This is a genomic window from Pseudomonas sp. TWR3-1-1 (assembly GCF_049896545.1).
GTDB lineage: Bacteria > Pseudomonadota > Gammaproteobacteria > Pseudomonadales > Pseudomonadaceae > Aquipseudomonas > Aquipseudomonas weihenstephanensis.
Genome location: NZ_JAFCUO010000001.1, coordinates 54385 through 112055 on the forward strand (window position 1 = coordinate 54385; position 57671 = coordinate 112055).

Here is a 57671-nt window from a genome sequence, read left to right on the forward strand (position 1 = left end):
CTTGCTGCTGGCCATCAGCCCTTGAGGACGTCCGCGTTCATCCACGATCAGCATTGCCAACTCGACTTCTGCGCCAGCCGGTACGCCGGTCAGCACGCCACTCAATTCACGCTGATAGGCGGGCAGGGGGCCAAGATCGGCCGGGGCATCGGTTTTTGGCTGCGCCAGCACCTGGGGTTGTGCCGACTTTGGCGGCTCACTGCTACAGGCGACCAGCAAACTGGCGAGGCACAGCAAAACAAGCGTTCGTAGCGACATAGTGGGCTCCAGCGGCAGGTCAGTCGTTGTATCAGATTGTGTAAAACGTAGTAGGCGGACTGTATACCGTAAAGCCTATGGCTTGTCTTGCCAGTGGGATGCGCTACCATGGCGCTCCCCATTTTTTGTTGCCTGCCACCATGCACTGTCCCTTCTGCGGTGCCAACGACACTAAAGTCATCGACTCGCGTCTGGTCGCCGAGGGCGATCAGGTGCGCCGCCGGCGTGAATGCCTGGCCTGTGGTGAGCGTTTCACCACCTTTGAAACAGCTGAGTTGGTCTTACCCCGCCTTATCAAGCAAGACGGCAGTCGTCAGCCGTTCGACGAAGAAAAACTGCGCGCCGGCATGCAGCGTGCGCTGGAAAAACGTCCGGTGAGTGTCGAGCGTCTTGAAGCGGCGCTGGCCCATATCAAAAGCAGGCTGCGCGCCACCGGCGAACGCGAAGTCAAATCGCTGGTCGTGGGTGAGCTGGTCATGGGCGAGCTGCAAAAGCTCGACGAAGTGGCCTACATCCGTTTTGCCTCTGTTTATCGACGCTTCCAGGACCTCAATGAGTTCCGCGAAGAGATCGACCGCCTTGCCCGTGAGCCTTCAAAGGAGTGATTGTGTCCACTGAGCAACTGGTTTTAGACGCCCATTACATGGCGCGTGCCATCGAGCTGGCCCGTAAGGGGCTGTACACCACCCACCCCAACCCTCGTGTGGGTTGCGTCATCGTGCGTGACGGCCAGATCGTCGGCGAAGGCTGGCATGTGCGTGCGGGTGAGCCGCACGCCGAGGTCCACGCCTTGCGGGCCGCCGGAGCACTGGCTCGCGGGGCGACGGCCTACGTCACCCTTGAGCCGTGCAGTCATCACGGGCGCACCCCGCCGTGCGCCGAAGGCTTGGTCAATGCCGGGGTCGCCCGCGTGGTGGCCGCCATGCAAGACCCAAACCCGGAAGTCGCAGGGCGTGGCCTCAAGCGTTTGGCCGATGCTGGCATTGAGGTGCGGTGCGGCGTGCTGGAATCTCAAGCGCGGGCCTTGAACCAGGGCTTTCTCAAGCGCATGGAGCATGGCCTGCCGTTTGTGCGGGTCAAGCTGGCAATGAGCCTGGACGGGCGCACCGCGATGGCCAGCGGTGAGAGCCAATGGATCACCGGGCCTGCCGCACGTTCTGCGGTGCAGCGCTTGCGCGCGCAAGCCAGCGTGGTGATAACCGGTGCCGACACGGTACTGGCCGATGGCGCCCGTTTAACGGTGCGTGCCGATGAGCTGGGGCTGGATGCCGAGCAGACCGCGCTGGCCATGAGTCGTGCGCCGCTGCGCGTGTTGATCGACGGGCGCTTGCGCGTGCCGCTGGATGCACCGTTCTTCAAGGCCGGACCCGCGCTGGTCGCCACCTGTGTGCCGCCTGCCGAACAATACCGCACAGGCCCCGAGTGCCTGGTGATTCCAGGCGAGAACGGTCAGATCGATCTGCGTCAGTTGCTGTTGGCGCTGGCCGCCCGCGATGTCAACGAAGTGCTGGTTGAAGCCGGTCCTCGTCTGGCGGGTGCATTTGCCGAACAGGGCCTGGTGGACGAGTATCAGATTTTCATCGCAGCCAAGTTTTTGGGTTCGACGGCCCGTCCCTTGCTGGAGCTGCCGTTGACCCGCATGAGCGAAGCGAGCGAACTCAAGATCATCGAAATGCGCGCGGTGGGGGATGACTGGCGAGTCACTGCCATACCTGTGCCATCAGCGAGCGTATAATTCTCAGCCTCCGTTTTACGCAGGCTTGGTTCTCAAGGGGAACGCCATGTTTACCGGCATTATCGAATCCATCGGCAACATCCGTGCACTGACCCCAAAAGGTGGCGATGTACGGGTTTATGTAGACACCGGCAAGCTCGACCTGAGCGACGTCAAGCTGGGCGACAGCATCGCGATCAACGGCGTGTGCCTGACCGCGGTTGAGTTGCCGGGCAATGGTTTTATGGCCGATGTCAGTCGCGAAACGCTGGACTGCACCGCGTTCAATGATTTGAAAACGGGCAGCCGGGTCAACCTGGAAAAGGCCCTGACCCCGACCACACGTCTGGGCGGCCATTTGGTAAGTGGCCACGTGGACGGCGTGGGCGAAGTGATCTTCCGTGAGGAGAACGCCCGCGCCATTGAGTTCCGTATCCGTGCACCCAAAGCGCTGGCCAAGTACATCGCCCATAAAGGCTCGATCACGGTAGACGGCACCAGCCTGACCGTGAACTCGGTCAATGGCGCCGAATTCTCGCTGACCATCATCCCGCATACCCTGACTGAAACCATCATGGGCGACTACCGCCCTGGCCGCCGGGTAAACCTTGAAGTTGACCTGCTGGCGCGTTACCTGGAGCGTTTGTTGCTGGGCGACAAAGCCGCCGAGCCGACCCAGGGCAGCACCATCAGCGAAAGTTTTCTGGCCGCCAACGGCTACCTCAAATCCTGACTTAAGGGGGTGCCGCGTGGCGCTCAACAGCATCGAAGAACTGGTTGAAGACATCCGCCAAGGCAAGATGGTCATCCTCATGGATGACGAAGACCGCGAAAACGAAGGCGACCTAATCATGGCCGCCGAGTGCTGCAAGGCCGAGCACATCAACTTCATGGCGCGCTTCGCCCGTGGCTTGATCTGTATGCCAATGACCCGCGAGCGCTGCGAGCTGCTCAAGTTGCCCTTGATGGCACCGCGCAACGGTTCGGGTTTCGGCACCAAGTTCACTGTTTCCATTGAAGCGGCGACCGGCGTCACCACGGGCATTTCTGCCGCTGACCGCGCCCGCACCGTGCAAGCGGCCTCTGCCAAAGATGCCAAGGCCGAAGACATCGTCAGCCCCGGCCACATCTTCCCGCTGATGGCCCAGGCGGGTGGCACTCTGGCCCGCGCCGGTCACACCGAAGCCGCCTGCGACCTGGCGCGCATGGCCGGTTTCGAACCCAGCGGCGTGATCTGCGAAGTGATGAATGACGACGGCACGATGTCCCGTCGCCCGCAGCTTGAAACATTTGCGGCTGAACATGGCATCAAAATCGGCACCATTGCCGACCTGATCCACTACCGCATGATCCACGAACGTACCGTTCAGCGGATTGCCGAGCAGCCGTTGGACAGCGAACTGGGCCAATTCAATTTGGTGACCTATCGTGATTCAGTCGAAGGTGATGTGCACATGGCGCTGACCCTGGGCAAGATCTGCGCTGAAGAACCGACGCTGGTACGGGTGCACAACATGGACCCGCTGCGCGATCTGCTGATGGTCAAGCAGCCCGGCCGCTGGAGCCTGCGCGCCGCCATGAGTGCCGTGGCACAGGCCGGTAGCGGGGTTGTATTGCTGCTGGGCCATCCGCTGGACGGTGACGTGCTGCTGGCGCACATCCGCGAAACTGCCGACGCTGCGCCAGTGAAAAAACCGACCACTTACAGCATCGTGGGTGCCGGTTCGCAGATCCTGCGTGACCTTGGTGTGCGTAAAATGCGCCTGATGAGTTCACCAATGAAGTTCAACGCCATATCCGGTTTCGATCTGGAAGTTGTAGAATACGTGCCCTCCGAATAAAGACCGGGTGTTTCCCGTCTGAAATTCGTGGCCCAAACTCCTTAAAGAACGCACGCGAGTGCGTTCTGGCTCTTTAATACGAGACATACCGAATGACCCTGAAGACCATCGAAGGTACCTTCATTGCCCCCAAAGGTCGCTACGCACTTGTAGTTGGCCGTTTCAACAGCTTTGTTGTCGAAAGCCTGGTGAGTGGTGCCGTTGATGCCCTGGTTCGCCACGGTGTGAACGAAAGTGACATCACCCTCATTCGCGCGCCGGGTGCGTTCGAAATCCCGTTGGTTGCGCAAAAGGTTGCCCAGCGCAACGAATTCGCCGCCATCATCGCCCTGGGCGCTGTGATTCGTGGCGGTACGCCGCACTTCGAATACGTTGCTGGCGAGTGCACCAAAGGCTTGGCCCAGGTGTCCATGCAGTTCGGCGTACCGGTTGCATTCGGCGTGCTGACCGTTGACTCCATCGAGCAAGCCATCGAGCGTTCCGGCACCAAAGCCGGTAACAAAGGCGCAGAAGCTGCCTTGTCCGCCCTCGAAATGGTCAGCCTGTTGGCGCAGTTGGAGGCCAAGTGATTTCCGACGAAAGCGATCGTTTCAACCCGCGCGATCCAAAACCTGCGGACGCTGGCAAGCCCTCTAAAAGTGCCAAACGTCGCGAAGCGCGTCAGCTCGCGACCCAGGCGCTGTACCAGTGGCACATGGCCAAGCATTCGTTGAACGAAATCGAAGCGCAGTTTCGCGTTGATAACGACTTCACTGACGTTGATGCGGCTTACTTCCGTGAAATCCTGCACGGCGTGCCTGCACACCGTGGCGAAATCGATGCTGCCCTGACCCCGTGTCTGGACATCACCATCGAAGAGCTGGACCCGGTTGAACTGGCTGTACTGCGTCTGTCCACCTGGGAACTGATCAAGCGTGTCGACGTGCCTTACCGCGTTGTGATCAACGAAGGCATCGAGCTGGCCAAAGTGTACGGTTCCACCGACGGCCACAAGTTCGTCAACGGTGTACTCGACAAATTGGCACCACGCCTGCGTGAAGCCGAAGTTAAAGCGTTCAAGCGCTAAACAGCGCTGCATGCCATGGGCGAGTTTGAGCTGATCCGCACCGTTTTCGCTGCCGCGCCTTGTGCCCAAGGCGGCGAGGGCGTTGCGCTGGGTATTGGCGACGACTGCGCCCTGCTGGATGTTCCCTTCGGGGAACAACTGGCTATCTCTACCGACACGCTGGTGGCAGGCGTGCACTTCGCAGATCCTTGCGACCCTTTCTTGCTCGGTCAGCGTTCGCTGGCAGTGGCGGCCAGTGATTTGGCGGCCATGGGCGCAACCCCCCTCGCGTTTACCCTTGCCCTGACCTTGCCGACGGTTCACACCGATTGGCTGCAAGCGTTCGCCCGGGGTTTGAATCAAATGGCTGTGGCGTGCAATCTGCGCCTGATCGGTGGCGACACCACGCGGGGGCCGCTGTGCTTGACGCTCACGGTGTTCGGCCGCGTGCCCAGCGGGCGTGCCCTGACCCGCAGCGGTGCGCAGCCGGGTGATGTGTTGTGCGTGGGCGGTGAGTTGGGCAATGCCGCCGGGGCCTTGCCCTTGGTGTTGGGCCAGCGCAGCGCCGAATCGTTTATTGCGCAACCTTTGCTGGCGCATTACTGGTCGCCGCAGCCGCAACTGGCGTTGGGCCAGGCGCTGCGCGGCAAAGCCACCAGCGCGCTGGATATCTCCGACGGCTTGTTGGCCGATTGCGGGCACATCGCGCTGGCCTCACAGGTGCGGCTGCTGATCGACCGTGATCGCGTGCCGGTCTCATTGGCCCTGGAAGAGTTTTTGGGCAGCGCGGGCGCGCAGCAAGCGGCCTTGAGCGGCGGCGACGACTACGTACTGGCGTTTACCTTGCCTGAGCGCGATGTGCCGACCCTGCAGGCGGACGGCTGGCCGATCCACGTGATTGGCCGTGTGGTTGAAGGGCAGGGCGTTGGGTTGTTGGATGCTGATGGGCAAGACATCACCCCGGCCATTCGTGGTTACCAGCATTTCCGTGGCATCTAACCCGTAGTCGCTGCCACAGGCTGCGATCGGCCGCACAGCGGTCGTGCTTTAAAAAAGGTGCAGGTCGTTCACCCGTCTCGCAGCCTGCAGCAGCGACTACGAAGTTGAAGCAGCGCCTCAAAAGAATCAAACTTTTTGATATTTATCTCCGATAATTCAGCCTAAGCGTCTGTAGGAACCTCCTGCTACAATGCCGCCTCTGCGAATTTCCAGTCCTCAAATTGATCAGGAGCACACGGTGCCCGTCGCTTTTGTTGCCGCTTGCAAACTCCCTACTCCCTTTGCCGAATTCACCATGCATGGCTTCCTTGAGAAAGCCACGGGTCGTGAACACGTTGTGCTCAGTTTGGGCGACGTGGCGGATGGCGCGCCCGTGCTGGGCCGGGTGCATTCTGAATGCCTGACCGGCGATGCACTGTTCAGTCAACGCTGTGACTGCGGTTCACAGCTCGAAGCGGCCTTGCAGGCCATCGCCCGCGAAGGCCGCGGCGTGTTGCTGTACTTGCGTCAGGAAGGCCGCGGCATTGGCCTGCTGAACAAGATCCGCGCCTACGAGTTGCAGGACGGCGGCGCTGACACCGTTGAGGCCAACGAACGTCTGGGCTTTGCGGCCGATCAGCGTGATTACGCAATCTGCCTGCCGATGCTTGAGCACATGGGCGTCAAGTCCCTGCGTTTGATGACCAACAACCCGCGCAAGGTCAAAGCCTTGACCGATATGGGCATCACCGTCGCTGAGCGTGTGCCGCTGCACACCGGCCACAACCCGCACAACAAGCTGTACCTGGCGACCAAGGCCAATAAACTCGGGCACATGATGGGCAATCAACACCAGAACGAGGCTGACCCGGCGTGACCCGGGGCCAGCGTCGTCGGCGCTTGAGTTTCAGTTGGTGGCAACAGTTGGTACTGACCCTGCTGCCGCTGGCATTGGCCAACTGGTTTTTCGGCAAGTCCGAACCCTTGCTGCCTGGGCTGACAATGCCTTTCTTTATTGCCGGTGTGGCGTCGATGTTTGTCACCCTGCGCACGTTCAGCCCCTACAAACATGGCCTGATCAACCTGCAAAAAGCCCTCGATACCGCGCAAGAGCCTGCTGCCTGGGATCATCTGGCGCAGGTACGGCGGCGTGCTTTGCTGGCCGCCGGGCTGCCTGCCTGGATCGCCGCGCTGGCGGTATTTGTCGGGCTTGAAGGTGTGCCGCTGTTGCTGCTGGCGTTGTCGACGCTGGTGCTGTTTTACCTCTATCGCATTCCTCGTCAGGTCGGTTGATGCGCCTGTGGCTGGCGCTTGCGTTGCTGGCCGTGGGCGTACCCGGCATGGCCGCCACGCGGGTGGTCAGCCTGGCACCGTCGCTGTCTGAAATGGTGGTAGAGCTGGGCGCCAGCGACCTGCTGGTCGGGCGTCTGGACGCAGGCGAGCCCTTGCCGGAACTGGCCCATGTCCCTTCAGTGGGCGGCTATGGTCAGTTGGACATGGAGCGCGTGGTCAGCCTGCAACCGGACTTGCTCTTGCTATGGCCGGGCAGTGTCGGCGTTGCGCAACGCGAACAACTGCGCCGGTTGAACATCCCGACCTACAGTGCTGAACCCAAAAGTCTGAGTGAACTGGCCGAACAGGTCCAAGCCCTGGCCATTGCCTTGAATCGCCCCGAGCGCGGCCATGAACTGGCCACGCAGTGGCGGGCGCGGCTGGCTGAGCTGCGCGAGCAGTATCACCGTGACACACCATTGCGGGTGTTTTACCAAGTGTGGGATCAACCGCTGTACACCGTAGGTGGCGGGCAAATCATCAGCGATGCACTGGCGGTATGCGGCGCCAGCAATGTGTTTGCAGACCTTCATCTGCCTGCACCGCAGGTCAGCATCGAGTCTGTGTTGCAGCGCAACCCTGAGGTGATCATTGCAGGCACCCAGGCGCAGTTGACTGCCTGGAAAGCCTGGCCGCAGATCGACGCGGTAAAGCACGGGCGATTACTTTTATTGAGCGACAAAGGTCTTGAACGGCCGAGCGGGCAGATGATCGAAGCAACAGCCAAGCTCTGTCGGCAACTGTCGATAACCCCGTAGACGCTGGCGAAGGCTGCGAGCGGTTGATCTAAAAAACACAGCCGTCGGGGTTATAAGGGGGGCGTCCAGGTCACGCCAAATTGCAGGCTGCGCCGCTCTTCGCGATAGCCGTAATACTGCCCTTCATAGCCGTATAGCGCGCGGGTGAAGGTTTTATCCAGCAGGTTGTCGACTTTCACCTCCAGGCGCACCTCTGAACTGGCCTGCCAGTTGCCCCGCAGCCCTAACAGTCCATAGCCGCCAATCGGCTGTTGATTGGCTTCGTCGTTATAGCTGCTGCTCACCGCTTGCCAACTGGCGCCGACGCCCAGGCGATCAAACTGACGATCCAGATCCAGGCTCAACGTGCGCCGCGCGCGACGGCTCAGGGTTTTGCCCGTGTCACGGTCGCGCGGGTCGATGATTGCGACGCCCAGGCTGCTTTGCCAGCCGAACCACTCTTGATGCAGCGCGCTTTCAAAACCGGTAATGCGGGCTGAGCCAATGTTTTGCTGAATCCAGTCGGCATCTGCCACGATTGCGTCGCGAATGTCTGTGCGATACAGCGATGTCTCCAGTCGGCTGGTGTCGCTTAACTGACTGCGCCATTGCAGTTCGTAGCTTTTGGAATGCTCGGGTTTGAGTGACGGGTTGCCAAACTGCGGGTAGTACAAATCGTTAAACGTTGGCGCACGAAAGCCCTCGCTGTAGGACAGCAGCACATCGTTGTCCGCATTCAACGGCACCGTCAGGCTGCCACTCCAGGTGTTGTTGCTACCAAATTGTTGGTTTTTGTCGTGACGCAGCCCCAGCTCCGTCGAAAAGTACTCGCCCTCAAAGCGATGCTGAACAAACGCTGCGCGGTTCCAGCGGCTGTCTTGCTCAAAGTCAGTGCTGCTGCGTACCCGGTCTTCATACGCATCAAGGCCAAGCATCAGGCTGTTTTGATCGTCCAGCGTCAGGGTGTTCTGCCAATTCAACGCGTCGCGATAGGTGTTGAAGCTGTAAAGGGCGGGGCTGAGCTTGTCCCGGGTCTTTTCGCGGTTCTCGCTATGGCCCAGCTCAAGGCGTGAGTTCCAGCGCTCTGAGAGCTGCGCATCGATAAAACTGCCCACGCTGCTGATGTCGAAATCGCTGTAACCCTGTTGGCCGAACATGGCATCCAGTTCGGTTTTGCCGGTGCTCTTGATGGCACTGATCCCGACTTCCAGTGTGTCGTTCAGGCTGTGGTTCAGGTTCAGGCTGACGGATTTGTTACGGTAAGCGTCGTGATCGTTATCGACCGGGTAGGACACGGTGGTGCGATTAATACCCGCCGTTTCCTCCAGCGCCCCGCTGAGGTTGAAGCGTGTTTGCGCATCCCCGCCAGAAACCCCCACGCTGTTTTGCGAGCTGCCATAGCTGCCCATCGCACTGTGCAGACGCAGTTGCGGCGCTTGATGGGCGCCACGTCGGGTAAAAATCTGAATCACGCCGCCGATGGCATCGCTGCCATATATCACCGAGCGCGAGCCGCGCAGCACTTCGACGCGCTCGATCTGGTCAATGTTCAGGTATTGCAGGTTGCTGTCGGCCGACGTGGCATTGGCCATGCGCTGGCCGTCCACCAGAACCAGGCTTTGCGCTGACTTGGTGCCACGAATATAGATGCCCGGTAACGCTCCGCGCCCACCACTGCGTGCGACTTGTACGCCGGGCACGCGCCCCAGCAGGTCGCTCAGGCTGGTGGGTTGCAGGCGGTCGATGTCGGCGCGGGTAAACACTGTATTGGCGCTGCTGCTGTCCGAGCGCGCCTCTACCTGGCGATTGCCGGTGATCAGTGTTTGCGGGAGCTTGAGCGCGTCGTCACGTTCAATGGCGTCGGCCATCAGCGAGCTGGCAGGGATAAAGCTGAGGAATAAGGCTGTGCGCAGATGTTTCATGGAATCCGGATTCTGTAGTCGCCGCCGCAGGCTGCGATAAGGGCCCAAGGCCTTCAAGAAAAAGGTCCGTCGCCACGACGCACCCCCAACCCTTCGCAGCCTGCGGCAGCGACTACAGAGTGTTTTTAAAGCCCCAGCAGTGCCATGCGCTGGCGCACCGAGGCTTCAATGCCTGGCGCATCCAGACCGCATTCGGCCAGCATCTGGCTCGGTTTGGCGTGCTCGACGTACACGTCCGGCAAGCCCAGGTGAAGAATGGGCTTAAGCAGGTTTTCGCGGGCCATGAACTCACTGACCGCTGAGCCTGCGCCGCCCATGATGGCGTTTTCTTCGACGGTCACCAACAGGTCGTGGCTGTTGGCCATTTCTCGCACCAGCGCTTCATCCATCGGTTTAACGAAACGCATGTCGACCACAGTGGCGTCGAGTGTTTCGGCCACTTGCAGGGCTTGGGCCAGTTGCACGCCGAACACCAGCATCGCCACTTTCGACCCTTTGCGACGGATCACGCCTTTGCCGATCTCGATCGGTTCCAGTGTTTTCTCGATGGGCGTATTGGGCCCCGTACCGCGTGGGTAACGCACCGCCGCCGGGCCGTTATACAGATGGCCGGTGGTGAGCATTTTGCGCAATTCGTTTTCGTCACTCGGGGTCATGATGACCATGCCCGGAATGCAGCGCAGGTAAGACAGGTCGAAGCTGCCGGCATGGGTTGGGCCGTCTTCACCCACCAGGCCCGCACGGTCGATGGCAAACAGCACGTCCAGGTTTTGCACGGCCACGTCGTGTACCAATTGGTCATAACCGCGTTGCAGGAACGTCGAATAAATGGCCACCACAGGCTTGGCGCCTTCGCAGGCCATGCCCGCGGCAAAGGTTACGGCGTGTTGTTCAGCAATGGCCACGTCGAAATAACGCAACGGGAAGCGCTCGCTGAATGCGATCAGGTCCGATCCCTCTTTCATCGCCGGGGTAATGCCCACCAGGCGCTGATCGGCGGCGGCCATGTCGCATAACCACTCGCCAAACACGGCGGAATACTTAGGCCCGCTCGCCGCTTTGGGGGCGGCTTTTGGCGCGTCCAGCGGTTCAAGTTTGGTGATGGCGTGGTAACCGATCGGGTCGACTTCTGCCGGGGCGAAGCCCTTGCCCTTTTTGGTGACGATGTGCAGGAACTGCGGGCCTTTGAGGTCGCGCATGTTGCGCAGCGTCGCGATCAGTGTCGGCAGGTCGTGGCCGTCAATCGGGCCGATGTAGTTCCAGCCCAGTTCTTCAAACAACGTGCCGGGCACCAACATGCCTTTGGCATATTCTTCGGTGCGACGGGCGATTTCCCAGGCGCCGGGCAAGCGCGACAGCACTTTCTTGCTGCCTTCGCGCATGCTGGCGTAGGTGCGGCTCGACAGAATTTTGGCCAGGTAGTTGGACAACCCGCCCACATTGCGCGAGATCGACATGTCGTTGTCGTTGAGGATCACCAACATGTTGGCGTTGACCTCCGGCGCATGGTTCAACGCTTCAAACGCCATGCCAGCGGTCAAGGCGCCATCACCGATCACCGCAATGGCTTTGCGGTCGCTGTTTTGCAAACGGGCGGCAATTGCCATGCCCAGCGCAGCGCTGATCGAGGTGCTGGAGTGACCGACGCCAAAGGTGTCGTACTCGCTCTCGGAACGACGCGGAAAGGCGGCAACGCCGTCCTTCTGGCGCAAGGTCGCCATTTGCTCACGACGGCCGGTGAGAATTTTGTGCGGATACGCCTGATGACCCACGTCCCACACCACGCGGTCGTCCGGGGTGTCAAACACGTAGTGCAACGCGATGGTCAGCTCGATGACGCCTAAGCCTGCACCAAAATGCCCGCCCGTCTGGCCGACGGTGTAGAGCAGTTCCTGGCGCAATTCATCGGCCAAAGGTTCCAGCTCGGCTTCGGCTAACCGGCGCAGGCCCGCAGGCGTGCCGGCTCGGTCGAGCAGGGGCGTGGTCGGGCGCTTGCGGGGAAACTCATGAAACGTCGTTGGCATCAGGCGAATCGTTATAGGTATAAGAAGAGGCGGCAGTTTACCTTATGCAACGTAAGCTGCCCACGGAGTCTGGTATTCGTTAGTCAGACCTTGGCATTAGAGCGTGTCTGAAATATCGGGATAGCGCCGCTTTTAGTGGCGGCGCTCTACGATATAGCGCGCCAGTTCACGCAATGGCTCTGCCGCTGCATCAAAAGGTCGCAGGGCGTCAATGGCCTGATCGCGCAGCTCAAGTGCATAGGCTTTGGCGGCGTTCAGGCCCATCAAAGACGGGTACGTAGGCTTGTCACGGGCCGCATCGGCGCCCGACTGTTTGCCCAGGGTGGCGGTATCGCCTTCCACATCAAGGATGTCGTCCTGCACTTGAAACGCCAGACCAATGGCCCGCGCATACACCTTCAGGGCCTGCAAGTCACTGGGCTGGGCACGGCCGCTGGCCAATGCGCCCAGTTGCACACTGGCTTCGATCAGGGCGCCGGTCTTGTGCCGGTGCATGTATTCCAGGGCGTTTTGATCAAGCTTGATGCCGACTGAGCCGAGGTCGATGGCTTGACCGCCTACCATGCCTGCCGGGCCTGCGGCCAATGCCAAGTCAGACACCATCTGTAAGCGCGTCTGGGCATCCAGTGTGCTCATGTGCGTGTCGAGCAGGGCGCTGAACGCCAGGCTTTGCAAACCGTCACCGGCCAGAATTGCGCAGGCTTCATCGAAGGCTTTGTGCGTAGTGGGCTGGCCACGGCGCAGGTCGTCGTCGTCCATCGCGGGCAAATCATCGTGTACCAGCGAGTAGGCATGAATAAGTTCTACTGCGCAGGCTGCACCGTTGGCGTGCTCGGGTGGGCAACCCAAGGCTTGGCAAGCGGCATACGCCAGCAGCGGGCGAACCCGCTTGCCTCCATTCATGACGCTATAGCGCATGGCCTCATATAGACGGGCCAACTGCGGCGACGGCGCGACAAACAAGCGTTCAAGGGCCGCATTGACGCGGGCCTGGCTGCTGGCCTGGTAGGCATCAATCATTCGGGCTGTTCCGCATCGAAGGGTTCTTGCGCCAGCTCGCCATCACGCTCAAGCAATATCTGCACTTTTTGCTCGGCTTGAGTGAGTGCGCCCTGGCAATCACGGGTCAGGCGAATGCCTTGTTCGAAGGCTGTCAGCGAGTCTTCAAGCGACAGCTCGCCGTTTTCCAGGCGCTCGACCAGTGTTTGCAGCTCTGCGAGGGACTGCTCGAAATCCGGGGAAGTTTTTTTGCGGGCCATGGCGTCGCTCTCGGTAGGCGTTAAAACCGGCCGACACTAGCAGACGCTGAGTTTTGGGGCAAATCCGGCGGCGGGTGCTGGTGATTGGTGCGCACGTGCGTTCCCTTGGGCGGGGGGGTGAAACGGTCCGTTTATTTATCCTTTGGAGTCGTAGGGATTGGGCTGTATTTGATAGCGATTTTATTCCTAGCAAGTTGTTTTCAAGGTTTTTTTAGCGTGAAGACGCTTCTTTAAAAAATACGGAAAATTCCGACATTTTTTACTTTCCCTTTCCAATACTGTCTCGCCACTTGAACGGAATCGGTAGTGGCCAGTGGCAACTTTCTCTTGTTTTTCGACAGCATTGAGTGCGCGTTCTTCTTTGGTTGGCGGCAGGCCATGACCTATGCCAACAAGCTGTATGCACGGGTTGTCAGTTTGGCCAAATCGCCGGTATTCAAAGACAGCTTCGCCGGCAACGACGTGCGTTTCTCTCATGAGTTCGAGGCCCTGGAGCGCGAGCTGGGCAAAGCTCAATCACTGCATGAAAGCGTCCCGATCGACTGGCTGGCCGTACAAGAGCAAAGCGAAGCGCTGCTGTGTGACCAGTCCAAAGACCTGCGCGTGGGTGTCTGGTTGACGTGGGCGTTGTATCAGCGCGAGTCCTTCAATGGATTGCTGGCGGGTTTGGGGCTGCTGCATCACCTGTGCACCCGGCAATGGGCGCTTATTCACCCGCTCAAGCCGCGTACGCGGGCGGCGGCCATCAGTTGGCTAACTGTGCGTCTGGATCGGGCGCTCAATGACAGTATTCCTCTTCAGGAGCAACTGCCGCTGTTTAGGCACATGGTTGAACTGCTGTTGGAGTTGGAGCGCGTGTTGACCTTGCATTTGGGCGACGAGGTGCCGCTGCTGTTACCGGTTTGCCGCCGTTTGAGCCGTATGGTTGAGCGAGCCGCCGATAATCAGCAAGCGCCAGGCCCCCTTTCGTCAATGGTGGCGCAGGTCAGGCACGTGGCGACCCAATTGATTGAGAACACCTCGCCGATTGATAGCGAAAAAGACGCGCAAAAATCGTTGCGTGCCCTTCAGCACAACGCACGGACATTGTGTGTCTGGTGGCTAAAACAGAACGCCACTGACCTGCGGGCGTTGCGCCTGAACCGAACGCTGACCTGGATGGCCATCTACGTGGCGCCTGAACGCAATGGCGAACACATCACACCGGTGCGCGGCCCGGCGGCGCAGACACTTAAAACGTTTGACCAACAGTTTGAGCTCCAGCAGTTCGCCGACTTGCTGATGGCGCTGGAAGCCTGCCTGAGCAAAGCCCCGTTCTGGTTCGATGGTCAGCGCAGGGTTTGGGCGTGTTTGAGCGCGTTGAAGGCTGACGTGGCCATGCGTGAAGTTGAACAGCATATGGCACTCCTCCTTCAGCGGCTTCCGGGCCTTGCGCAACTGCGCTTTAGCGACGGCACACCGTTTGCCGACCCTCAGACCCACGACTGGATTGCAACCTGCGTCATGCCGCATTTACAGACGCAGCCCGCCCCCGAATCCGTGGCACCCAACGTTGCTCGACCGCTCTGGGAGGTTGCGCTGCAAGAGGCTCAAGAGGTTGCTCGCAGCAGTGGCTTCAAGTCTGCGGTGCAACAGCTCAAGCGCGGGCTGGCCAGTGCGCAAAACGAGCGGGAGCGTTTTCACTGGCAACTGACCCTCGCCCGGTTGTGCTTCCTCAGCAAGAAGTACGAACTCGCCAAAACCCAGCTCGAAATGCTCGATCAATTACTTCAACGCTCAGGTTTGCAGGCGTGGGAGCCGCAACTGGTGCTTGAAGTCATACGTCTTTTGCACCGCTGTTGCGAGCTGTTGCCGCAGAGCCATGACGTGCGCGAACGCAAGGATGAGATGTATCGCAGGTTGTGCCACCTCGATCTTGAAGTGGTACTCGAATAGGCCCACAGGCCACACACGAAAGGAAAGAACCTCATGGCCAAAGAAGGCTCGGTCGCACCCAAAGAACGGATCAACATCACGTTCAAGCCCGCTACGGGCGGCGCTCAAGAAGAGATTGAACTGCCGTTGAAGTTGCTCGTCATCGGCGATTACGTGCAGCAAGTCGATGAGCGAAAACTCGAAGACCGAAAGCCCGTCGCCATCGACAAAATGACCTTTGATGAGGTGCTTGCCAAGCAAGGGCTGAGCTTGAGCCTGAATGTGCCAAACCGCCTGCAAGAGGAGGGTGGCACGGATGAGTTGGCTATTGCCCTGAACATCAGCGCCATGAAGGACTTCAACCCCGCGAGCCTGGTGGAGCAAGTGCCCGAACTGAAAAAAACTGATGGAGCTGCGCGACGCCTTGGTCGCACTTAAAGGCCCGCTGGGCAATGCGCCCAGTTTTCGCAAAGCGATTGAAGGTGTGCTGGCCGATGAGGCATCCCGTGCCCGGGTGCTGAGTGAGCTGGACTTGGTTGTTGCGCCGGCATCGGACGTTTGAGCCCCCCATCAGTAAAGGAAAGCACTTCATGAGTACTCGCGCCGCGCCGCAACAGGACGACCAGAACACCGCCTTCAGCATTCTTGACGGCATCATTGCTCAAACCCGCCTCACCCCGGATGACGAAGCCTATGGCATCGCCAAGCGCGGTGTTGCAGCGTTTATCGAAGAACTGCTCAAGCCGCAGAATCAGGGTGAGCCGGTCAAGAAGGCAATGGTTGACCGAATGATTGCCCAGATCGACGCCAAGCTCAGCCAGCAGATGGACGAAATCGTTCATCACCCTGACTTCCAGTCACTGGAGTCGGCCTGGCGGGGTTTGCAGTTGTTGGTCGACCGCACCAACTTCCGCGAAAACATCAAGATTGAAATCCTCAACGTCTCCAAGACCGACCTGCTGGACGACTTTGAAGACTCACCCGAAGTCATGCAGTCGGGTCTGTACAAGCACGTGTATACCGCTGAATACGGGCAGTTCGGTGGCGAGCCGGTGGGCGCAATCATTGCCAATTACTTTATGTCCCCCAGCTCACCGGACGTGAAACTGATGCAATACGTGTCGAGTGTGGCCTGCATGGCCCACGCGCCCTTTATCGCATCGGCCGGGCCGAAGTTCTTCGGCATCGAAAGTTTCACCGGGATGCCCAACCTCAAAGACTTGAAAGACCATTTCGCCGGCCCGCAATTTGCCAAATGGCAGAGTTTTCGCGAGTCCGAAGATGCGCGCTACATGGCCTTGACCGTCCCGCGCTTTTTGTTACGCAACCCCTATGACCCGCAAGAAAACCCGGTCAAAACGTTTGTGTACAAGGAGACCGTTGCCAATAGTCACGAGCATTATTTGTGGGGTAATACCGCCTATACCTTTGCCTCAAGGCTGACTGAAAGCTTCGCCAAGTTCCGCTGGTGCCCCAACATCATTGGCCCGCAGAGTGGAGGCGCAGTTGAAGACCTGCCGCTGCACCACTTCGAAAGCATGGGCGAGATCGAAACCAAAATCCCGACCGAGGTGCTGGTGTCCGACCGTCGCGAATATGAGCTGGCAGAGGAAGGCTTCATCTCCCTGACCATGCGCAAAGGCAGCGACAACGCAGCGTTCTTCTCGGCCAGCTCGGTGCAAAAGCCCAAGTTCTTTGGCATCAGTGAAGAGGGCAAGACCGCGGAGCTGAATTACAAGCTCGGCACCCAGTTGCCTTACATGATGATCGTCAACCGCCTGGCGCATTACCTCAAGGTTTTGCAGCGTGAGCAATTGGGTTCGTGGAAAGAGCGCACCGACCTTGAGAGCGAACTCAACAAGTGGATCCGCCAGTTTGTCGCCGACCAGGAAAACCCTGGCGCAGAAGTGCGTGGCCGACGCCCCTTGCGTGCAGCACAAATCATTGTCAGCGACGTTGAAGGCGAGCCTGGCTGGTACCGCGTCAACCTGAACGTGCGCCCGCATTTCAAATACATGGGCGCTGACTTCACCTTGTCGCTGGTCGGCAAGCTGGACAAAGAGTAACGGGGCTGAGCATGACGGGATACGGCAGCCTCTTCGAGCGTTTGAATGGCGATGCGCAAAAACGTGTCGGTCACAGCCGCGAAGTTTCAATCATGAGTTCAGTCGCTGCCCAACTGGCCAAGATGCTCAGCACCCGTGCGGGCAGTGTGCAAACGCTGCCCGATTATGGCTTGCCCGACCTGAACGACATGAGCGTCAGCCTGCATGAGTCATTGAGTCAGGGCCGTCAGGCCATTGAAACCTTCATCGAACAGTACGAGCCGCGCCTGAGCCAGGTGCGGGTCGTTACGTTGCCCAATGATCAGCATCCCCTGCGTCTGACTTTCTGTATTGAAGGGCTGCTGGAGGCGGGCGGGCTTAAGCGTCAAGTGAGCTTTTCGGCGCATCTGGATGGCAGCGGTCAAGTCCGTGTCGACTGACGGCACGGTCTGCCCTTTTCATTTTCCGGCATCGACAACAAACAGGTAATCGCGTGTCTTTTAACCATTACTACCAAAGCGAACTGACGGCATTGCGCCAGTTGGGCAGTCGCTTCGCTGAGCGTAGTCCGGCGTTGGCACCGTTTTTAGGCCAGGCCGGGCGTGACCCGGATGTAGAACGGTTGCTTGAAGGGTTTGCATTTTTGACGGGGCGGTTGCGTCAGAAACTGGATGACGAATTGCCAGAGTTGAGCCACTCGCTGATGCACTTGCTGTGGCCCAACTACATGCGTCCATTGCCTGCATTCAGCATGTTGCAATTTGATCCTTTGCAACACGCAGGCGCGGCATTGCAGGTTAAACGCGATACCGGTGTGGCCAGTAAACCCGTCCAGGGCGTGAGTTGTCAGTTTCGCACCTGTTACCCCACCGACGTATTGCCTCTACAGCTGACGGAACTCAAGCATTCAGTGACCGGCGGGGGCGCAATGTTGAGCCTGCGCCTGCAAATGACGTGTGAGGGGCATTTGGGCGAGCTGAATATCAGCCGCTTGCGCCTGCATCTGGCGGGTGAGCGTTACATCAGCCAAATGCTCTATCTCGGACTATTGCGCCATCTGGAGAACGTGACAGTCGTGCCGCTCGATGACGGCGGGCAAGCGCTGAGCGCGTTCACGCTCCCGGCAGATCACATTCAGCCGGTGGGGTTTGCCGAAGAGGAGGCGCTGATCCCCTACCCCTTGAACACTTTTCGCGGGTATCGCTACTTGCAGGAGTACTTCGCCTTTCAGGACAAGTTCCTGTTTGTCGACCTCAAGGGGCTGGAGGTCCTTGAAAGCCTGGCGCAAGACACCCTCAAGCAAACCCGGGGCCTCGAACTGCGGTTTTTTATTCGCCAGCACAGCACCCAACCCCTGCGGCCCACACTGGAGAACGTGAAGCTGTATTGCACGCCGGTGGTCAATTTATTCACTCACGATGCCATACCCATCCGGCTGGACGGCAAGCAGGACGAGTACTTGGTGATGCCGTCAAAAATCGAGCTGGAGCACTGCGGGGTCTTTTCGGTTGATGACGTCAGTGGCTGGCGAGTGGGAGGCAGCGGCGGTCAGACCTATGTGCCCTTCGAATCGTTTGAGCACGACCCCAGTTTTGATGCATTGCAACAACATGCCCATTACAGCGTCAGGCAACGCCCGTCGTTATTGCACGAAGGGCTGGATACCTACCTGAGTTTTGGCCAGCGTCAACCCGAAAGCAGCGAAACCTTGTCTGTCGAATTGACCTGCACCAACCAGAACCTGCCGCGCCAGCTTCAGCAGGGCGACATCTGCCTGCCCGCCGAAGGCACGCCCGAGACCCTGGTGTTTCGCAACATTTGTCCGGTGACGTCGAGCTACTCACCGCCACTCGATCGCGACTTCCTCTGGAAGTTGATCAGCAACATGTCGCTCAACTATTTGTCGTTGGCCAACGTCGAGGCATTGAAGGTGATTCTCCAGACCTACGACCTGCCGCGCTACTACGACGAACAGGCCGAGCGTATCAGCAAGAACCTGCTGAACGGCCTCATCTCCATCCGCCACGAACACGTTGATCGCCTGCATCGGGGCTTACCGCTGCGCGGGCTACGCACCCACCTGACGATTGACCCCAAAGGCTATATCGGTGATGGCGACGTGTTTGTTTTTGCATCAGTGCTCAACGAGTTTTTTGCCCTTTACGCGAGCCTCAACTCTTACCACGAGCTGCGCGTTATCAGTACACACGGAGAGGTTTACCAATGGACACCGCGCATGGGCTTGCAGCCCCTGCTTTAAGCGGGCTGACGCGAAGCATACGAGAGTACTCGCTGTATCAGGCCGTGTTGCTGGTTATGGACCGGCTGCGTGACGACGATCCGGGCGCCAGTGAAGACGTGCTTTATGAACGTCTGGAATTTGTCGCAAACCCCAGTCTCGGGTTTCCGGGCAGTGACGTTGAGCGCGTGGCGTTTTTCGTCGAGCACGGGCAGCTCCGTGCGCGCCTGTGTTTCAACCTGATGGGGCTGGTGGGTTCAGCGTCTCCGTTACCGGCTTTCTATGGCGAGCAAGCGTTGGAGCAGGGTGAAGAGGTCAATACCACGCGCGACTTTCTTGACCTGTTCCATCATCGGTTGCAGCGCCTGATGCTACCGGTATGGCGCAAATATCGTTATTGCGCTCGTTTTGAACGGGGAGCCAGCGACCCGTTTTCCAGTCAGCTGTTTGCGTTGATCGGCCTGGGTGGCGAGGCGATTCGCAATGCCCAAGAACTGAACTGGCGGCGCCTGTTGCCTTACCTCGGGCTGCTGAGTTTACGGGCGCACTCGGCGGCATTGATCGAGTCGGTGCTGCGTTATTACTTCAAGCATGCGGCCTTGACCCTTGAGCAGTGCATTGAGCGCCGTGTCGAGATTCTTCAAGAACAACGCAACGGGTTGGGGCGCAGCAATCACCAGCTTGGCGAAAGCCTGGTGCTGGGTGAACACGTGCGTGATTGCAGCGGCAAGTTTCGTATCCACATTCGCGAATTGGGCTGGGACCGTTTTCACGAACTGCTGCCCATCGGTGCGGGTTACCTGCCGATGTGCGCATTGGTGCGATTCACCCTGCGGGACCCGCTGGACTACGACATTCGACTGGTCCTGCGGCATGAAGAAATACGCGAACTGTGTATCGGTGCGCATAACACCTGTCGCCTTGGATGGACCAGCTGGTTGGGACGTGAACGGTCAGACGGCGTCGTGACCCTGGGCAATAACATTCATTAAGGACGGATGACCATGATCAACGTAGACCTGCAACAACTGATACAAGCGCTGGATGCCGCTACCCGGCGTGACCTTGAGGCATGTGCCGAGCGCTGCGTGGCACGCGGCGCGAGCATTATTCTGGTTGAGGACCTGTTGCTGGGTTTGCTGGAGCGCCCCGAAGGTTTGCTGATGCGTGCGTTGCAAGACGCCGACGTAGACCCCGGTCAGTTGAACGCAGTGTTGCAGTCGCGGGTTGAACACAGTTCGTCGCGTAATCCGGTGTTTTCCCCCGAATTGATTCAGTGGCTTCAAGACGCTTTGTTAGTCGCCAATCTGGAGCTAAAGCACACTCAAGTTGATCAGGCAGCCTTGCTGCTGGCGTTGCTGCGCAACCCCGTACGTTATGCCGGCAGCCGTTATCAGGCGTTATTGGCAGCGATCAATATTGAGCGCCTGAAAGCCTTCGCCCTCGCGCATCTGGCCTCGCAAACGCCCGTTCATGCATCCGCGGGCGGGGAGTCGTTACTTCAGCGTTTTACCCTCAACCTCACTGAGCAAGCACGCGCCGGACAGCTCGATCCGGTGCTATGCCGCGATGATGCGATCCGCCAGATGATCGACATTCTGGCGCGCCGCCGTAAAAACAACCCGATCGTGGTGGGGGAGGCCGGGGTCGGCAAGACCGCGATTGTGGAAGGATTGGCCTTGCGCATTGCCGCAGACCAAGTACCGCCAGTGCTTCAGGGTGTTGAGCTGCTGTCGTTGGACATGGGGTTGTTGCAAGCCGGAGCCAGCGTCAAGGGGGAGTTTGAGCGCCGCCTCAAAGGCGTCATCGACGAAGTGAAGGCATCGCCTGCTCCCATCATTTTGTTCATCGACGAGGCGCATACCCTGATTGGGGCGGGGGGCAATGCGGGAGGCTCCGATGCTGCCAATCTGCTCAAGCCTGCACTGGCCCGTGGTGAGTTGCGCACCATCGCCGCGACGACATGGTGCGAGTACAAAAAGTACTTCGAGAAAGACCCGGCACTGGCCCGACGCTTTCAGCCGGTGCAGTTGCACGAGCCGACGGTCAATGAAGCGGTGACCATCCTGCGTGGGTTGGCTCACGTCTATGAAAAGAGTCACGGTATTTATTTGCGCGACGATGCGGTGGTCGCCGCAGCCGAGTTGTCGGCGCGTTATCTGGCGGGCCGTCAGTTGCCAGACAAGGCCGTTGACGTGCTCGACACCGCCTGCGCCCGCGTGCGCATCAGTTTGGCAGCGGCGCCTGAAACACTCGAAAAGCTGCGTGCCGAGGCTGCTGAGGGCGAGCGCCAGCGTCAGGCCATGCGTCGTGATGCCAACGCGGGGCTGATGATTGACGAGGCCGCGCTGCAGCGGCTGGAGCAGCGCTTGCAGCAGGTCGATGTGGAGCAAATGGCGCTGCATGCCAGTTGGTTGGAACAGCGCACGCTGGCTGAACGCGTGTTGGCCCTGCGCCAACAACTGGCCCAAGCTCGCGACGCACTGGCGTGCGAAACAGAGCAGGGCGACGTTGGCGCCCTGCAAGCGCAACTCAATCAAACCCACCGGGCGTTGACCCAAGCCCACAGCAAAGAGCGTCTGGTCAGTTTTGAAGTGTGCCCGCGGTTGGTGGCTGAAGTCATCAGTGCCTGGACCGGTGTGCCGCTGACTCAGCTGGCGCGTGAACACAGCACCAAGGTGGCGCACTTTGGTCGGGATTTGGCCGCCCGGATTCGCGGTCAGGATCAAGCGATCCATGCACTGGACCGCGCCATGCGTGCAACAGCGGCGGGACTTAACAAGCCCGATGCGCCCGTGGGGGTGTTCTTGCTGGTGGGCCCCAGTGGCGTCGGCAAGACTGAAACCGCGCTGGCGCTCGCCGACCTGTTGTACGGCGGTGAACGTTTTATCACCACTATCAACATGTCGGAGTTTCAAGAAAAGCACACCGTCTCGCGACTGATTGGCGCGCCGCCCGGTTATGTCGGCTATGGCGAAGGCGGCATGCTGACCGAAGCGGTGCGGCAAAAGCCGTACTCGGTGGTGCTGTTGGATGAAGTCGAAAAGGCCGATCCCGACGTTCTGAACCTGTTCTATCAAATCTTCGACAAGGGCGTGGTCAACGATGGCGAAGGGCGTGAAATCAACTTTCGCAACACGCTGATTTTAATGACCTCAAACCTGGCCAGCGAGCGCATCACCGCGTTATGCCAAAACGGCGCCAGGCCCAGCGCTCAAACGCTTGAAGAGCACATTCGGCCATCGCTCAGCCAACACTTCAAACCTGCCCTGCTGGCACGCATGCAGGTGGTGCCGTATTACCCGGTGAGCGGCCCGGTGCTGCGCGAATTGATCGAAATAAAGCTTCAACGTCTGGGCGAGCGGCTGGCGCGCCGTCATGTGCAGTTCAGTCATTGCCAGCTTTTGGTGGACCACTTGGCCGAGCGCTGCACCCAAAGTGACAGCGGTGCGCGGCTTATCGACTACTTGATCGACTCGCACGTATTGCCCTTGGTAGCCGACCGCTTGCTTGACGCAATGGCCACCGGCCAAACCCTCTCATCGGTGCACGCCACGCTTGATCCTCAAGCCCGCGTGCTGTGTGAATTTGAGTGAGGTTGGCTTGATGTTTACCCATGTATCGCAACCGCTGGCGTATGCAGAAGCCTTGCTGGCCCAATTTTGCGACCTGTCACAGGCCACCGACAGCGCCACCGTACTCGGCCAGAGTGCCCGGGCAATGGCGCAGCTCAGTGGCTGTGAGTTGAGCCAGTTTTACGTCATCAATGGCCCGCACAACGGGCTGGAACTCAGGGCTCAATGGTTTAACGGCCTGTTGCAGCCAGCGCTGGACACAGGTTTTTACGCGGACTACAGCGCCCAGCAACTGCTGCACTTTACGGTCAGCCAAAAACGGATCTTGAGCCTGTGCAACCTCAATAGCAGTTTGCACAAGCTCGACTTTTTACCGGCTCATGGCGCGCCTTGGCAGTCCTTGTTATGCGTGCCGTTGCTGGATGCGCGGCAAGGGGTGGCCGGTGTGTTGTTGGTGGCCAGTGGCAAACGGGTCGAGCTGCAAGGGTTCGCCCAGTCGTTGTGCGCCCTGGGTAACTTTACGTTGATGCAGGTGCGCCTCTTGCAACGTGATACGCAGTGGGCCAAACCGTTGGGACGTTGCGTCAGCGCCGGCACTTTGATTGGTTCCAGCGCGGTGATGCGCAAGACCTGGCGCTTGATCAACCGCGTGGTGCACAGCCCCTACACCGTGCTGTTGCTGGGTGAAACCGGCACCGGTAAAGAAATCGTGGCGCGCGCCATTCATGACAGCGGCCCTCGCCGTGCCCAGCCCTTCATCGTGCAGAACTGCGCCGCTTTCCCGCAAGACCTGCTTGAAAGCGAGTTGTTCGGTTATCGCAAAGGGGCCTTCACCGGGGCGGACCGTGACCGTCCCGGTCTGTTTGATGCAGCTCACGGTGGAACCTTGCTACTGGACGAAATCGGCGACATGCCTTTGTCGTTGCAGGCCAAGTTACTGCGTGTGCTGCAAGAGGGCGAAATCCGCCCGTTAGGGCGCAACGACAGTCACACCGTCGACGTTCGCATCATTGCGGCGACCCATCGCGATTTGAAAAAACTGGTGAGCCAGGGCCGGTTTCGTGAAGACCTGTATTACCGCCTGGCGCAGTTTCCAATAGCACTGCCCGCACTGCGTGATCGCGGCACCGATATGCATGATCTGGCCTGCCACTTTGCAGCCACTGCCTGCGCGTTTTTACAGCGCCGCCCGGTGGTGCTGGCCGACAGCGCGCGTGAGCAACTGGCGCGTTACGCCTTCCCGGGCAACGTGCGTGAACTCAAAGGGTTGGTCGAGCGCGCTGTTTTGTTGTGCGACGGACCGGAGTTGCTGGCCGAACATTTTGCCTTGCCCTTGGCGTCTGCTGACGAGTCAGGGCGCCTGAACTTTCGTAAACGCATGGATGCCATTGAGCGCGGTTTGTTGCTCGATTGCTTGCGCAAGAACGCGGGCAATCAGACCCGCACGGCTCACGAGTTGGGCCTTGCACGCCGCACGCTGCTGTACCGGCTGGGGCGGCTGAATATCGATTCGGATGAGATTGGGGCCTATGCATCCTGATGCGCTCACCTTTTTCTCATGTCGTGCACGGCCTACTTCTGGAGATTTTTAAGATGACTGTTCGCCACTGGCCTTTTGTGGTGCTGAGCCTTGCCGTGTTGTGCGGTCTGGGTGGCTGTAACGGCAATTACATATTCAACGACAGCCACTATCGCCCCCTGGGCGATCCGCAAGCGGTCAATCGCGGTAAATGACCGCAAGGAGCAGCATCATGATGGAACTGGTCTTTGACTTGCTGACGACACAGCCCTTGGCGGCGGGTCAGTGCAAGCACTACAGATTCACTGAAACCGGTGGTTACATTGGCCGTAATAACCTGTGTGAGTGGGTGCTTATGGACACGACAGGGCACGTGTCCGGCCAGCATGCGCATATCACCCATCAGGGCGGTATGTACTTCATTAAAGACCTGAGCACCAATGGAACGTCTTTCAATGGTGGCCAGACGTACCTGGCGCCAGGCCAGTTACAACGCATCAAGCACGGTGATGTGTTTGGCCTTGCCGGTTTTTCCATTCGTGCGCGTTTGGAGCAACCGCTGCAAGTGCGCCTGGAGCATGTTGGCCTGCCTCAAATGGCAGGCAGCGTGATACCCGATGATGCTTTTATCGGTCTCGACGTGCTGCATGAGGCCCCGGCGCCTTTGCCCGAGCTTTTATTTGAGGACGAAACCACTCGCCAGGAATGGGTCGATGTGCAGCACGAACACCATGCGGGCTTCACGCCCATCGACTTCGAACACTTGATCGCGCCGCAGTTGATCGCCGAAGCGCAGCCCGCCCTCGATTCGCCGCCCGTGCCCTGCACACCGATAAACGATGGATTTTGGGATGCATTCGGCGAGGAGCTGGGCGTTGACGTGCTGGCGCTTGATCTTGAGGCGCGAGAGGCGCTGGCGCTCAATGCCGCCAAGCTGCTCAAACAGTGCATCGCCGGTATGCAGCAGAACGTGTGGACACGCAATGAATTGAAAAACGAACTGCGGCTGGCCCGCACTGTGGCGCCGGGAGCGGAGCACGACCCCTTTAAGTCGACCCACGATGCCCGGCAGGCGTTAAGGCTTTTACTCGGCGCTCCCATGCTTCACCAACCGACGGCCGAGCAGTGGGTGGTACGCACATTCAGAGACATGCAAGCACATCAGGTAGCGATGCTCAGCGCGAGCCGCGCGGTGGTGCGTAACAGCCTTGAACACTTCTCCCCGCAGCAGTTGGTCTTGCGTTTCGAGCGTGAAGGTCACAAGCCGCTATGGACTACGGCTGCCAGCCATTGGCGGGCGTTCAACCGCTATCACCAAGCCCTGCAACAAGACGATGACTGGACCGAGCGGTTGCTGGCCCGCGACTTTGCCCAGGTCTATGACGAACAAGTGCGTTTGATTTGCACCCTTCACAACAACCCTCAAGGATGAAGCGCATGCTGCGTTGTACTTCTGCTTACTTCAACACGTTGCTGGCGTTGTGCGCAGTGCTGCTGGCAGGCTGCACGGCGTTGTCACCCTACTCGCACGTGACCAAACTCGACCTGACGCTCAGTGCCAGCGATCAAGTCAACCCGGACTTGCACGGGCGTCCCTCGCCCGTCGTGATTCGTTTGCTGGAACTCAAACATCCAGTGGCATTCGAAAATGCCGATTTTTTCGGTGTCTTTGAGCGAGCCCAAGAATTGCTGGCGCAAGACCTGGTTGTCAGTGAAGAACTCGAATTACGGCCTGGCGAGCGTGTTTCGCACAAACTCAGTGTTGCGCCGGGCAGCCGCTATGTGGGCGTCGTGGCGGCTTATCGCGACTTGCCACACACCCAGTGGCGCTACGTGATTGAGTTGAGGCCCGAGCACATTACGCACGCGCACCTGATGCTTGACCTGGCAGGCATTCGCCGCACCGACGGGGCATCCGCCGCGCCAGGTGACGGCTCATGAATGTGCATAAAGTCATTTGGCAAGAAGGCTTGCTGCTGCGCCCCCAGCATTTTCAGCACAGTGACCGTTATTACGAGCACCAGATGAAAACGCGCACCCAATTATTGGGCCGATACACCTGGGGGTTCTTGAGGTTGGAGATCGATGTGCAGTTTCTCAATATGAGCAAACTGGTGATCAGCCATGCTTCGGGCGTATTGCCGGACGGGAGCCTGTTCGAACTGGGTAACGACACCCAGCCGCTCGCGCTCGACGTACCGCCCAACACGGGAAAAGCCCCGGTTTTCCTGGCGTTGCCGTTGGTGACGGGCAACCACATTGAAGCCCGGCGTGCCGAGCAGGCAGACGTATTGTCGCGTTACACCGTGTATGAAACGCAGGTGTCAGATTCCAATGCGGGTGAAGACTCAAAAAGCGTACTCAGTTGTGGACGCCCCAATTTTCGTTTGTTACTGGGCGCGCAGCACAGCGAGCAGTCCTGGGTAAAACTGCAACTATGTGACATCCAGGACACCACGCCCGATGGCGTAATCAAACTCGACACCGAGTTTGTCCCGACGTTTATCCACACCCATTGCTCGGGGTATTTGCAGTCGTGTCTCAAAGAAGTCATCAGCATGCTTGGTCACCGGGGCGACAAGCTGGCCGAGCGAATTCGCTCAAACGGCAAGGTGGGCGGGGCAGAAGTGGGTGACTTCATGATGCTGCAATTGATCAATCGCACGGAGCTGGTGCTGCTTCATTACCTGGACCTTGAGCAACTGCATCCCGAGGAGCTGTATTGCACGTTGCTGGCGCTATTGGGTGATCTGTCGACGTTTGCCAGCGAATCCAAACGCCCGCAATTGAACAGTCGTTACCAGCACAGTCAGCAGGGGCAGAGTTTCCGCGCGCTGATGGACGCCCTGCGTCAGGTGTTGTCGATGGTACTTGAGCAGCATGCCACCGAGCTGGTGTTGCAGGCGCGCCAGTACGGGGTGCGTGTGGCGCAGCTCGACGATCACACGCAATTGGCGACGACATCGTTTGTGGTGGTGGCTAAAGCCAACTGTGACAGCGAAGAGCTGCGTCATCGCTTGCCGGCGCACTTGAAAGTGGGCCCGGTTGAAAGCATTCGTCACCTGGTCAACTTGCACCTGCCAGGGTTCAGGCTCAAACCTTTGCCAGTAGCCCCGCGGCAAATCCCGTTCCACGCCGACAAAACCTATTTCATCCTCGAACTCAATGCCGACGATCTGGCGCAAATGCAGCGCTCAGGCGGCTTTGCCTTCCATGTGTCGGGTGAGTTCTCTGAGCTTGAACTGAAATTTTGGGCTATCAGGAACTGACCCTCATGAAACCGGACATTCAACCGCCTCAAGGCAGTAAAACCGTGTTGGTAGACCGCTACGGCAGAGCGCCGCAACAGGTTGCGCTGACCGATGCCGAACACGCCCCACGCATTGAAAACATCGACGCGCTGATGGTGTTCAACGCCCGGCTGGCACCTGACGAAACAATCCGTATCAGTCTCAACCCTTTAGTGGCTGCGGCCAGTGATGTGTTGTCGTTTGTGGTCGGGATTGAACGCAACGTCCAGCAGCACACGCGAGACACCCTGAGTGCTTACCTGACCAAAGCCATAAAAGCATTCGAAGCCACGGCACTGCGCAACGGGATTGAAAGCACTCAGGTGATGAGCGCCCGGTATGTGCTTTGTACGGTGGTGGACGAAGCCATCGCCACTACAGCATGGGGCAATGAAAGTGACTGGCCGCAAAAGAGTTTGCTGGGCAGTTTTCACAACGAAACGTTTGGTGGCACCAAAGTCTTTCAATTCATTGAGCAGGTCTCCAGGGACCCTGTGCGCAACCTGTATTTGCTGGAGCTGCTGTACGTGTGTTTGTCGCTGGGCTTTGAGGGCAAATTCCGCATCGAAACCCGTGGCGCGCTGGAGCTGGACTCCATTCGCGACAGCTTGTATCGGCAAATCCGCCACTTGCGCGGTGATGCCATTCGCGAAGTGTCTCCCCATTGGCAGGGCTTGGGCATGCGGCGTAACAGCGTGGTACGCATCGTGGCGCGTTGGGTCCTCGTGGCTCTGACCCTGGGCTGTGCGGGCGTCATGTACGCAGGGTTTGCCTGGGTCTTGGGCGAGCAGCGTGCAGCAGTCATGCAACCTTATCAACAGCACGCTGCTCCGGTTGTCAGGCCGCAGTTGTAAACAGGAATTGATGATGAAGAGTTTCTTGAAAACGAGCGTGTCGCTGCTACGTCAGACATGGCTCTGGACGCTGTTACTGGTGTTAGGGGCCGCGCTGTTGGTGTGGTGGGTCGGGCCATTGCTGGCGGTCGATGACTACAAGTTTTGGGCAGACCCCATCGCCAGGCTTTTAAGTATCAGCGCCTTGCTGCTGATCTGGGGGCTGGCGATGGTGTATGTCAGTTGGCGCGCCGGTGTGCGTAAAAAAGTGCTGGCAGACAGCGACGCGGGCAAAACACACGAGCGTCAGGAACAAGAGATTGAAGCGTCGCGCAAAAGCCTGCGCAAGCGCTTTAAAACCGCGTTGCACACCTTGAAAAACACCAGCGTTTACAAAGGCCGCAGTGAGCGCTGGCGCGACGAGTTGCCCTGGTACGTGTTGCTGGGCCCCCAAGGCGCTGGCAAAACCAGCTTGCTGGACTTTTCGGGGCTGGAGTTTCCGCTGAACAAACTTGATCGCACCCTGACCCGTGATATGCGCGGTACGTCTGATTGCGAGTGGTACTTTGCCGAGCACGGGGTGCTGATAGATACCGCGGGGCGGTTTTTGACACAGGGTAATGAGCGCGTAGATGCCAGTGGCTGGAACACCTTGCTCGGCTTGTTGCGCAAACGCAGGCGTGAACGACCTTTGAACGGCGTGCTGGTGACGGTGCCAGTAGACCTGTTGAGCCAGGGCGATCAGCCCGCGTTGTCGCAATTGTCAGATCAGATTCGGGCGCGCCTGCAAGACATCCATCGGGTTCTGCGGATCGAGCTGCCGGTGTACCTGGTGCTGAGCAAGACCGACAGCGTACCGGGGTTTGACGCTTTCTTTGAACAACTGACCCGCGATGAGCGTGATCAGGTATTCGGCGCCAGTTTTGATAACAACCAAGGCGGAACGGCGTTGCTGCGTGCCGAGCTTGAGGCGCTGCTGGGGCGTCTCAACAGCCAGATCATCACGCGCATGCACCAGGAGCGAGACGCGCAACGCCGTGGCCTTATTCTGGATTTTCCCCATCAGTTGAGCGAGATCGCCGCGCAACTGTGCGTCTTTAGCGACATGACGTTTACGGGTAATCGCTACCAGCGCGCCAGCCCGCTACGGGGTGTTTACCTGACCAGCGCGCCCCATGTCATGGCCAGCCCCGCTACGCAAAATCCGGAAGCGGACAGCGTCGAGACAGCCCAAAAGCCACAATCTCCACTCCTGCACACCGGTCGCGCTTACTTTATTAACCATCTGTTGAGCCGCGTTATTTTCCCGGAAGCGCAACTGGCAGGGTTGGACAAGCGTGAGCAGCGCCGTATTCATTGGGGGCAGCGGTTTCAGTACCTGCTCGCGATGGCTGTGTTGAGTGTGTTGGGGGTGCTGTGGGCAGGCAGTTTTTCATCCAACCATGAGCGCCTTGAACAACTGCGTCATTTGGCTCAGCAAGGGGTTCGACAACGTGCGCAATTAAGTCCGCGCGATGATGCGCAGGCTACGCTCAAGACCCTGGACACGCATTACGCGGCAACCCAGGTGTTCCCCTCCATGACGCAGGTTGCGTTGTATGAGCGCAGCGGTCTGTATCAGGGCGCTGCTGTTAAGCGGGTGCTCACACAGGCCTACCGAAACGAATTGCACACGCAGTTATTGCCCCGGGTCAAGCAGCAACTCGAACAACAGATCCGCGCCAACCTGAGTGATCGTGAACGCCTGCTCAATAGTTTGCGCGCCTATCTGATGTTTGACGCCGTCGAACAACGCGATAACGCCTGGCTCAAGGCCTGGATTGCCAGCGACTGGTCGCTGCGTTACCCGGGGCTGACAGACGTGCAAAACGGTCTTAATCAGCATTTCGAACGCTTATTGGGAACCGCCTTCAAGTCCCCGCTCGATGAAGGCCTGATTGCACAGGCGCGACAGGTGTTGCGCAGTGAGTCATTGGCCACGGTGGTGTACCGCACATTACGCGAGCAGGCCCATTCTTTGGCGCCTTACAGCCTCAGCCAGCACCTCGGGCCACAGGGCCATTTGTTCAGCGGTGCTGATTACAGCATTCCGGGCTTCTATACCCAGCAAGGTTATCAACAGTATTTTTCGATCCAGGGCGCGAGCCTGGTCAGTGACATCCTGCGTGATAACTGGGTGTTGGGCGAAGGCAGCAGCATCAGTGCGATGGACATGCGCAAACTCATGGTTGCACTGGAGCAACTGTATTTTCGTGACTACGCCGATCATTGGGCCGAAGCGGTTGGGCGCCTGGCGTTGCAGCCGATGAGCGACGCCCGTGAAGGTGCCGAGCAGATGGCGGGCCTGACGTCTGCCAACTCACCGCTCTTGCAGCTGTTGGTCGCCGTGCGTGAGAACACGCGCTTCATCAGCATTGCCGATGAGTTGCCTTCTGTAACGACTGCCGTTGGCGCGCAGGGCGGCAAACTCACGGCGGTTGCCGGGGCGGTTGTCGCCAAAGGCACTGAGGTCCTGGCGAGCACTGTGCCGGACACCTCAAAGAAGGCATTGCAGCGCCAGTTTGAGCCGTTACACCATTTACTGGATGACAATGATGCGCCAACGGCGAGCCTGACACCGTTATTGGTCGGGCTCACGGATGTGCAATTACAAATGGCAGGACTGGCTCGCGCCAGTGCGCCGGATCAAGCCGCTTTTGAGATGGCCAGGTTGCGCATGAGTGGGCAGCGTGATGCGCTGAGCCAATTACGCCAAGCCGCCCAACGCTTGCCGCGTCCCCTTAATGGCTGGTTCAACACCCTGAACGAGGACACATGGGGGCTGGTGCTTAACGATTCGTATCAATTTCTAAATAAACGCTATCAGCACGAGCTGTACCGGTTTTATGCCCGAGCGCTTAAGCAACGTTACCCCTTTGATGCACACAGCAGCAGCGATGTGGCGTTGAACGACTTCCGTGAGTTTTTTAAAGCGCAGGGGCTTGCCGATCAATTCTTCGACACCTGGATGAAACCTTTTGTCAGTCGGGACGCGGGCAGTTATCGCTTGCGCAGCATGGACGGTAAAAGTTTGCCGATGTCACGGGTGTATTTTGAGCAGATGGCCACGGCTCAAGTTATTCGTCAGGGCTTTTTTGCGCAAAATCCATCCGAGCCGCAGGTGCAGTTCACTCTCGAGCCTTACAGCCTGGACTCCAGCGTCAGCCGTTCGCAGTTGCGCTTCGGTGATCAAATGATCGAATACCGGCACGGTCCCATCGTACCGATGAATTTCCAGTGGCCGACTCAGGCCGACAATGGACGTACCAGCCTGGTCCTGGAAAAAAACGTCGGACGTCCAATCGGCATCGAAAAAAACACAGGGCCGTGGTCACTGTTTCGAGTATTGGACCTGATGCAAATCGACTACCTGAGTGGGCGCGACGTCATGTTGCTGAAGGCCGATGTGGGCGGGCTGCGGGCCAACTATGTGCTTATGAGCCAGCGCACACCGAACCCGTTTGACCTGCAAGCGTTGCGCAGCTTTCGTTTACCTGCCCAGCTGTGAAGTGCGTGACCGCGCAATGGCGAAGCGCAGCGCGCACCGATATGGGCAAGGTGCGGCTGCGCAACGAAGATGCTTTTCTGAACAGCCCAGAGCGTGGGGTGTGGGCAGTGGCCGATGGCATGGGTGGGCATTGCAGTGGTGATGTGGCCAGCCAATTGCTGGTGAGCCGTTTGGGCGCTCTGCCGGCTCAAAACGATTTAGGGCCGCGGTTGCAAGCGGTTCGCGACTGCTTGCAAGGCGTCAATCAGCAGCTCTGCCATGAGCGGGGCGCCCGTGCTCGCCCGGAGCAGCACATCACCGGTAGCACAGTGGCTGTTTTGTTGATCGAAGGCCGTCACGGTGTCTGCCTCTGGGCGGGGGACAGTCGGTGCTATTTATGGCGCCAACACATGCTCTATCAGTTGTCGCGGGATCACTCTTTCCAGCAGCGATTGATCGAGCAAGAGCACATGAGCCACCGGCATGCGTGTGCCCACCCGGATGCCCGAGCCTTAACACGAGCGGTGGGGGCTGCCCCAGCTTTGGCGTTGGAGGTACTGGAATTCGAGGTGCAAGCGGGAGATGTGTTTCTGTTGTGCAGTGACGGCATTTATCAAGAGCTGACCCCCGGCGCATTGGGGCAAGCGTTGAGTGTGAGTGCGCCTGAACTGGCAGTGGCGCGCCTGTTCGATGACGTGTTGTCAGGTGCGGCGAGGGATAACCTGTGCGCAGTGGTCATTGCTCAATGAGCCAACGGGACATGGCTTGTAGCAATAAAGTACCGCGCGTATTAAGCGGCCGTTACCGCATTGAGCGCTTGCTAGGGGCAGGCGGGATGGGTGTTGTGTACCGTGCGCGTGACCTGCTGCAAGAACAGTTGGGCGACTCGCAGTCCGATGTCGCGCTGAAACTGTTGGGCGAAAACATCGCCCTGGCGCCAGACGGGTGTGCGCTGCTGTTCAATGAATACGCGTTAGTGCGCCAGTTGTGCCATCCCAATGTGCTGCGCATGCATAACTTTGACATCGACACCGAACACCACTGCGCCTTTATTGTGATGGAGCATTTACCGGGTCCCACTCTTGACCGTTTGTTGTGTGAGCGACCGCTGGGCTTATCGTTGTCAGAGCTGCGAGAGATCGCCTTGCCATTGCTCGATGCGCTTGCACATGCCCATCAGCGCGGCGTGCTGCATGGCGACATCAAACCCGGCAACGTCATGCTCAGTGAAACAGGTGTTCGGCTATTTGACTTCGGCCTGGGCCAGAGCGAGGCGGGCGTACTCAAAGGTCTGGCTCCCCTGAGCCGTACCCACTTTGGCGCCTGGACCCCAGGCTACGCCGCCCCCGAACTACTCGCCGGCGCGCCCCTTACCCGCAGTGCCGATGTGTACGGCGCAGGTTGCTTACTCTATGAACTGGCGACCGGTAAATGCCCCTTGATTGCGCCATGCCCCGGGGCGTTAAAGCACTTGCCCCGAGCAACGGGCCCCGAAAAACCGCGGCAACTCCCCCCAGTGTTTTGGCGCGCTCTACAAAAGGCACTCGCACTTGACCCGGCAGCACGCAGCATCAGCATTGAACCTTTGCGTGAGGCGTTAAGTGAGACTAAGAAGTGGTGGCATTTTATGAAATGAAAGTGCGAAAGGGACTTTTAAGCAGGCATTAAAAAGCCGGCTTGTGGGCGGCGTTATTTTTTAGTTTTGGCCTTAATTTGCTGGGTTTTTTGGCTGGTCTTCATTCTGTCCCCCCATTTGTCCCCCCAATATGATTATGCGACACGGTTAGCTAGCCCAAGGAGTACATATTCCTCTACAGGAGACGTCGTTTGGAACGGAGTTTTAGCACGTGCATCGCTCTGACTCCTGTGGATGATGCTACTGCACATTCCTGAAGCCTGGGGCGTTTTCGCATGCTCGCACGGTCAATGAGCGTGTAAGCAAAGATTTTTCAGTTATCCCAACTACCTCGCACGCTTCAAGCGGCCTGCAAGTTACTAAGAAGATGTCCAGCTTCGATAAAGTCGCCGCAGACTATTGTCTGTAGCGTGACGGTGCAGGTTGAGTGATTCTCGCGACGATGAATACAACATCACGCCCTTCCATCGCCGACCAAGCAGCCGCGAGAGTTGTTCGAGAGGTAAGACTTGCAGCCGGCCTCTCCCAAGAAGCGCTTGCAGAAGCAGCAGGTCTTCACCGGACCTACATAAGCCTCCTCGAACGAGCTCGACGATCTCCCTCGCTCAGCACCTTAGACGCCATCGGTCGCGCGCTCTGCTTTGAACCCTCAAAAATCTATCGCCTTATCGCGGACGCCGTCGAGCACGCTGAGTGATCGCGCGCCCGTCTCTAAAACTTTAAAGGCCTGCGCCTTCGGAACTTGAAAATGCCAGAGAGTATGGACATTCAAATTAGTGGCGACTCAAATTTGTATGGAAGCAAAGGACAATCCTGGCATCCTGATTTTGTTGAGTATATGAAGTTTATAGTGCTGCATCCCAGCTACGCAGGCATGCCTGATGCGATTAAGGGAGATGGAAAAATTCAATGGGAAGCGCCGTCAAATCGCGGTGGTGGACTGTATAAAGACACGCATCACAAGCGTCGTGATTGGTGGCGGGAGAAGGGTAAAAACCCTGAGATTGGCATTCTTGATGGAGAGTCTCAGTGGATCAGTCGGATCGCAAAGCTAATCCATCCGACAGGATCAAAGCCTTGCAAGCGTTGCGGCATTTCACTCCGGATAGCTTACGTATATCCCTCGCATAGTTTTATTTCCCGATGCGTTAAGACGTTCGGTGAAAGCTACGCTCCAGATGCACTGGAGGAGGTCGGAAGTTACATACGCCGCATCGTAGACGCAGGTGGCATCTCTTTTACGCGCGATTTCTCATCGCTGTTTAAGACCAGCAAAATTTCTCCTCCTCAGTTGGGAGAGGATCTCGATGCTTGGCTTGAGTGGATCGAAGAAACTTATGTTCCTTCTGAGCCTTCTCTCCTAAGTCCAGGTGTGATGTCGAACGCCCCGGACCGGCTGGATGGTTTCCATTCATTTAACCGTTGCTGCCGTGGCGAGGCTGACACGGGGCGTCATAAGCTAAATATGCAATGTTACACAACAGATCGCCGCGTGTTTGAGTACTGGTCTGAGGGAGACTGGATTGCTGCCGACCGGATGATGGGGCTGGTACGCGCGAGGTTCGCAGATCACCCCTGCGCTGATGGCGGTGAGGGGCCGCCTAGTGCAGACCACATCGGCCCGCTCTCTTTAGGGTTTGCACATCTACCTGAATTTCGATTGTTAAGTAAGTCTGCCAACTCTGCGAAAAATAACCGAATGACTTTCTGGGATGTTGCCTACCTTCGTGAGCAAGAGGCTCGTGGAGTGCAGATTGTTTCGTGGTATGCGGCTCCAATCTGGTCAGCACTGAAAGATCGTGTGGTCAATGATGAAACAGCATTGCGCCTGTCCAAGATCATGCGCGATAACCAGCGCCAAGCCATGAGCTTTTTGGCAGAGCTTAGAGAAAAAGGGCACGCGGCATTTCTTGCAAGTTTCCTTGAGCTGGAATACGCAGATTTCAGTGTTGAGTTCGAGGATCTTGAAATAGTCGACTTCGTTACTGCTTTCAGGGCTCTTACGCGTAGTGATCGGACGACGAAGTACGCAAATGAGCAGAAATCGCGAAGGATGCGGATCGGGTTCGAGGCTCTTCGTTCATACTCTGCAAAGACGAACCGTCACTTCCGGCAAGTAAGTGCTGTAGGTGTAGAGGTCAATCTTGAGCTTGCGCACCAGACCCTTCGTGACGCGCCAAGCAGAATCCTGGCACTTGATGAGGAGATTCTCATGATTCTTGATCAGCCGGGAACGCACACCTTTGAAGAAGAGCTACGGCGTGTTTGCGCCGGACTGCCTAAGTTGGCTGAGGAGCAGGCCTTCATCAAAACTCGTAGCTTTCTTCAAGCTGCAATGCAAGTCGTAGCCGATATTTTGGCCGCTAATTGGGACAATGAACGTTACGTACGAGCTGAGTTTGCTTTCGATGAGTCCGATGAACTCATCGACGACACATTACAGGTCCCAAGCTCGATCGCCACTGTCTAATCTTGCGAAATACTCTGCAGGCGAGATCAGTCCCCGCATCAGCGCCTGATAGGATGATACAGGGGCTGATCGGTAAGGCTTTGAACTACCATCTTCTGCAGGTTCAAGAGAAGGAAGATCACCAATCGCCTCCTGAACAGACACGGCCATCTGCACGTTGGAAAATAGGGTAGGTCCTGACTGGCTTGACGATGTGATTGGCTGCGGAGGTAGCCACGGCTCGACTCTCTTTTCCCGAAAGCCCACCAAAATGACACGCTTTCGACGCTGCGGTATGCCGTGTTCATCTGCTGAAATGACCATAGCGTATATTGAAGGCATGACAGACGAAAAGGCTTCTTTTACCTCAGCAAATACCTTACCTCCTTGCATGTTCAGCAGCCCGGTAACGTTCTCAAAAACGAAGCCGTCGGGCTGCACTTCTTCCAAAAATCGGACGTAGTCGCCAAATAAATGATTTCGAGAATCCTCCATGGATCGACGGTTTCCTGCCGTCGAGAAACCTTGGCATGGTGGCCCTCCTAATACCCATAGAGGCTCGCCCGCTCTGCGACCATCTTTAGCGGCTTCAACTATCTCATTGAAAATCGACGGGGTGGTGATGCTGCCGATTACAGTTCGTTGATGAACATTCCGCGAATATGTTGAAAGAAATTTAGCTTCAATGTCGTTCGCGATAATGGGCCTCCAGCCTGCCCACTTGAAACCAAATCCCATCCCGCCAGCACCAGAAAAAAGATCAATGTAACCCCCTTTGTTGCCTAGGGTTTGCGCGATGCGGTAGGCTAAAAGTGGAGGTACAGCGTTGCCTATCTGGTTGCAGATAGCTCCTTGTCCTCCCATAAACTCAAAGCTATCTGGAAAGCTTTGCAGTCTGGCGGCTTCACGCTGAGAAAGAACGCGATCTTCAGTGGGATGAACATGACAGCCGTTGCCAGGGCGGTTGAAGTAAGTATTAATCGTGTAGGACGGCATCTCTCTTCTGAGCCGTCCATAGTAAGTCGAGCGACTTCCCTCTCCGCGCTTGTAACTCTCGCGAATCTGCTCAAGGCGCTGTGAGGGAATGCTCTCCGGGATGTTCTTCCAATTGCCGCCTTCGGGTACCGCGCGAACCATTTGGAGATCGAGCGCGCTCAATTTCGCACTGTAATGATTGAAAATGATAGAGCTCTCCTTCGTTTCCTGCTTAGATTCGATATCGTTACAACTTTCGGGAAAATTGGCCTCGGCCATCGTATTATTCACCGTGTTGTTCATCATCTTCTCGAAGGCAGTTTTTCTTGCGAGCTTCTCTTCGTCACTCAGCTTTTGAAATAAGTCTAGAACCATCGAGTAGTCACTCAACGTCAGCCCGTACACTCGAAGAGCAACATACGCGTCGGCGGTGACTTCGGCATCAATGTCTCCAAGGAGCGCTGCGTTCACCAGTTGTTGCAGAGCAAAATCAGCTTCTAGTTGGCTGACGGTAGGCACGGGTACCTTTCGAAGAGAGCTGAGGGACACGTGCCCCGTTGCAAGGTTCGCACGGAGCAGCAGTTCGAATGTCGTCGAGTTCATGACTCCGAGTAGAGCCCTGAGAGCCGCCGGCCTACCTCCAGAGAAAAACGCGACCCCAAGTGAGTTGCCTAGCGCCCAGCCAGGAGGAACGATTGTCGCAATGAGCCTACGTTTTTGGTTGGGTCGAGAGACGTCGCGCCATGCGATACGCTCATGATTAACTGAGATAGGCGATGCCCATCCATGCTTGGCCACTCCAAATGTTGGCGTTTCTCGGACACTGTATCGGTCGATCATGCGGCCTTTCAAGAAAGGAGCCGTACCGCCAGGTAACGGAGTTAGCCAGTGCGCGCTTCCCGTTTCGTCGAGCTCTCGACCTGCCCAGAAGCCAGCGTTACAGTCAGCTTCGAGCTCTCCCCAGGTAGGAAATCGAGCAATAAGCACAGACATAAGTTGGACGGCGCTCGCCCCGAATGCAATCGGCAGAACAAAGTCTGCAGCTGAAAGCAGTTCTGGCTCCAAACTGACCTCTGCCGTTTCAGCTGACGAACCGCAAGCGCTGTAGGTCGTAATAGGAACCGTACTCATCGGCTTTCTATACGCCTCGACTACGACGGTGATCGACGCTACGTCGGCGCTTTCGTATAACTTCGACTCTGCTGGGTAATAGGTAACATTTCTGAGTGCATGCTCAAGGAGCAAGTGCTTACGTAGCGTCGAAGATTGATCGTCAGCCAGCACGCTCGCTGGAAGCACTGTGCCAATGACTCCATTCGGACGTGCAAGTTGAAGGCTTAATTCAAGGCCCACCCGCGATAAATTAGTGCCCCAACCCGCAAATTTTCGGCGAGGTTGGGAGCGTGGAAAGTGTCCCGCAAGCCACTTGTCATAGAGCCTCATATTGGAGACGTAACTGCTTCTGAGATCCTCTCTGAGCTGTTCTACTTCACGCCGATCCGGCTTCAAAAGCTCCCACGGTGGGTTCGTGATAACAATATCAAAGTTGGACGCATGCGCTGGGCCTTGGCGGAAGGCGTCACCCACAATGAGCTCGCATTCCACATCGAGCCCGTCCACTCGCAATTTGTTGAACCTCTGTTGAGCGACAGCAAAGCCGATATCAGTGATATCCCAGAGTTGGAGACGCCACGCGCGCCTTGGCAGGTGAAGCTCAGTCCAAGCATCCATCAGCCACGCGAGCAGGCGACCGTCACCGCCAAAAGGATCGACGACACAGATTTCCTCACCGCAATTACTGGACGCGGCATACGAACGTGCCACACTGCGTGCGAGTTGGCGGCCTACCGACTCGCCCGTGTAATAGCGACCAGAGGCCTTTTTTATGAAGTCATCGGATGTCGCTGCACCGGCTGTACTGACGTGGTTGAGATGGAGCACGTATTTTCCAAACTATGAATCGTAAACCGTCAACGCTAAATGAGCGCATGCGGTGGAGGGCCGGTCGGCGGTATTCAACCGCCAATGTATAAAGCCGTTCATTTCTGCAAGGCCGCCATTGTAGGAGGAACCTCTACTCGGCGTCGATGATGGCTGACCTGTGGTTGGTGTTGCTTACCAAGGGACCGACGACCGTGCTTCAGTCAACGTTGACTAGGTAAGACCAGCATGAACCAGCACAAAGGAGAGGACGCGCCCGATGACCAGTTTCTGATATCTGGAATTAGCCGGACTTAACACAAAAAATTTAGTCGCCTATCAGGCTTCCCTACGGTGCCTTTGGCTGAATCCAAAGGCACCGTAGAGGCGGTTAGCCATCTTCTTAAGAATATCCTCGTTCGGCCAACGATACACACCCTTCAGGGCCTACTACGACATGATCCAATATTCGGGTGCCGACCATGTTCAGAGCATTCTTGAGGTGGGAGGAGAGCGTGTGATTGCCTTTTCTAGACTCCTGATCGCCGGAGGGGGCGTTGTGGACCAGGATCACGGCTGCAGCGTTGTATTCCATTACGATCTTCACCACTTCCCGTGGGTACACGCTGGCAAGATCCAGGTTGCCCCTGAGTAGCTCTTTGAAACCAATAACCCGGTGCTCGGTATCGAGCAGTAACAAAGCAAAAACCTCGTAATCATGAAATTGCAGCAGCGTTTGTAGGTGACCGATGACGAGTCTGCGTTCAGTCAACGCCCGTCCTTTAGACAGACGATACATCGCGAGTTGTTGAGCCATTTGCAGGATCTCGGCCTCGGTGACCGGTGATTCGATGACATAGGTGTCGGGCGTTTCACCGGCTTTGAGCTTGGGATATTTCATGCTGGTAGTCCTATCCGAACGCGTGGAAGCACTGGAGGGTGGGTTGGGTTTTGAGGTCAAATGACTCCGCACGCCTCATTTGCGAGGGCGCTCGGCAGTGCTGTGGATTGATGGTTCACGCAACAAGTTGTAAGGCTGCATCGAGTGCCTTTTGTTTGATTACTGCGCCTTGACCAAACCATGCCGAATCCATTCGATACTCTGAGCTCCTGGCGCGTCTTTCATGATCCACATATTCAGTCACGGCGTTCAGCAAGCCCCATGCTGTTCCGCGAGCGGACGCCATATCAGATCCTCGGCCTTTACCTTCGTATAGGCTTTGTATCTTCTCCATAGCTCTTTTGTTAGGTAGTACATTGGGAATAGGGTCATGCGCGCAGGTGCCCCACAGCACTTCCATGAAGAAACTCATGGCCTCAGTCCACTGAACCTTACGTTCCGCGAGTGCGTGCATCCGATCTATGAATTCGTCCCATTGCGAGAGGGCGATGCCTAGTTGTTTTTTTACTGCCTGCGAATCAAAGCGCGTGTTGTGCGGAACCTTGATGGCGCGGGTGGCTCCGTTCAGAGAGATAGTCAGCGTGTTATTGCAGACCACTCGAACAGTGGTGGGGGTCGCAGTGGTGGCCAGGGTGCCGTCGCAGGAGGTGGCCAGTAGCAGATAGCCGTTCACTTGATCATTCCCCTTCAGCGCAGTTTCTTGGCCCGTCCTGGCGAGCGCCCAGAACTTGCGCCCACCTTTAAGCACTCCAGCGGTTTCCAGCTCATACCCTGAGATCTCGGTGAGGTCTCGGTAGAATTCCAGGACTTCACGCGGCTGCACCACTTGATAGCGATTAGATACCACCGATAACGGCGTTTTGGTGTCGGAGCGGTACAGCACCTTTTGTTCCGGAAAGGAGTGGATCGAGCCCAGGGTGCCGACAGTGTCTGATTTGAAATGCACTGGACTGTCCTGGATTTTCCAGTCCATCCCGGCTTCGTGTTGCCAAACTTCAATGGGTTGTTTTGGCGTGAGGTGATTGCCCAGGCCATGCCACGGGGTGGCGCCAGCGTAAGCCATTGTTTCGACGAGATGAGCCATGTTTGAATTTCCTTGGTGTGCAAGCCGGCCTGAATGCTGCGCACGGCGCAGCACTGTCCGGACTTGATAAATGAGAGAGGGAGAAAAGTTTAAGTTGGCAGGTTGAAGCGGTGACCACAGAGCAGGCATAGGTTGTGGGCCAGGACATGCCGGTCCAGCTTTCTGCCTAGCTGAGCGCCCAAGGCGCAACCGCCGACCCCCCCAGCTAAACCGCCGAGGATGGCACCGGACACGGCGCCGAGGGTGACCCCGAGCGGGCCGGCCATAGCGCCAACGGTGGCGCCAACTTGACCTCCGGTCAGGGCGGCACTGACGCCACGGGCGACGCCGCCCACGGTGCCGATGGCCGCTGCAATTTTCATGGCCTGATGAAAGAAAGCAATTTTGGGTGAATGACAGCGAGGGCACTGCAATGACATGACGTGAACCTTCGTAGTGTTGATGTCAAAGCAGTGATATAGGGCTGAAAATCTTTCGAATGGAGGTTTTATAAGTGGCTTGGAACTCATCTAAAGTAGGCACTGTAGAGGAATGTGAATTGAAACTGAGGCCTGATCAAGTGTCTTCATTTTCTTGGAACAGGATACTGGATCGCCCATACCCAAGGACTGTCATCCTGCGTTAGGTTAAAAAATGGAGGGTATGAGCGAGGGTCGAATTATATCGGCATCTGAAGGCTAATCTGTGACAGGGTTTAGTCGGGCTACGGTTTTAGTAGCTGGCCCATGTGAACGGCTCTTCCCCGAGTGCTGGCGTTGACGCTAGCAACTCGGGGAATATTACCGTCGAGAATCGTAGCTTAACGATGGCGAAGTGTAATGATAATTTCACAGAGTAAATATTGAGGCTGATTACGCTATAAATGCCGGTGCTGCCGAGGTTTAATCCATATATTCCCCGTTGCGTCGAAGGAGTGTCGCCTCGGGAAAACAGTACTATGCCTATTGCTCTCTGCTTATGTATCCTTCCTAGTCTATCGATAGCTGATCTATCGTTATATCTGAGTAAGGAGTTAATGGTGGCTCATAAGTCTAGCTCAGTAAGGTGCTCCTTGTGACGGCATAGAAATTATACTGAGTTAAAAATAATAGGACTGTCTTCAGATATGACCTAATCAACCAGGCATACCTGAAATGAATACTTCTCAACCTAAACGCTTGCCAGATAACCCGAACCTGCACTATTGGTACGAAGATACTTACGATTGCTATCAACTCATGGTGAATAAAGGGCCATTCATTGAGGAGTGTTTGGAGAAGTTATATCAGACCCTACATCACGCCCTCGCAGATTACTCCCGTGTATTTGCATTCAGGTTTGACCTAAGACTCCCTTTCGGCCAAACCTTACCCGATGATGCAATGACCAATAAGGTGCTGCATCGCTTCAAGTCGTCCTTTGATGCTCAGATTGAGAATAGTCGAAAGTGTGCACGTAAACGCAATCGCGCAGCCCACGATACTTGTGTTAGATATTTTTGGGTAAGAGAGGTTGGGGGGCGAGGTCGACCTCATTATCACTGTATCGTATTTCTCAATGGGCACGCTTACCGCTCTCTAGGCTCCATCGAGTCTGAATGCATAAATATGCACAGGCGGCTGCAGATGGCTTGGGCACGTGCACTTCGGTTACCGGTCGATGACGTAAGGCGTACAGTGCATATACCCAAGAAGGCGACCTTTCGTCTAACTCGACAAGATTATTTTGGACATGATCGGTTTATGTATCGCTCTAGTTACCTGTGTAAGGCAGCGACCAAGAGCTATGTAGATGGTCAGCACGGATTTGGGGGGAGCCGGTGTTAAGAAAAGCTCATAGAAATATATTGTGAAAGGTTGGGATGAATACGCCGCTATCAATGGGCATACCAGAAGCGGCAAAACGAGAGACGCCAAGGAACCGGTGCCTACCTGGCGTGCGAGCAATTGGATGCCAAGTCGGCTCGGTGATGGCTGAGATTCGACGAGGGCGAGACTGGAGCGGCTTTCAGTACTCAGAATCTGGCGTTCATCGTGTTAATGGCGGCTATTCCTGCTATTCGTAGCCAAAATAGCCGCTTTTTCACCTTCAGCTACGTCATTTCTCTGTGTTTTCGGCCGATTCGAACCGAGACAGCTCTGAGTAGGGAGTACATCTAGGGATATGAGTTATATCGAGAACGTCCCTTCGCAAGAATTAAATCTCCATGATTTCGCTGAAGTCAATATGGGTGCTTGAATAAATATCAATAAATTTAAGCACCGTCCCTGCTAATGCGGTCAGTACTTCGTATCCTTTCGCTCAATCTTTAACACAAGAGGAATAGTGAAATGACAAATGATAAAGGCCGTGTTAGCCCAGCTTTGCATGCAGATCCTAAAGGGGCTGTACTTCGTATTGGCCGAGTCACTGAGCGACTCGGTATATCACGGTCTACGATTTATGATTGGATGAACCCAGCGTCCCCTCGTTATGACAAAGATTTTCCATTGCCCTTGCGCCTTTCCGTTTGTGCTGATCGGGGCGCTATTGGGTGGATAGAGTCGGATATCTGCGCATTCATTGACAGTCGTGTCACAGTAAGTTTTCGTAAAGAAGGCCTTAAATAATGCTTCGGATTGAGAGGTCGTGTCTACCACGAATTAATGCGGACTTTCCAAGGCTCTCGCCATTCCCTCTTGTTAATGCCGTATTAGACGAATTGGAGAGGAATACGAAAGCACCACGACCACTACTTATGTTTGGTCTGATGACTGCGCTATCTGTTTCGATCCAAGGATTGTTTGACGTTCGAAAGCCGAATGGCCAGCGCGTTCCTATTTCCCTGCTGTTATTAACTGTTGCCGAATCTGGTGAGAGAAAATCCTTTACGGCAGAGAAGTTTTTAGCGCCTATTAGATTGTTTCAGAAAAAGCAGGAGAGTATTTGGCAGGAGCAACTGAGTGAGTGGAAGGTGAAGGAAAAAATATGGCTGATCAAGAATAAAGAAATTGAGAAGAAAATTAAGTCGCTCTGCTGTAAGCAAGAGAGCACTGCAGAGGTAGAGCTTGAGCTAATGAAGCACACTAAGGATCGCCCAGCCAGGCCTCGACAGTTTAAGATGCTTTACGATGACTCTACTTCAGAGGCGCTGTTTTGTGGGCTTTATGAAAATCTCTCCACTGCCGGTATCATCTCCAGTGAGGGGGGGTTGAAGGGGCGTGCTTTTAATGACTTGCCAAAACAAAACGCCATGTGGAGTGGGGATCCTATAGTTGTCGATCGGAAAGTTGCGGAGAGTTATCAGTTGTATGGGGCGAGGTTAACATTTTCAGTGATGACTCAGCCGGTTGCTTTTAAAGCGTATATGAAGGCTCGGGGGGATGATGCGCGAGGCTCAGGGTTATGGGCTCGTTTTTTGGTGTGTCATCCAAGCTCCACCCGAGGCAAAAGACTGTTGGATGACACCACGCTTTCTTATGAGCATATACATCGTTATGCGGAGCGCATAGAGCAACTATTGAAGTGTAATTTGGATCTCCTAAGTGATCCTTGTAAAGAGCGTGCTGAAATTGTTTTTTCTCCCGCCGCTAGTAAGTTGTGGGTGGAGGTTTTTAATGAGATTGAATCTGGGATTGCGGAGAATGGTAGATTTGATAAAGCGGCGGATTTGGCTTCAAAGTTGGCAGATAATATCGCAAGAGTGGCGGCATTATTCCATGTTTTTGAGGCGAATGAAGGAGGTATAAGTTTAGAGGCCTTGGTGTTTTCAGTTGATTTGTGTCTGTGGTGTTCGGATGAGTTTTTTCATTTGTTTATGCCTGCTTCCGAGGTAGAGCTGGATGTTATCCAGCTTGAGAAATGGCTAAGGCAAAAAAGAGTTGAAGGATATAGCTGGGTCAAAAGAAATACAATTATGCAGTATGGTCCCCGCACGCTTAGAAGCAAAAAGCGTTTAGATGCTTGTTTGGATGAAATGGCGTTGCAAGATTTAGTGTCATTCTCTGAAGTTAGAAATGCTTCGATTGTAGAGTTTTAAGGTTTATCTGTGGGTGGATTTAGCCAAGGTCTACCCTCGGCTTTTTTATTAATTAATCTATTTTTTAAGATGTTTTGTGTAGATTTTCTGATTTTCAGGGGTCAAAATTTCCTCGGCTAGTAATTCATATAGTGTGTCTTTTGAGAAATTGATATTGTATAGCGAGGTGATACTTTTAAATTCGTTACTTTTTAGGATGTAATGAATGGTTTCATTTTCACTCCCCCAGCCCTCTTTGGGACGGTTTTTTAATAGTTCTGGAAAGCACTCTTTGATTGCCGCTTTTTTCGATGCTTTTTCTTTACCTCCCTTGCTTGCCCGTTTCTGCCTAATCTCATGCACCCCTTTACGCCGTTCGTAGCCATCTAGAAAGCCTATGCAGTGAGCAGCGTGCGCTAAGCTAATATGTGCAGAAAGGTGATTTTGGTTTTTCAAATGCTTTACTGCGGAAAGATAATGCAACGTGGCATAAAAGAAATATAATTTCAGTTCGCTGTGCTTTTCCTCTGTGTCAGGATGAGTCCAGCATTGTTGTATGTCTGGCCAATAAATTTCTTTAGTTCTGAGATGCTGGTTGATCTCTCTTTTGATTGAGCTATGAAGCTCTTTTGGCCATTGTTTTTTTAATATGGCTCTGAGTGCCAAGCTGATGTTGGTCTGCAGAGACTTTAAAGTATTATCAATCGTGTCCAAAGGGTGGGTCATGGGGGGCTTTTGGATCGGGGGATCTATGCCTTGTTGATCAATTTGATTCGATTTGAACACAATGCCATTCCTGGATTAGTTTTATGAGGTTGAGGACTCGTCGGTGGAGTATACGTACAGTGCCCAATCTTTCATGAGCAACCGGCGTTTATCGAGAAAGTCCGTACGCGAATAGGCACCTTCAGTTTGATCGCGTTCGTCATGCGCCAGCGCCATCTCGCAAACCTCGCGGGGATAGTGGGTGCATTCCCCGGCCCAGTCTCTGAATGATGAGCGAAAGCCGTGTCGGGTTATGTGCTTGTACTCCAGGTCGTGTAGGAGTGTTCGTATCGCGTTTGCGTGCATGACGCCTGACTTGCCCTGACCTGGAAATAGAAAATGGCTCTCTCCACGCTCAAGGCTCTTCACCATCGTGACGACTTCTTCAGCAAGCGGGATTACAAAAGCTACTCGCATCTTCATTCGCTCATCTGGCAGCGACCAAGTACGAGCCTCCAAATCAAACTCTTCCCATTGAGCAAACCTCACCATGTGGGCGCGTGCGCTGGTCATGATTAGCAGCTGAGCGGCAAAGGACGCCGGTGTGTTGTCTGCTTTGAGTTTGCTCATCAGGGCTGGCACGTCCTGCCACCGCAATGCTTCAAAGTGCTCGCGTTTCCGAGCCTTCTTCTTTTCAGCACGACTCAACAGATTGTCTAAGTGACCACGCCACCGAGCAGGATTCTCTCCTTCCCGCAGGTTACGTGACTTGGCAGCGTCCAGGACCTGTTCAATCTGCCCACGTACCTCGTCGGCAGTTCTGGTCTTGGTGACCCAGATCGGTTGCAGTACCTTGAGCACCTGAGGGGTACCGATCTCCTCGGCTGACAGCTTGCCGATATGGTCAAACGCATACAGCTCCAGCTTCCGTAGCCAGCCTTTACGCCACTTATCTGACCAGGTGCCTCCGTGTGCCTCGCAGTATTCCTTCGCGAGAGTCTCGAACTTCAGCTGTTTCGCTTCGCTAGTTCGTTGTGCTTCACGTTGGGCCGCGCGTTCGATGTCGCGAGCGGCTAAAGGATCTACACCGTCGCTCAATTGGGTGCGTTTGGTGCTGGCGTCTTGTCTCGCCTTCTTGAGGCTCACTTCAGGGAATGAGCCCAAGCCCATCTCTCTTCGGCGACCCGCCAGTTGGAAGCGAAGTGTCCAGGATTTACTTCCGCTAGGTTTGACTTCCAACCGAAGGCCATCACCATCTTCATAGGTGCCAGGTTCGGTCAGGTTTTCGACTTGTTTCGGATTCAGCTTACCCATTGGATTTCCCCTGTCGTCCCTTTTGTCCCCCCACCTGTCCCCCCACTTCATCGTCGGATGAGGTCAAATGGCGTTGGACGCCATCGGACAGGGGAATGCCTGAAACCCCTGGATTAGCTAGGCTATCAGGTGGGTTCTCGGATGAGATAGGTTTATTTCGGACAATTAAAAAGCCGGCTTGTGGCCGGCTTCTCGGGGGTGGATTTGGTTTATTTTTGGTAAACCGTACCCACCTTCAATTTGGACACTCAGCGCATGCTTAAGAGTGTGGGACGCAGGTGCTGTTTGCTTGCCTGGTCGTGCACGCCATTCAATCACCACGAACGGCATGTCAGTGTGCCGCGCAGCATACTTAAAGTGGGTGATGTTTCCTAGCTAAAACCTGCGCGCGATGTGTCTGGGCGCAGGTTCTTTGTTTATTCATTTAACAGGCTCGGCACGGCTGGCCTGCGCGTGTTGAGTGTGGACCACCAAAAAACCCAGCCCAAAATACGAATGTCCAAAGTTCGGATGTGTTCAGCACTGAATACTTCGTCCGGGTATTCCTTGGCATTGTGGCTACGCAAACGCAAACCGTCTTTGGGCTGGCGGTAGACGTATTTGATCCGCAGCATGCCGTCCTGTTCCAGGGCGTAAATTTCGCCGTCCACGATGTGGGTCAAGCTGCGGTCGATAGCAATCGTCGAGCCGCTCTGAATCTTGTGCGACATGCTGTGGCCGATCATGGGCACGCAAATGGCGTTCTCGGCGCTGACGTCTGCGGCATGCAGGATCGAGCAGTCGAGGCGAACGCGGTTGTCCGGAATTTCAACGACGCGGTTTTTTTTTGTCCCGCATGGACTGAGCACTTCGTTGTAAAACGGAATATGGATGTCGTTTTTATCAGCGATCAGTGCAGTGTTTTGGTTGGGGGCATAACCCACCTCGCCGGCGGGTAAACACGTCGTATGGTTGGAGATCGGTACCTTTGGATGTTTAACCCCTTCACCCGTGCGCAGCCATCGGCTGTTAACACATAAGAGCTCTGCGATTTCGTCCAGGCGAGCCATCGGGATACCCCGCTTGAACCAGTTGTTGACGTGCTGCGGCGTAACGCGCCGATTGGCAGCGAAGTCCGAAGCAGATAAATGGCACTCCCTTAAAAGGAGTCTTAGACGATCACCGGATGTATTCATGCTGGCGGAGTTTACGGAGAAGAGATCACTGTTTAAATAAACTAAACGTTCAAAAAACGCGCTAAAAAAAAGACTCATCCCGCTATTACAGGGTCATTTCCTACACTTGCTGTGTGGCTTATTTGGTGGGTGTGAACAGGCTGTTTCCTTGCGTTTATGCAGGCATAAAAAAACCCCGGAAGACCGGGGTTTTTAATGTAGGAACTTGCCGAAGCCCGTTAACCCACATTTAGCCTTTGTAGGCGGCAACCGACTTGGTGATCTCGGTGCGGGCGGCTTCTGCGTCGCCCCAACCTTCGATTTTCACCCATTTGCCTTTTTCGAGATCTTTGTAGTTCTCGAAGAAGTGCTGGATCTGCTGAATCAGCAGGGGTGGCAGGTCGGTGTACTCTTTGACGTCTACGTACAGCTGGGACAGTTTGTCGTGAGGCACTGCTACTACTTTGGCATCGCCGCCGCCGTCGTCAGTCATGTGCAGAATGCCCACTGGACGCGCGCGGATAACCGAACCCGGTGCAACGGGGTAAGGGGTCACGACCAGCACGTCGAGGGGATCACCGTCGTCAGCCAGGGTGTTGGGGATGAAACCATAGTTGGCCGGGTAGAACATCGGGGTGGCCATGAAGCGGTCAACGAACAGGCAATCGCTGTCTTTGTCGATTTCATATTTGATCGGCGCGTGGTTAGCCGGAATCTCGATAGCGACGTAGATGTCATTCGGCAGGTCTTTGCCAGCCGGAATTTTGCTGTAGCTCATTGGGCGGTGCCCCCGTTAGTAGGCCAGTTTACTTGGCCGATTTGGCCAAAAAGTGGCGGCGATTATAGGCGTATTCCTGCAACGACGTCACGCTTGGGCGATCAGTGCGGTGCACGGTATTGGGGGTGTTCGCTTTGTAGTTTTTGCAGGCGGGCCAGCGGATCTTGGCGGTAAAACAGGCAAAGCTGCTGATACACCTGCGCATAGGCATGGTGGAGCAGGTCCGGCGCCGTGAAAAAGTATTCACTGATAACTGCAAAAAACTCCGCCGGGTTCTCGCCCGCATACGGGTCGATGGGCGCGTGATCGGGGTTATGGTGGTCGAGGTAGTGGTTGAGGTGGTCGTACGCCTGTTGCATGGCGTGAGACCAGTCGCTGACGCTCATGCCAGGATGCAGCGGCGGCATGCCATTAGCTGCACCGTTGAGCATGTCGAGCTTGTGCGCCAATTCGTGGATCACCAGGTTGCTGGCATCCCAGCCGCCACCCGCCAACACGCCGGGCCAAGCCAACACGACCGGTCCGTGTTGCCACGCTTCACCACTGTGATGACCTTCCCATTCGTGCTCGACACCACTGGCGTCGAGATGACGCTGCGGACTGACGAAGTCGTCGGGGTAGAGCACGATCTCGTGAAAGCCTTCATACCAGTCCAGATCGCCCAGATTCAGCAACGGCAATTGCGCCTGAGCCGCCAGCAGCAACCGGCTTTCATCGCTCAGTTCTACGCCGGGCATCGGCGTCAGGTGCTTGTCTTGCAAAAACAGCACGCTGTGTTCGCGTAGCCAGCGGTCTTGTTCGTCATCCAGACCATCGAGGATGCTCAGTCGCTGGCGTACGTCATGCCACGTATCGGGCGCTACCGGGTGCTGGGCAAGAATCCTCTGGCGTCTCCATTCGCTCAGTGACCACATGTCGGTTTATCTCGTTCAGGCTTTAGAGGGGCTGCGACCGAAGCGGCTGCGAACCACACCAATAATCATCGGTATCAGCGATAGCAGAATGATGCCCACCACCAGCAACGACAGGTTCTTCTTGATGAACGGCACGTTGCCGAAGAAGTAACCCAAGGTCACCAGACCGCCGACCCACAGTACGGTGCCGAATACGCTGAACATAAAGAAGCGCGGGTAAAACATGCGTGCCACGCCTGCGACAAACGGCGCGAAGGTACGGAAAATCGGCAGAAAACGCGCCATGGTCACTGTTTTGCCGCCATGACGTTCGTAGAAGTCATGGGTTTTTTGCAGGTAATCGCGGCGGAAAATTTTCGAGTCAGGATTGCTGAATAACCGCTCGCCGACCGTTCGTCCTATCACGTAGTTGGTGCTGTCACCCATGATCGCTGCCAGCATCAGCAAACCGCCCAATAACACCGGGTCCATACCGCCACCGGCTGCTACAGCGCCTGCGATGAACAGCAGTGAATCACCGGGCAAGAACGGCATGACCACCAGGCCGGTTTCGCAAAAGATCACCAGGAACAGGATGGCGTAGATCCACGGCCCGTAATTGTTTACCAGCATGTCGAGGTACACATCGAGGTGCAAGATAATGTCGACCGGGTTGAAATCCATGTAAAGCACCTGTGTGGATGACCCGGCTCAGCAGGTCTGTGCGGGGAAAAAGGCAGTTAACTACAGCGTATGTAGTGTTTTCGTACATTTTGAACGGAGAGGATTATACGGATTGACGCAAATTCTGCTTCCAGAGTTTGTAGCGAAGCATGTATTGATGAATGCCGATCCGTCATCACCCCAGCATGTGACGGTCGTCATGGTAATACATGCCGTCCCTTTGCAGCGGTTACGTGTTTTTACTCGCCCTTGAGCAGGAAGTTTTCGTGGGGAGCGCCTGCGTCCAGCGTCTGCACCTGGGCTTCGTCTTTGAGATTGACCCCCGACAATTGTCGACGGCAGGCCTCGCGCATCAAGTACGCCAGCCGATGGGCGGCCATGCCATAGCTCAATCCCTCAAGCCGCACGTTGGAAATACAGTTGCGAAAGGCATCGGTCAGCCCCACTTTGGGCGCATAGGTGAAATACAGTCCCAGGCTGTCGGGTGAACTCAGGCCGGGCCGCTCGCCAATCAGCATCACCACCATTTTTGCCCCGAGCAGCTCACCAATTTCATCGGCGACCGCGACGCGGCCTTGCTCCACCAGCATCACTGGCGACAGCGACCAGCCCTCAGCGGCGATGTGCTCTTGCATGCGCGCCAAAAAGGGCACGGTATGACGATGAACCGCCAGCGCCGACAAACCATCGGCCACGACCACGGCCACATCGACCCCACCGGGGTGGGCCTGTGCATATTCGCGCAAGTGCTGTGCCGAGTCTGCGTGTAACTGTCGGCCAAGATCAGGGCGTTGCAGGTAGCTGTGGCGATCAGCGGCGGCGCTGTGCAGCAACAAGCTGTCACGGCCACGCTCGTGAAGTTGTGCGCTCAAGGCGGCGTGATCAAAGGGCAGATGCACCGCATCGCGTGCCTGCGCATGGGCGAATTGAAAGTCCAGCTGCGCATGGGTCGGCAAACTGGTACCGGTGCGGCCCAGCGCAATGCGCGCCGGGGTCAGTGTGCGCAGTTGCAGCCATGGGTTGTGGCTGTCGGTCGGGGTATGGGCCATGTTCAACGTCCTCCCAAGTGGGTCAGCGCCTGACGAAACAGCGGCGGTAGTTGATGACCAAATTCAATGCGACCGTCGTTTTGGGTAAAAATGCCGACCTTGCTCAACCACTGTTCAAACTCGGGTGCGGGTTTAAGGCCCAAGGTTTTGCGCGCATATAACGCATCGTGAAAGGACGTGGTCTGGTAATTGAGCATGATGTCGTCCGACCCCGGAATGCCCATGATGAAGTTGATCCCGGCCACGCCGAGTAACGTCAGCAAGGTGTCCATGTCGTCCTGATCGGCTTCGGCGTGGTTGGTGTAGCAGATGTCGCAGCCCATCGGCACCCCCAGTAACTTGCCGCAAAAATGGTCTTCAAGCCCGGCGCGGATGATCTGTTTGCCGTTGTACAGATACTCGGGGCCAATAAAACCGACCACGGTGTTGACCAAAAACGGCTTGAAATGCCGAGCCACCGCATAGGCGCGGGTCTCACAGGTTTGCTGATCGACACCAAAGTGCGCGTTAGCCGACAACGCACTGCCTTGGCCTGTCTCGAAATACATCAAGTTGTTGCCCAGTGTGCCGCGATTGAGGCTTAAACCGGCGTCGTAACCTTCTTGCAATACATTCAGATTAATCCCGAAACTGGCGTTTGCCGCTTCAGTGCCCGCAATTGACTGAAACACCAGGTCCAACGGCACCCCGCGATTGATCGCTTCAATTGAGGTTGTGACGTGGGTCAGCACGCACGATTGCGTGGGGATCTCATAGCGCTGAATGATCGCGTCGAGCATGTTCAGCAAATCGCAGATCGAGGCAATGCTGTCAGTGGCCGGGTTGATGCCAATCATGGCGTCGCCGTTGCCGTAGAGCAGGCCGTCGAGAATGCTCGCGGCAATCCCGGCCGGGTCATCGGTGGGATGGTTGGGTTGCAGGCGCGTTGACAGTCGCCCACGCAGACCAACGGTGCCGCGAAACTGCGTGACCACACGGATTTTTTGCGCCACCAGAATCAGGTCTTGCACGCGCATGATTTTTGACACGGCGGCTGCCATTTCAGGCGTAAGCCCTGGAGCCAGGGCGCGCAAGCTGTGTTCATCGGCGGCATCACTGAGCAGCCAGTCACGAAAGCCCCCCACGGTCAGGTGGCTGACGGCGGCAAACGCCTGAGCGTCATGGCTGTCGATGATCAGGCGCGTGACTTCATCGGCCTCGTAAGGAATCAGCGCTTCTTGCAGGAAGTGCGAGAGCGGGATGTCAGCCAGCGCCATTTGCGCGGCCACACGTTCGCCATCGTTGTGCGCGGCTACACCGGCCAAAAAGTCCCCGGAGCGTGCGGGGCTGGCTTTGGCCATCACCTCTTTGAGGCTGTCGAAACGGTAAGTCTGAGTGCCCACCGCGTGAGAAAACGTTGCCATACAGGGTGCTCCTTGACGCCAGACGCAGGGCGTCTGGCGGGATTCTCAGCGATCAGTGCAAGGTTTGTTCGGCGTGTTGAATCGCCGCAAATTCTTCTTCAGGCGTACCGGCTACCAAGTGATGCCGACTGTAGAAAGCAAAGTAAGCAATTAATACTCCATAGATCACTGCCGCACCAATCACCACCCGCGGGTCGACCAGGAAACCGGCCACGACCGCGACGCAGGCGAGCACCAAGGCGATGCCAGAGGTGAAAATACCGCCCGGTGTGCGATATGGACGCTCCATTTTGGGGCGACGAATGCGCAGGGTGATGTGCGCGGCCATCATCAGTACGTAGGAAATGGTCGCACCAAACACCGCCACCAGAATCAGCAAGTCACCTTGCCCGGTCAGCGACAGCCCAAAACCGATGATGCCGGGGATGATCAACGCCAGTACCGGCGCTTTGCTCTTGTTGGTTTCGGACAGCTTGCGAGGCAAATAACCTGCGCGAGACAGAGCGAATATCTGACGCGAGTAGGCATAAATGATCGAGAAGAAGCTGGCGATCAAACCGGCCAATCCGACCAGATTGACGAAGCCGCCCATCCAGGTGGAGCCGCCATACGCTTTGCTCAGCGCTTCCACCAACGGGTTACCCGAGGCCATCAAGTGATGCGCCCCCGCGCCGCCGGGGCCAATCACCAAGATCAGCAGGGCGAAGGTCACGAGCACCAGCATGGCGCCAATCAAACCGCGCGGCAGGTCCCGCTTGGGGTTTTTGGTTTCTTCGGCGGCCAACGGCACGCCCTCTACGGCGAGGAAAAACCAAATGGCATAAGGAATGGCCGCCCACACGCCGACATAGCCGAACGGCAGGAACGGGCTGGCGCCCTTGGCGTTGCTCACCGGGATGTCCAGCAGGTTGGCGACGTTGAAGTGCGGCACCATGGCGACTAAAAACACGCCCAAGGCAATGGCGGCCACGGCGGTGATGATGAACATCAATTTAAGGGCTTCACCGACACCGAAAATGTGGATGCCGATAAAGATGATGTAGAACGCCAGGTAGATCATCCAGCCACCAATCCCGAATAACGACTCGCAGTACGCGCCGATAAACACAGCGATGGCGGCGGGGGCGATGGCGTATTCGATCAGGATCGCGGTGCCGGTCAAAAAACCGCCCCAGGGGCCAAAGGCGCTGCGGGCAAAGCCATAGCCGCCGCCCGCTGTCGGGATCATCGAGGACAATTCGGCCAGCGAGAAGCACATGCACAGGTACATGGTGGCCATCAGCAAGGTTGCGAGAAACATTCCGCCCCAGCCGCCTTGAGCCAGCCCGAAGTTCCACCCGGCGTAGTCACCGGAAATCACATAAGCAACGCCCAGCCCTACCAGCAGGACCCAACCGGCGGCGCCTTTTTTCAGTTCACGTTGTTGAAAGTAATCGGAGCCGACTTTTTCAAAGTCGACCGAAGAGGGGGCCGCAGTAGCGGCATTCGGTTCGCTAGGCATGTGATTTCACCTGTTCTTTTATAGTTAGGAATTTGACAGGGTGTAAAGCAAGAGCCGGGCCATAGGCCCTGAGGTAGAGCGGTGTAGACCTGTAGCTGACGCAGGCTGCGATCTTTAAAGGATCAAAGATCGCAGCCAGCGGGGGCGTTTTTTAGAAGAAACCCAGCGGGTTGATGTCGTAGCTGACCAGTAGGTTTTTGGTCTGCTGATAGTGATCGAGCATCATCTTGTGGGTTTCACGGCCGACACCGGACTTTTTGTAGCCGCCGAACGCCGCGTGTGCGGGGTACAGGTGATAGCAGTTGGTCCACACCCGACCGGCCTTGATTGCGCGGCCCATGCGGTAAGCGCGGTTGATGTCGCGGGTCCACAAACCGGCACCCAGACCGAATTCAGTGTCATTGGCGATGGCCAGCGCTTCGGCTTCGTCCTTGAACGTGGTGATGCTGACCACCGGGCCAAAGATTTCTTCCTGGAACACGCGCATTTTGTTGGTGCCCTTGAGCAGCGTCGGCTGGATGTAATAGCCGGTTGCCAGGTCGCCTTCGAGCTTGGCCACTTGGCCGCCCGTCAGCAGCTGCGCACCTTCTGCCTTGGCAATTTCCAGGTAGGACAGGATCTTGTCGAACTGCTGCTCGGAGGCCTGAGCACCGACCATCGTGTCGGTGTCCAGCGGGTCGCCACGTTTGATCGACTCCACCTTCTTCATCACCACTTTCATGAAATCGTCGTAGATCGATTCCTGAATCAGCGCGCGCGAGGGGCAAGTGCAGACTTCGCCCTGGTTGAAGAACGCCAGCACCAAGCCCTCAGCGGCTTTCTCAATGAAGCTTGGTTCGGCTTGCATGATGTCGGCGAAGAAGATGTTGGGCGACTTGCCGCCCAGCTCCACGGTGGAGGGAATGATGTTCTCAGCGGCACATTTCATGATGTGCGAGCCGACCGGGGTTGAGCCGGTGAAGGCGATTTTGGCAATGCGCTTGCTGGTCGCCAGGGCTTCGCCTGCTTCTTTGCCGAAGCCTTGCACCACGTTCAGCACGCCCGGTGGCAGCAGATCGCCGATTAACTCCATCAGCACCGTGATGCTCAACGGCGTTTGTTCGGCCGGTTTGAGCACGATGCAGTTACCTGCCGCCAGCGCTGGCGCGAGTTTCCAGGCGGCCATCAGCAGCGGGAAGTTCCACGGGATGATTTGACCGACCACGCCCAGCGGTTCGTGGATGTGATACGCAACCGTGTTGCCGTCAATTTCGGCGGTGCTGCCTTCCTGAGCGCGGATGCAACCGGCGTAGTAACGGAAGTGATCGGCGGCCAATGGCACGTCGGCGTTCAGGGTTTCGCGCACGGCTTTGCCGTTGTCCCACGTTTCGGTCACGGCCAGCAGTTCAAGGTTTTGTTCGATGCGATCAGCGATTTTCAGCAGCACCAGCGAGCGCGCCTGCACTGAGGTTGCACCCCAGGCATCGGCGGCGGCGTGAGCTGCGTCGAGGGCTTTTTCGATGTCTTGGGCCGTCGAACGCGGAAATTGAGCGATGGGCTTGCCGTTGACCGGCGAGGTGTTGGTGAAGTATTGGCCGTTGACCGGCGCCACGAATTCGCCGCCGATGTAGTTACCGTATTGGCTCTTGAACGAGACGATCGAGCCTTCAGTACCGGGTTGTGCGTAACGCATGGTGAATGTCTCCTGGCTTTATTGTGCTTATGGGAGGACGCGCGGTGGCGTTGCCCCAAGCAGGAGCAAAGGTCGGGCCAAATAGTTATGAGCGCTCTAAAACGGGGCTTTCAGGCGTGTGAGCGATGGGCGTCAGCGAAACGATGTGTCACAGTCGACACAGTGGTAGTGACACTTTGTGCCAAAAGCGGTACAGCGTATGACCAGTCAGTCAGATGACGATTGCAATGCCAGCAGTGCAAGAGGATGCTGATGGCTCGGTTTGGACTGGTTCTGAGTGGTTGCTCGCGGGTCATTTTCCCCGTGCACGCTAAGACCGCCGAGACAGAGCGGAGAACAATAAAAATGCGCAGTGCAGATATCAGTCGGCACGCCCGACAAGTCATCGACGTCACCCAGGGCCATCCTCAAGGATGCGACCCGTCAATCGTTCGCTCCTGGCAACGCTGCCTGGAGGATTACCACCTCGATCCCGCGCAAAACATCGCCCCTACGGTGCTTGAACATGGGCGCATTCTTGAAGGCCGCGAGCGCCTGCAACAGGTGTTGCACATTGCCGGTCATGAAATGAACAGCCTGCATCAACAGCTTTCGGGGGCCGGTCATGCGGTGCTGTTGACCGATGCGCGGGGCGTGATTCTTAACTGCGTGACCGCGCCTGCCGAGCGTAAAGTGTTTGAACACGCAGGTTTGTGGCTGGGGGCGGACTGGAGTGAGGCCCGTGAAGGCACCAATGGCATCGGCACCTGCATGGTTGAGCGCCAGGCGCTGACCATCCATCAGGACGAACACTTTCGTGGCCGTCATACCGGCCTGACCTGCTCGGCAAGCCCGGTATTTGACCCGCAGGGCGAGTTGCTGGCGGTGCTGGATGTGTCTTCGGCGCGCCATGAAGTGTCGCGCCAGAGCCAGTTTCATACGATGGCGCTGGTCAATCTCTCCGCCAAAATCATCGAAAGCAGCTACTTCCTGCATCACTTTGAAGGCCAATGGCTGCTGCGTTTTCATCTGCAAGCTCAGTCACTCGGGCTGTTTAGCGAAGGCATGCTGGCGTTTGATGGCGACGGGGTGATCTGCGCGGTGAATCAAAGCGCACTCAACCTGCTGGGCAAAGCCCGTGACGGGCTGGTGGGGCACAACATTGATGGCCTGTTCGACAGTTCGGGTGATGAGCTGTTTGCCCGTGCGACCCCGCAAGCCAGTGCCAGTTGGCCATTGTGCACCCGTGACGGCCGTTATTTATTTGCCGCATTGCGTGGCCCGGCGCGCACGGTGCCGACCCCTGTTCGTGTTCAGCCTGAGCCGGTGCGCGTGCAAACAAGCAGTATTTGTTTGGGCGATGAAGCGTTGCAAAACGACTTTCGGCGTGCCCTGCGGGTGTTTGAGCGCGACGTGCCGTTGCTCATCAATGGCGAAACCGGCTCGGGTAAAGAAGCCTTTGCCAAGGCCGTGCACCAGGCCAGCTTGCGCGCTGGGCAGTCGTTCGTAGCACTCAACTGCGCCGCGATCCCCGAAAGCCTGATTGA

The 57671-nt window shown here is 56.7% G+C and carries 50 protein-coding genes and 1 pseudogene (2 of these 51 only partly in view); 32 read left to right on the forward strand and 19 right to left on the reverse strand.

What is annotated here, in order from left to right; translation table 11 throughout:
* Positions 1–258, reverse strand: the 5' portion of a protein-coding gene (locus tag ACP7A4_RS00335) for a YbaY family lipoprotein (RefSeq protein WP_059763747.1). It extends 192 nt beyond the left edge of the window; only the first 258 of its 450 coding nucleotides appear in the window; the start codon lies at positions 256–258; its stop codon lies off the left edge, out of view.
* A gap of 140 nt (positions 259–398) precedes the next feature.
* Here ACP7A4_RS00335 and nrdR point away from each other — a divergent pair, with 140 nt between their 5' ends.
* The 10 genes from nrdR to ACP7A4_RS00385 all read left to right on the forward strand — a co-directional run bounded on the left by nrdR (position 399) and on the right by ACP7A4_RS00385 (position 7926).
* Complete coding sequence (gene nrdR, locus ACP7A4_RS00340; protein ID WP_165599938.1) at positions 399–863, forward strand: transcriptional regulator NrdR; 465 nt, start codon at positions 399–401, stop codon at positions 861–863.
* A 38-nt stretch (positions 864–901) separates the two neighbouring features.
* The gene (gene ribD, locus ACP7A4_RS00345) at positions 902–1993 is read left to right on the forward strand and encodes a bifunctional diaminohydroxyphosphoribosylaminopyrimidine deaminase/5-amino-6-(5-phosphoribosylamino)uracil reductase RibD (protein ID WP_426245856.1); all 1092 of its coding nucleotides are present in this window, start codon (positions 902–904) and stop codon (positions 1991–1993) included.
* A 46-nt stretch (positions 1994–2039) separates the two neighbouring features.
* Positions 2040–2705 (forward strand): riboflavin synthase, encoded by a 666-nt coding sequence (locus ACP7A4_RS00350; RefSeq protein WP_059763749.1) that lies wholly within the window; start codon positions 2040–2042, stop codon positions 2703–2705.
* 16 nt (positions 2706–2721) lie between these two features.
* Positions 2722–3813: a bifunctional 3,4-dihydroxy-2-butanone-4-phosphate synthase/GTP cyclohydrolase II gene (gene ribBA, locus ACP7A4_RS00355; protein ID WP_059763751.1), complete on the forward strand. Its 1092-nt coding sequence runs from the start codon at positions 2722–2724 to the stop codon at positions 3811–3813.
* Between the two features lie 92 nt (positions 3814–3905).
* Positions 3906–4382: a 6,7-dimethyl-8-ribityllumazine synthase gene (gene ribH, locus ACP7A4_RS00360; RefSeq protein WP_059763753.1), complete on the forward strand. Its 477-nt coding sequence runs from the start codon at positions 3906–3908 to the stop codon at positions 4380–4382.
* Complete coding sequence (gene nusB, locus ACP7A4_RS00365) at positions 4379–4879, forward strand: transcription antitermination factor NusB (protein ID WP_019409429.1); 501 nt, start codon at positions 4379–4381, stop codon at positions 4877–4879. The genes ribH and nusB overlap by 4 nt, the downstream gene beginning before the upstream one ends.
* Positions 4880–4894: 15 nt before the next feature.
* Positions 4895–5857: a thiamine-phosphate kinase gene (gene thiL, locus ACP7A4_RS00370; protein WP_426245055.1), complete on the forward strand. Its 963-nt coding sequence runs from the start codon at positions 4895–4897 to the stop codon at positions 5855–5857.
* Positions 5858–6095: 238 nt separating this feature from the next.
* The gene (ribA, locus tag ACP7A4_RS00375) at positions 6096–6713 is read left to right on the forward strand and encodes a GTP cyclohydrolase II (protein ID WP_059764020.1); all 618 of its coding nucleotides are present in this window, start codon (positions 6096–6098) and stop codon (positions 6711–6713) included.
* Complete coding sequence (locus ACP7A4_RS00380) at positions 6710–7129, forward strand: hypothetical protein (protein ID WP_048362340.1); 420 nt, start codon at positions 6710–6712, stop codon at positions 7127–7129. Before ribA ends, ACP7A4_RS00380 begins: the two co-directional genes overlap by 4 nt.
* Positions 7129–7926, forward strand: a complete 798-nt coding sequence (locus tag ACP7A4_RS00385; RefSeq protein ID WP_426245057.1) for a cobalamin-binding protein — start codon at positions 7129–7131, stop codon at positions 7924–7926. Before ACP7A4_RS00380 ends, ACP7A4_RS00385 begins: the two co-directional genes overlap by 1 nt.
* 50 nt (positions 7927–7976) lie before the next feature.
* Here ACP7A4_RS00385 and ACP7A4_RS00390 read toward each other — a convergent pair whose 3' ends face one another.
* The 4 genes from ACP7A4_RS00390 to ACP7A4_RS00405 form a co-directional block, all read right to left on the reverse strand.
* The gene (locus ACP7A4_RS00390) at positions 7977–9827 is read right to left on the reverse strand and encodes a TonB-dependent receptor domain-containing protein (RefSeq protein WP_426245059.1); all 1851 of its coding nucleotides are present in this window, start codon (positions 9825–9827) and stop codon (positions 7977–7979) included.
* A 125-nt stretch (positions 9828–9952) separates the two neighbouring features.
* Positions 9953–11851, reverse strand: a complete 1899-nt coding sequence (dxs, locus tag ACP7A4_RS00395; RefSeq protein ID WP_059763766.1) for a 1-deoxy-D-xylulose-5-phosphate synthase — start codon at positions 11849–11851, stop codon at positions 9953–9955.
* A 132-nt stretch (positions 11852–11983) separates the two neighbouring features.
* The gene (gene ispA, locus ACP7A4_RS00400; protein ID WP_048362344.1) at positions 11984–12871 is read right to left on the reverse strand and encodes a (2E,6E)-farnesyl diphosphate synthase; all 888 of its coding nucleotides are present in this window, start codon (positions 12869–12871) and stop codon (positions 11984–11986) included.
* On the reverse strand, positions 12868–13110 hold the full coding sequence (locus tag ACP7A4_RS00405; RefSeq protein ID WP_048362345.1) for an exodeoxyribonuclease VII small subunit: 243 nt from the start codon (positions 13108–13110) through the stop codon (positions 12868–12870). The genes ispA and ACP7A4_RS00405 overlap by 4 nt, the downstream gene beginning before the upstream one ends.
* A 378-nt stretch (positions 13111–13488) precedes the next feature.
* Here ACP7A4_RS00405 and tssA point away from each other — a divergent pair, with 378 nt between their 5' ends.
* The 18 genes and pseudogenes from tssA (at position 13489) to ACP7A4_RS00495 (ending at position 36157) form a co-directional block, all read left to right on the forward strand.
* A complete protein-coding gene (gene tssA / locus ACP7A4_RS00410; protein ID WP_426245858.1) occupies positions 13489–15045 on the forward strand; it encodes a type VI secretion system protein TssA in 1557 nt (518 codons plus the stop codon).
* A 33-nt stretch (positions 15046–15078) separates the two neighbouring features.
* Positions 15079–15586, forward strand: a pseudogene (gene tssB, locus ACP7A4_RS00415) (type VI secretion system contractile sheath small subunit).
* A 28-nt stretch (positions 15587–15614) separates the two neighbouring features.
* Positions 15615–17090 (forward strand): type VI secretion system contractile sheath large subunit, encoded by a 1476-nt coding sequence (gene tssC, locus ACP7A4_RS00420; protein WP_426245062.1) that lies wholly within the window; start codon positions 15615–15617, stop codon positions 17088–17090.
* An 11-nt stretch (positions 17091–17101) separates the two neighbouring features.
* The gene (gene tssE / locus ACP7A4_RS00425; protein ID WP_059763772.1) at positions 17102–17509 is read left to right on the forward strand and encodes a type VI secretion system baseplate subunit TssE; all 408 of its coding nucleotides are present in this window, start codon (positions 17102–17104) and stop codon (positions 17507–17509) included.
* Positions 17510–17562: 53 nt separating this feature from the next.
* Entirely contained in the window at positions 17563–19329 is a 1767-nt protein-coding gene (gene tssF, locus ACP7A4_RS00430) for a type VI secretion system baseplate subunit TssF (protein WP_426245065.1), read from the forward strand.
* Positions 19293–20300 (forward strand): type VI secretion system baseplate subunit TssG, encoded by a 1008-nt coding sequence (gene tssG, locus ACP7A4_RS00435; protein WP_059763776.1) that lies wholly within the window; start codon positions 19293–19295, stop codon positions 20298–20300. The genes tssF and tssG overlap by 37 nt, the downstream gene beginning before the upstream one ends.
* Before the next feature lie 6 nt (positions 20301–20306).
* Positions 20307–22904: a type VI secretion system ATPase TssH gene (tssH, locus tag ACP7A4_RS00440; RefSeq protein ID WP_426245067.1), complete on the forward strand. Its 2598-nt coding sequence runs from the start codon at positions 20307–20309 to the stop codon at positions 22902–22904.
* Positions 22905–22914: 10 nt separating this feature from the next.
* A complete protein-coding gene (locus ACP7A4_RS00445) occupies positions 22915–24423 on the forward strand; it encodes a sigma-54 interaction domain-containing protein (RefSeq protein WP_426245069.1) in 1509 nt (502 codons plus the stop codon).
* Between the two features lie 53 nt (positions 24424–24476).
* Positions 24477–24617 (forward strand): hypothetical protein, encoded by a 141-nt coding sequence (locus tag ACP7A4_RS00450; protein ID WP_059763782.1) that lies wholly within the window; start codon positions 24477–24479, stop codon positions 24615–24617.
* 17 nt (positions 24618–24634) lie between these two features.
* Positions 24635–25834, forward strand: coding sequence for a type VI secretion system-associated FHA domain protein TagH (gene tagH, locus ACP7A4_RS00455; protein ID WP_426245072.1), 1200 nt, complete (start codon positions 24635–24637; stop codon positions 25832–25834).
* Positions 25835–25839: 5 nt separating this feature from the next.
* Positions 25840–26343 (forward strand): type VI secretion system lipoprotein TssJ, encoded by a 504-nt coding sequence (tssJ, locus tag ACP7A4_RS00460; protein WP_426245074.1) that lies wholly within the window; start codon positions 25840–25842, stop codon positions 26341–26343.
* Positions 26340–27671, forward strand: a complete 1332-nt coding sequence (gene tssK, locus ACP7A4_RS00465; RefSeq protein ID WP_059763787.1) for a type VI secretion system baseplate subunit TssK — start codon at positions 26340–26342, stop codon at positions 27669–27671. Before tssJ ends, tssK begins: the two co-directional genes overlap by 4 nt.
* Positions 27672–27676: 5 nt before the next feature.
* On the forward strand, positions 27677–28546 hold the full coding sequence (icmH, locus tag ACP7A4_RS00470; RefSeq protein ID WP_203302173.1) for a type IVB secretion system protein IcmH/DotU: 870 nt from the start codon (positions 27677–27679) through the stop codon (positions 28544–28546).
* 13 nt (positions 28547–28559) lie between these two features.
* Positions 28560–32072, forward strand: a complete 3513-nt coding sequence (gene tssM, locus ACP7A4_RS00475) for a type VI secretion system membrane subunit TssM (protein ID WP_059763791.1) — start codon at positions 28560–28562, stop codon at positions 32070–32072.
* Positions 32073–32113: 41 nt separating this feature from the next.
* Positions 32114–32800 (forward strand): PP2C family protein-serine/threonine phosphatase, encoded by a 687-nt coding sequence (locus ACP7A4_RS00480; protein ID WP_426245860.1) that lies wholly within the window; start codon positions 32114–32116, stop codon positions 32798–32800.
* Positions 32801–32811: 11 nt separating this feature from the next.
* Positions 32812–33687: a serine/threonine-protein kinase gene (locus ACP7A4_RS00485; protein WP_426245077.1), complete on the forward strand. Its 876-nt coding sequence runs from the start codon at positions 32812–32814 to the stop codon at positions 33685–33687.
* Positions 33688–34129: 442 nt separating this feature from the next.
* A complete protein-coding gene (locus tag ACP7A4_RS00490; protein ID WP_426245862.1) occupies positions 34130–34384 on the forward strand; it encodes a helix-turn-helix domain-containing protein in 255 nt (84 codons plus the stop codon).
* Between the two features lie 63 nt (positions 34385–34447).
* Positions 34448–36157 (forward strand): Alw26I/Eco31I/Esp3I family type II restriction endonuclease, encoded by a 1710-nt coding sequence (locus ACP7A4_RS00495; protein ID WP_426245079.1) that lies wholly within the window; start codon positions 34448–34450, stop codon positions 36155–36157.
* On the opposite strand, the gene ACP7A4_RS00500 is transcribed toward ACP7A4_RS00495, so the two are convergent.
* The 4 genes from ACP7A4_RS00500 to ACP7A4_RS00515 form a co-directional block, all read right to left on the reverse strand.
* Complete coding sequence (locus tag ACP7A4_RS00500) at positions 36125–39052, reverse strand: Alw26I/Eco31I/Esp3I family type II restriction adenine-specific DNA-methyltransferase (protein ID WP_426245081.1); 2928 nt, start codon at positions 39050–39052, stop codon at positions 36125–36127. The genes ACP7A4_RS00495 and ACP7A4_RS00500 overlap by 33 nt on opposite strands.
* A 382-nt stretch (positions 39053–39434) precedes the next feature.
* The gene (locus ACP7A4_RS00505; protein ID WP_426245083.1) at positions 39435–39932 is read right to left on the reverse strand and encodes a JAB domain-containing protein; all 498 of its coding nucleotides are present in this window, start codon (positions 39930–39932) and stop codon (positions 39435–39437) included.
* A 115-nt stretch (positions 39933–40047) separates the two neighbouring features.
* Positions 40048–41016, reverse strand: a complete 969-nt coding sequence (locus ACP7A4_RS00510; protein WP_426245085.1) for a DUF932 domain-containing protein — start codon at positions 41014–41016, stop codon at positions 40048–40050.
* 89 nt (positions 41017–41105) lie between these two features.
* A complete protein-coding gene (locus ACP7A4_RS00515) occupies positions 41106–41435 on the reverse strand; it encodes a hypothetical protein (RefSeq protein ID WP_426245087.1) in 330 nt (109 codons plus the stop codon).
* A gap of 798 nt (positions 41436–42233) precedes the next feature.
* Here ACP7A4_RS00515 and ACP7A4_RS00520 point away from each other — a divergent pair.
* The 3 genes from ACP7A4_RS00520 to ACP7A4_RS00530 all read left to right on the forward strand — a co-directional run bounded on the left by ACP7A4_RS00520 (position 42234) and on the right by ACP7A4_RS00530 (position 45013).
* Positions 42234–42821, forward strand: a complete 588-nt coding sequence (locus ACP7A4_RS00520; RefSeq protein ID WP_426245864.1) for a YagK/YfjJ domain-containing protein — start codon at positions 42234–42236, stop codon at positions 42819–42821.
* A 504-nt stretch (positions 42822–43325) separates the two neighbouring features.
* The gene (locus tag ACP7A4_RS00525; protein WP_426245089.1) at positions 43326–43604 is read left to right on the forward strand and encodes a helix-turn-helix transcriptional regulator; all 279 of its coding nucleotides are present in this window, start codon (positions 43326–43328) and stop codon (positions 43602–43604) included.
* Positions 43604–45013, forward strand: a complete 1410-nt coding sequence (locus ACP7A4_RS00530; RefSeq protein ID WP_426245091.1) for a YfjI family protein — start codon at positions 43604–43606, stop codon at positions 45011–45013. The genes ACP7A4_RS00525 and ACP7A4_RS00530 overlap by 1 nt, the downstream gene beginning before the upstream one ends.
* A 57-nt stretch (positions 45014–45070) precedes the next feature.
* Here ACP7A4_RS00530 and ACP7A4_RS00535 read toward each other — a convergent pair whose 3' ends face one another.
* The 10 genes from ACP7A4_RS00535 to exaC all read right to left on the reverse strand — a co-directional run bounded on the left by ACP7A4_RS00535 (position 45071) and on the right by exaC (position 56145).
* Positions 45071–45718, reverse strand: a complete 648-nt coding sequence (locus tag ACP7A4_RS00535) for a hypothetical protein (RefSeq protein ID WP_426245093.1) — start codon at positions 45716–45718, stop codon at positions 45071–45073.
* Positions 45719–45799: 81 nt separating this feature from the next.
* Positions 45800–47011 carry a tyrosine-type recombinase/integrase gene (locus ACP7A4_RS00540; RefSeq protein ID WP_426245095.1) on the reverse strand — a complete coding sequence of 404 codons (1212 nt, stop codon included), beginning with the start codon at positions 47009–47011 and terminating at the stop codon, positions 45800–45802.
* Positions 47012–47427: 416 nt separating this feature from the next.
* Positions 47428–48186 carry a LexA family transcriptional regulator gene (locus ACP7A4_RS00545; protein ID WP_426245866.1) on the reverse strand — a complete coding sequence of 253 codons (759 nt, stop codon included), beginning with the start codon at positions 48184–48186 and terminating at the stop codon, positions 47428–47430.
* Positions 48187–48415: 229 nt separating this feature from the next.
* The gene (ppa, locus tag ACP7A4_RS00550; protein ID WP_048362351.1) at positions 48416–48943 is read right to left on the reverse strand and encodes an inorganic diphosphatase; all 528 of its coding nucleotides are present in this window, start codon (positions 48941–48943) and stop codon (positions 48416–48418) included.
* A gap of 101 nt (positions 48944–49044) precedes the next feature.
* Complete coding sequence (locus ACP7A4_RS00555) at positions 49045–49857, reverse strand: zinc-dependent peptidase (protein WP_059763795.1); 813 nt, start codon at positions 49855–49857, stop codon at positions 49045–49047.
* Between the two features lie 15 nt (positions 49858–49872).
* Positions 49873–50520 (reverse strand): DedA family protein, encoded by a 648-nt coding sequence (locus tag ACP7A4_RS00560; RefSeq protein WP_048362353.1) that lies wholly within the window; start codon positions 50518–50520, stop codon positions 49873–49875.
* A 239-nt stretch (positions 50521–50759) separates the two neighbouring features.
* Positions 50760–51569, reverse strand: a complete 810-nt coding sequence (gene eutC, locus ACP7A4_RS00565) for an ethanolamine ammonia-lyase subunit EutC (protein WP_203302192.1) — start codon at positions 51567–51569, stop codon at positions 50760–50762.
* Between the two features lie 2 nt (positions 51570–51571).
* A complete protein-coding gene (locus ACP7A4_RS00570) occupies positions 51572–52972 on the reverse strand; it encodes an ethanolamine ammonia-lyase subunit EutB (protein WP_059763801.1) in 1401 nt (466 codons plus the stop codon).
* Positions 52973–53024: 52 nt separating this feature from the next.
* The gene (gene eat / locus ACP7A4_RS00575; RefSeq protein ID WP_059763803.1) at positions 53025–54473 is read right to left on the reverse strand and encodes an ethanolamine permease; all 1449 of its coding nucleotides are present in this window, start codon (positions 54471–54473) and stop codon (positions 53025–53027) included.
* Positions 54474–54624: 151 nt separating this feature from the next.
* Positions 54625–56145, reverse strand: coding sequence for an acetaldehyde dehydrogenase ExaC (exaC, locus tag ACP7A4_RS00580; protein WP_426245099.1), 1521 nt, complete (start codon positions 56143–56145; stop codon positions 54625–54627).
* Between the two features lie 345 nt (positions 56146–56490).
* Here exaC and ACP7A4_RS00585 point away from each other — a divergent pair, with 345 nt between their 5' ends.
* Positions 56491–57671, forward strand: the 5' portion of a protein-coding gene (locus ACP7A4_RS00585) for a sigma-54-dependent Fis family transcriptional regulator (RefSeq protein WP_426245101.1). The gene runs 706 nt beyond the window's last position; the window shows 1181 of its 1887 coding nt (coding positions 1–1181); it begins with the start codon at positions 56491–56493; its stop codon lies beyond the right edge, outside the window.

Bases quoted from the DNA above. Each gene is read 5' to 3' on its own strand.
- ACP7A4_RS00555 (WP_059763795.1), bottom strand. From the start codon at position 49,857: ATGTGGTCACTGAGCGAATGGAGACGCCAGAGGATTCTTGCCCAGCAC.
- icmH (WP_203302173.1), top strand. From the start codon at position 27,677: ATGAAACCGGACATTCAACCGCCTCAAGGCAGTAAAACCGTGTTGGTA.
- ribH (WP_059763753.1), top strand. From the start codon at position 3,906: ATGACCCTGAAGACCATCGAAGGTACCTTCATTGCCCCCAAAGGTCGC.
- ispA (WP_048362344.1), bottom strand. From the start codon at position 12,871: ATGATTGATGCCTACCAGGCCAGCAGCCAGGCCCGCGTCAATGCGGCC.
- tssC (WP_426245062.1), top strand. From the start codon at position 15,615: ATGAGTACTCGCGCCGCGCCGCAACAGGACGACCAGAACACCGCCTTC.
- thiL (WP_426245055.1), top strand. From the start codon at position 4,895: ATGGGCGAGTTTGAGCTGATCCGCACCGTTTTCGCTGCCGCGCCTTGT.
- eat (WP_059763803.1), bottom strand. From the start codon at position 54,473: ATGCCTAGCGAACCGAATGCCGCTACTGCGGCCCCCTCTTCGGTCGAC.
- ACP7A4_RS00405 (WP_048362345.1), bottom strand. From the start codon at position 13,110: ATGGCCCGCAAAAAAACTTCCCCGGATTTCGAGCAGTCCCTCGCAGAG.
- ACP7A4_RS00445 (WP_426245069.1), top strand. From the start codon at position 22,915: ATGTTTACCCATGTATCGCAACCGCTGGCGTATGCAGAAGCCTTGCTG.
- ACP7A4_RS00495 (WP_426245079.1), top strand. From the start codon at position 34,448: ATGGACATTCAAATTAGTGGCGACTCAAATTTGTATGGAAGCAAAGGA.
- ACP7A4_RS00510 (WP_426245085.1), bottom strand. From the start codon at position 41,016: ATGGCTCATCTCGTCGAAACAATGGCTTACGCTGGCGCCACCCCGTGG.
- ACP7A4_RS00480 (WP_426245860.1), top strand. From the start codon at position 32,114: ATGGGCAAGGTGCGGCTGCGCAACGAAGATGCTTTTCTGAACAGCCCA.
- ACP7A4_RS00490 (WP_426245862.1), top strand. From the start codon at position 34,130: ATGAATACAACATCACGCCCTTCCATCGCCGACCAAGCAGCCGCGAGA.
- ACP7A4_RS00520 (WP_426245864.1), top strand. From the start codon at position 42,234: ATGGTGAATAAAGGGCCATTCATTGAGGAGTGTTTGGAGAAGTTATAT.
- ACP7A4_RS00385 (WP_426245057.1), top strand. From the start codon at position 7,129: ATGCGCCTGTGGCTGGCGCTTGCGTTGCTGGCCGTGGGCGTACCCGGC.
- ppa (WP_048362351.1), bottom strand. From the start codon at position 48,943: ATGAGCTACAGCAAAATTCCGGCTGGCAAAGACCTGCCGAATGACATC.
- tssM (WP_059763791.1), top strand. From the start codon at position 28,560: ATGAAGAGTTTCTTGAAAACGAGCGTGTCGCTGCTACGTCAGACATGG.
- tagH (WP_426245072.1), top strand. From the start codon at position 24,635: ATGATGGAACTGGTCTTTGACTTGCTGACGACACAGCCCTTGGCGGCG.
- tssK (WP_059763787.1), top strand. From the start codon at position 26,340: ATGAATGTGCATAAAGTCATTTGGCAAGAAGGCTTGCTGCTGCGCCCC.
- tssH (WP_426245067.1), top strand. From the start codon at position 20,307: ATGACCATGATCAACGTAGACCTGCAACAACTGATACAAGCGCTGGAT.
- eutC (WP_203302192.1), bottom strand. From the start codon at position 51,569: ATGGCCCATACCCCGACCGACAGCCACAACCCATGGCTGCAACTGCGC.
- ACP7A4_RS00505 (WP_426245083.1), bottom strand. From the start codon at position 39,932: ATGAAATATCCCAAGCTCAAAGCCGGTGAAACGCCCGACACCTATGTC.
- ACP7A4_RS00485 (WP_426245077.1), top strand. From the start codon at position 32,812: ATGGCTTGTAGCAATAAAGTACCGCGCGTATTAAGCGGCCGTTACCGC.
- ACP7A4_RS00545 (WP_426245866.1), bottom strand. From the start codon at position 48,186: ATGAATACATCCGGTGATCGTCTAAGACTCCTTTTAAGGGAGTGCCAT.
- ACP7A4_RS00540 (WP_426245095.1), bottom strand. From the start codon at position 47,011: ATGGGTAAGCTGAATCCGAAACAAGTCGAAAACCTGACCGAACCTGGC.
- exaC (WP_426245099.1), bottom strand. From the start codon at position 56,145: ATGCGTTACGCACAACCCGGTACTGAAGGCTCGATCGTCTCGTTCAAG.
- ACP7A4_RS00515 (WP_426245087.1), bottom strand. From the start codon at position 41,435: ATGTCATTGCAGTGCCCTCGCTGTCATTCACCCAAAATTGCTTTCTTT.
- ACP7A4_RS00570 (WP_059763801.1), bottom strand. From the start codon at position 52,972: ATGGCAACGTTTTCTCACGCGGTGGGCACTCAGACTTACCGTTTCGAC.
- tssE (WP_059763772.1), top strand. From the start codon at position 17,102: ATGACGGGATACGGCAGCCTCTTCGAGCGTTTGAATGGCGATGCGCAA.
- ACP7A4_RS00525 (WP_426245089.1), top strand. From the start codon at position 43,326: ATGACAAATGATAAAGGCCGTGTTAGCCCAGCTTTGCATGCAGATCCT.
- dxs (WP_059763766.1), bottom strand. From the start codon at position 11,851: ATGCCAACGACGTTTCATGAGTTTCCCCGCAAGCGCCCGACCACGCCC.
- ACP7A4_RS00535 (WP_426245093.1), bottom strand. From the start codon at position 45,718: ATGACCCACCCTTTGGACACGATTGATAATACTTTAAAGTCTCTGCAG.
- nrdR (WP_165599938.1), top strand. From the start codon at position 399: ATGCACTGTCCCTTCTGCGGTGCCAACGACACTAAAGTCATCGACTCG.
- ACP7A4_RS00560 (WP_048362353.1), bottom strand. From the start codon at position 50,520: ATGGATTTCAACCCGGTCGACATTATCTTGCACCTCGATGTGTACCTC.
- tssA (WP_426245858.1), top strand. From the start codon at position 13,489: ATGACCTATGCCAACAAGCTGTATGCACGGGTTGTCAGTTTGGCCAAA.
- ACP7A4_RS00350 (WP_059763749.1), top strand. From the start codon at position 2,040: ATGTTTACCGGCATTATCGAATCCATCGGCAACATCCGTGCACTGACC.
- ribD (WP_426245856.1), top strand. From the start codon at position 902: ATGGCGCGTGCCATCGAGCTGGCCCGTAAGGGGCTGTACACCACCCAC.
- ACP7A4_RS00450 (WP_059763782.1), top strand. From the start codon at position 24,477: ATGACTGTTCGCCACTGGCCTTTTGTGGTGCTGAGCCTTGCCGTGTTG.
- tssG (WP_059763776.1), top strand. From the start codon at position 19,293: ATGGACACCGCGCATGGGCTTGCAGCCCCTGCTTTAAGCGGGCTGACG.
- ACP7A4_RS00390 (WP_426245059.1), bottom strand. From the start codon at position 9,827: ATGAAACATCTGCGCACAGCCTTATTCCTCAGCTTTATCCCTGCCAGC.
- tssJ (WP_426245074.1), top strand. From the start codon at position 25,840: ATGCTGCGTTGTACTTCTGCTTACTTCAACACGTTGCTGGCGTTGTGC.
- ACP7A4_RS00530 (WP_426245091.1), top strand. From the start codon at position 43,604: ATGCTTCGGATTGAGAGGTCGTGTCTACCACGAATTAATGCGGACTTT.